57 protein-coding genes and 1 tRNA gene (1 of these 58 only partly in view) are annotated in these 57,296 nt (G+C 49.6%); 47 read left to right on the forward strand and 11 right to left on the reverse strand.

Annotation, left to right across the window (positions count from 1 at the left end; all coding sequences use genetic code 11):
• Positions 1-359, forward strand: a 359-nt coding sequence (locus BFJ94_RS25715; RefSeq protein ID WP_240431887.1) for a hypothetical protein, incomplete at its 5' end; no start/stop codon positions are given.
• Positions 360-1,057: 698 nt separating this feature from the next.
• Here BFJ94_RS25715 and BFJ94_RS01890 read toward each other — a convergent pair.
• The gene (locus tag BFJ94_RS01890; RefSeq protein ID WP_120460678.1) at positions 1,058-1,729 is read right to left on the reverse strand and encodes a DUF559 domain-containing protein; all 672 of its coding nucleotides are present in this window, start codon (positions 1,727-1,729) and stop codon (positions 1,058-1,060) included.
• Positions 1,730-2,145: 416 nt separating this feature from the next.
• Here BFJ94_RS01890 and BFJ94_RS01895 point away from each other — a divergent pair, with 416 nt between their 5' ends.
• The 8 genes from BFJ94_RS01895 to argS all read left to right on the forward strand — a co-directional run bounded on the left by BFJ94_RS01895 (position 2,146) and on the right by argS (position 9,775).
• Positions 2,146-2,655, forward strand: a complete 510-nt coding sequence (locus BFJ94_RS01895) for a phosphatidylglycerophosphatase A family protein (protein WP_120460680.1) — start codon at positions 2,146-2,148, stop codon at positions 2,653-2,655.
• A gap of 193 nt (positions 2,656-2,848) precedes the next feature.
• Complete coding sequence (locus BFJ94_RS01900; RefSeq protein WP_120460682.1) at positions 2,849-3,037, forward strand: glutamate decarboxylase; 189 nt, start codon at positions 2,849-2,851, stop codon at positions 3,035-3,037.
• Positions 3,038-3,125: 88 nt separating this feature from the next.
• Positions 3,126-4,019 carry an acetyl-CoA carboxylase, carboxyltransferase subunit beta gene (accD, locus tag BFJ94_RS01905; protein WP_120460684.1) on the forward strand — a complete coding sequence of 298 codons (894 nt, stop codon included), beginning with the start codon at positions 3,126-3,128 and terminating at the stop codon, positions 4,017-4,019.
• Positions 4,020-5,117, forward strand: coding sequence for an acetyl-CoA carboxylase carboxyltransferase subunit alpha (locus BFJ94_RS01910; protein WP_120460686.1), 1,098 nt, complete (start codon positions 4,020-4,022; stop codon positions 5,115-5,117). It abuts the gene before it with no gap.
• A gap of 120 nt (positions 5,118-5,237) precedes the next feature.
• Positions 5,238-6,659, forward strand: a complete 1,422-nt coding sequence (gene pyk, locus BFJ94_RS01915) for a pyruvate kinase (protein ID WP_120460688.1) — start codon at positions 5,238-5,240, stop codon at positions 6,657-6,659.
• 113 nt (positions 6,660-6,772) lie between these two features.
• Positions 6,773-7,192: an acyl-CoA thioesterase gene (locus tag BFJ94_RS01920; protein WP_120460690.1), complete on the forward strand. Its 420-nt coding sequence runs from the start codon at positions 6,773-6,775 to the stop codon at positions 7,190-7,192.
• Positions 7,193-7,281: 89 nt separating this feature from the next.
• Positions 7,282-7,674 (forward strand): FxsA family protein, encoded by a 393-nt coding sequence (locus tag BFJ94_RS01925; RefSeq protein ID WP_120460692.1) that lies wholly within the window; start codon positions 7,282-7,284, stop codon positions 7,672-7,674.
• Between the two features lie 349 nt (positions 7,675-8,023).
• A complete protein-coding gene (gene argS, locus BFJ94_RS01930) occupies positions 8,024-9,775 on the forward strand; it encodes an arginine--tRNA ligase (protein WP_162944123.1) in 1,752 nt (583 codons plus the stop codon).
• A 15-nt stretch (positions 9,776-9,790) separates the two neighbouring features.
• Here argS and ytvI read toward each other — a convergent pair whose 3' ends face one another.
• A complete protein-coding gene (ytvI, locus tag BFJ94_RS01935) occupies positions 9,791-10,909 on the reverse strand; it encodes a sporulation integral membrane protein YtvI (RefSeq protein WP_120460694.1) in 1,119 nt (372 codons plus the stop codon).
• 359 nt (positions 10,910-11,268) lie between these two features.
• On the opposite strand from ytvI, the gene BFJ94_RS01940 reads away from it, so the two are divergent.
• The 4 genes from BFJ94_RS01940 (at position 11,269) to BFJ94_RS01955 (ending at position 15,321) form a co-directional block, all read left to right on the forward strand.
• On the forward strand, positions 11,269-12,381 hold the full coding sequence (locus tag BFJ94_RS01940; protein WP_120460696.1) for a citrate/2-methylcitrate synthase: 1,113 nt from the start codon (positions 11,269-11,271) through the stop codon (positions 12,379-12,381).
• A gap of 94 nt (positions 12,382-12,475) precedes the next feature.
• Positions 12,476-13,771 carry an NADP-dependent isocitrate dehydrogenase gene (gene icd / locus BFJ94_RS01945; RefSeq protein ID WP_120460698.1) on the forward strand — a complete coding sequence of 432 codons (1,296 nt, stop codon included), beginning with the start codon at positions 12,476-12,478 and terminating at the stop codon, positions 13,769-13,771.
• Positions 13,772-13,907: 136 nt separating this feature from the next.
• On the forward strand, positions 13,908-14,333 hold the full coding sequence (locus tag BFJ94_RS01950; RefSeq protein WP_120460700.1) for a hypothetical protein: 426 nt from the start codon (positions 13,908-13,910) through the stop codon (positions 14,331-14,333).
• A 118-nt stretch (positions 14,334-14,451) separates the two neighbouring features.
• Positions 14,452-15,321, forward strand: coding sequence for an SDR family oxidoreductase (locus BFJ94_RS01955; protein ID WP_120460702.1), 870 nt, complete (start codon positions 14,452-14,454; stop codon positions 15,319-15,321).
• Between the two features lie 753 nt (positions 15,322-16,074).
• On the opposite strand, the gene yfbR is transcribed toward BFJ94_RS01955, so the two are convergent.
• The gene (yfbR, locus tag BFJ94_RS01960) at positions 16,075-16,689 is read right to left on the reverse strand and encodes a 5'-deoxynucleotidase (protein ID WP_120460705.1); all 615 of its coding nucleotides are present in this window, start codon (positions 16,687-16,689) and stop codon (positions 16,075-16,077) included.
• 193 nt (positions 16,690-16,882) lie between these two features.
• Here yfbR and BFJ94_RS01965 point away from each other — a divergent pair, with 193 nt between their 5' ends.
• From BFJ94_RS01965 to BFJ94_RS02010, 10 genes are all read left to right on the forward strand, one after another.
• Positions 16,883-18,484 (forward strand): fumarate hydratase, encoded by a 1,602-nt coding sequence (locus BFJ94_RS01965; protein ID WP_120460707.1) that lies wholly within the window; start codon positions 16,883-16,885, stop codon positions 18,482-18,484.
• Between the two features lie 5 nt (positions 18,485-18,489).
• Positions 18,490-20,289, forward strand: coding sequence for a two-component system histidine kinase PnpS (gene pnpS, locus BFJ94_RS01970; RefSeq protein ID WP_120460709.1), 1,800 nt, complete (start codon positions 18,490-18,492; stop codon positions 20,287-20,289).
• A 176-nt stretch (positions 20,290-20,465) separates the two neighbouring features.
• Positions 20,466-21,194 carry a response regulator transcription factor gene (locus BFJ94_RS01975; protein ID WP_120460711.1) on the forward strand — a complete coding sequence of 243 codons (729 nt, stop codon included), beginning with the start codon at positions 20,466-20,468 and terminating at the stop codon, positions 21,192-21,194.
• A gap of 153 nt (positions 21,195-21,347) precedes the next feature.
• On the forward strand, positions 21,348-22,523 hold the full coding sequence (locus tag BFJ94_RS01980; protein ID WP_120460713.1) for a methyl-accepting chemotaxis protein: 1,176 nt from the start codon (positions 21,348-21,350) through the stop codon (positions 22,521-22,523).
• Positions 22,524-22,645: 122 nt separating this feature from the next.
• Entirely contained in the window at positions 22,646-23,401 is a 756-nt protein-coding gene (pstB, locus tag BFJ94_RS01985) for a phosphate ABC transporter ATP-binding protein PstB (RefSeq protein WP_229716860.1), read from the forward strand.
• A gap of 17 nt (positions 23,402-23,418) precedes the next feature.
• The gene (phoU, locus tag BFJ94_RS01990; protein ID WP_120460718.1) at positions 23,419-24,078 is read left to right on the forward strand and encodes a phosphate signaling complex protein PhoU; all 660 of its coding nucleotides are present in this window, start codon (positions 23,419-23,421) and stop codon (positions 24,076-24,078) included.
• Between the two features lie 111 nt (positions 24,079-24,189).
• Entirely contained in the window at positions 24,190-26,847 is a 2,658-nt protein-coding gene (polA, locus tag BFJ94_RS01995; RefSeq protein WP_120460720.1) for a DNA polymerase I, read from the forward strand.
• A 53-nt stretch (positions 26,848-26,900) separates the two neighbouring features.
• Complete coding sequence (gene mutM / locus BFJ94_RS02000) at positions 26,901-27,809, forward strand: DNA-formamidopyrimidine glycosylase (RefSeq protein WP_120460723.1); 909 nt, start codon at positions 26,901-26,903, stop codon at positions 27,807-27,809.
• Positions 27,806-28,402, forward strand: coding sequence for a dephospho-CoA kinase (coaE, locus tag BFJ94_RS02005; RefSeq protein WP_120460725.1), 597 nt, complete (start codon positions 27,806-27,808; stop codon positions 28,400-28,402). The genes mutM and coaE overlap by 4 nt, the downstream gene beginning before the upstream one ends.
• Positions 28,399-28,962, forward strand: a complete 564-nt coding sequence (locus BFJ94_RS02010) for a lytic transglycosylase domain-containing protein (RefSeq protein WP_120460727.1) — start codon at positions 28,399-28,401, stop codon at positions 28,960-28,962. The genes coaE and BFJ94_RS02010 overlap by 4 nt, the downstream gene beginning before the upstream one ends.
• A gap of 79 nt (positions 28,963-29,041) precedes the next feature.
• On the opposite strand, the gene BFJ94_RS02015 is transcribed toward BFJ94_RS02010, so the two are convergent.
• A complete protein-coding gene (locus tag BFJ94_RS02015) occupies positions 29,042-29,272 on the reverse strand; it encodes an alpha/beta-type small acid-soluble spore protein (protein WP_120460729.1) in 231 nt (76 codons plus the stop codon).
• A gap of 138 nt (positions 29,273-29,410) precedes the next feature.
• Between BFJ94_RS02015 and nrdR the strand changes: the two genes are divergently transcribed.
• The 5 genes from nrdR (at position 29,411) to pstB (BFJ94_RS02045) (ending at position 34,186) form a co-directional block, all read left to right on the forward strand.
• Positions 29,411-29,878 (forward strand): transcriptional regulator NrdR, encoded by a 468-nt coding sequence (gene nrdR / locus BFJ94_RS02020; RefSeq protein ID WP_120460731.1) that lies wholly within the window; start codon positions 29,411-29,413, stop codon positions 29,876-29,878.
• 736 nt (positions 29,879-30,614) lie between these two features.
• Positions 30,615-31,556, forward strand: coding sequence for a phosphate ABC transporter substrate-binding protein (locus BFJ94_RS02030; RefSeq protein WP_120460735.1), 942 nt, complete (start codon positions 30,615-30,617; stop codon positions 31,554-31,556).
• Positions 31,557-31,633: 77 nt separating this feature from the next.
• Positions 31,634-32,533 (forward strand): phosphate ABC transporter permease subunit PstC, encoded by a 900-nt coding sequence (pstC, locus tag BFJ94_RS02035; protein WP_120460737.1) that lies wholly within the window; start codon positions 31,634-31,636, stop codon positions 32,531-32,533.
• Positions 32,530-33,417 carry a phosphate ABC transporter permease PstA gene (gene pstA / locus BFJ94_RS02040; protein WP_120460739.1) on the forward strand — a complete coding sequence of 296 codons (888 nt, stop codon included), beginning with the start codon at positions 32,530-32,532 and terminating at the stop codon, positions 33,415-33,417. The genes pstC and pstA overlap by 4 nt, the downstream gene beginning before the upstream one ends.
• 10 nt (positions 33,418-33,427) lie before the next feature.
• A complete protein-coding gene (gene pstB / locus BFJ94_RS02045; RefSeq protein WP_120460741.1) occupies positions 33,428-34,186 on the forward strand; it encodes a phosphate ABC transporter ATP-binding protein PstB in 759 nt (252 codons plus the stop codon).
• Between the two features lie 105 nt (positions 34,187-34,291).
• On the opposite strand, the gene BFJ94_RS25590 is transcribed toward pstB (BFJ94_RS02045), so the two are convergent.
• Positions 34,292-34,753, reverse strand: a complete 462-nt coding sequence (locus tag BFJ94_RS25590) for a hypothetical protein (protein WP_120460743.1) — start codon at positions 34,751-34,753, stop codon at positions 34,292-34,294.
• Positions 34,754-34,934: 181 nt separating this feature from the next.
• Between BFJ94_RS25590 and BFJ94_RS02055 the strand changes: the two genes are divergently transcribed.
• Positions 34,935-35,561, forward strand: a complete 627-nt coding sequence (locus tag BFJ94_RS02055) for a DedA family protein (protein WP_120460745.1) — start codon at positions 34,935-34,937, stop codon at positions 35,559-35,561.
• 49 nt (positions 35,562-35,610) lie between these two features.
• On the opposite strand, the gene BFJ94_RS25295 is transcribed toward BFJ94_RS02055, so the two are convergent.
• On the reverse strand, positions 35,611-35,826 hold the full coding sequence (locus tag BFJ94_RS25295; protein WP_162944069.1) for a hypothetical protein: 216 nt from the start codon (positions 35,824-35,826) through the stop codon (positions 35,611-35,613).
• A gap of 184 nt (positions 35,827-36,010) precedes the next feature.
• Here BFJ94_RS25295 and BFJ94_RS02060 point away from each other — a divergent pair, with 184 nt between their 5' ends.
• Entirely contained in the window at positions 36,011-36,118 is a 108-nt protein-coding gene (locus BFJ94_RS02060) for a dihydroorotate dehydrogenase (RefSeq protein ID WP_120460747.1), read from the forward strand.
• Between the two features lie 98 nt (positions 36,119-36,216).
• Here the strand turns inward: BFJ94_RS02060 and BFJ94_RS02065 are convergent, their stop codons facing one another.
• Positions 36,217-37,161 (reverse strand): radical SAM protein, encoded by a 945-nt coding sequence (locus BFJ94_RS02065; RefSeq protein WP_120460749.1) that lies wholly within the window; start codon positions 37,159-37,161, stop codon positions 36,217-36,219.
• Between the two features lie 649 nt (positions 37,162-37,810).
• Here BFJ94_RS02065 and BFJ94_RS02070 point away from each other — a divergent pair.
• The 4 genes from BFJ94_RS02070 to BFJ94_RS02085 all read left to right on the forward strand — a co-directional run bounded on the left by BFJ94_RS02070 (position 37,811) and on the right by BFJ94_RS02085 (position 42,441).
• The gene (locus BFJ94_RS02070; RefSeq protein WP_120460751.1) at positions 37,811-39,160 is read left to right on the forward strand and encodes a lytic polysaccharide monooxygenase; all 1,350 of its coding nucleotides are present in this window, start codon (positions 37,811-37,813) and stop codon (positions 39,158-39,160) included.
• 195 nt (positions 39,161-39,355) lie between these two features.
• Positions 39,356-39,431, forward strand: a tRNA-Ala gene (locus BFJ94_RS02075).
• Between the two features lie 1,330 nt (positions 39,432-40,761).
• On the forward strand, positions 40,762-41,031 hold the full coding sequence (locus tag BFJ94_RS02080; protein ID WP_120460752.1) for an ACT domain-containing protein: 270 nt from the start codon (positions 40,762-40,764) through the stop codon (positions 41,029-41,031).
• Between the two features lie 54 nt (positions 41,032-41,085).
• Positions 41,086-42,441: a PFL family protein gene (locus BFJ94_RS02085; RefSeq protein WP_229716872.1), complete on the forward strand. Its 1,356-nt coding sequence runs from the start codon at positions 41,086-41,088 to the stop codon at positions 42,439-42,441.
• Positions 42,442-42,532: 91 nt separating this feature from the next.
• On the opposite strand, the gene BFJ94_RS02090 is transcribed toward BFJ94_RS02085, so the two are convergent.
• Positions 42,533-42,862 (reverse strand): hypothetical protein, encoded by a 330-nt coding sequence (locus BFJ94_RS02090; RefSeq protein ID WP_120460756.1) that lies wholly within the window; start codon positions 42,860-42,862, stop codon positions 42,533-42,535.
• Positions 42,863-43,144: 282 nt separating this feature from the next.
• Between BFJ94_RS02090 and BFJ94_RS02095 the strand changes: the two genes are divergently transcribed.
• The 7 genes from BFJ94_RS02095 to racE all read left to right on the forward strand — a co-directional run bounded on the left by BFJ94_RS02095 (position 43,145) and on the right by racE (position 49,187).
• Entirely contained in the window at positions 43,145-44,029 is an 885-nt protein-coding gene (locus BFJ94_RS02095) for an AraC family transcriptional regulator (protein WP_120460758.1), read from the forward strand.
• Positions 44,030-44,155: 126 nt separating this feature from the next.
• Positions 44,156-45,145 (forward strand): N-acetylglucosamine kinase, encoded by a 990-nt coding sequence (locus BFJ94_RS02100; RefSeq protein WP_120460760.1) that lies wholly within the window; start codon positions 44,156-44,158, stop codon positions 45,143-45,145.
• Positions 45,145-46,449, forward strand: coding sequence for a 6-phospho-beta-glucosidase (locus BFJ94_RS02105; protein WP_120460762.1), 1,305 nt, complete (start codon positions 45,145-45,147; stop codon positions 46,447-46,449). The genes BFJ94_RS02100 and BFJ94_RS02105 overlap by 1 nt, the downstream gene beginning before the upstream one ends.
• Positions 46,450-46,665: 216 nt before the next feature.
• A complete protein-coding gene (locus BFJ94_RS02110) occupies positions 46,666-46,953 on the forward strand; it encodes a Dabb family protein (RefSeq protein ID WP_120460764.1) in 288 nt (95 codons plus the stop codon).
• A 34-nt stretch (positions 46,954-46,987) separates the two neighbouring features.
• Positions 46,988-47,416 carry a DUF86 domain-containing protein gene (locus BFJ94_RS02115; protein WP_120460766.1) on the forward strand — a complete coding sequence of 143 codons (429 nt, stop codon included), beginning with the start codon at positions 46,988-46,990 and terminating at the stop codon, positions 47,414-47,416.
• 175 nt (positions 47,417-47,591) lie between these two features.
• A complete protein-coding gene (locus BFJ94_RS02120; protein ID WP_120460768.1) occupies positions 47,592-48,086 on the forward strand; it encodes a YtxH domain-containing protein in 495 nt (164 codons plus the stop codon).
• Positions 48,087-48,353: 267 nt separating this feature from the next.
• Positions 48,354-49,187, forward strand: coding sequence for a glutamate racemase (racE, locus tag BFJ94_RS02125; protein WP_276145661.1), 834 nt, complete (start codon positions 48,354-48,356; stop codon positions 49,185-49,187).
• Positions 49,188-49,241: 54 nt separating this feature from the next.
• Here the strand turns inward: racE and BFJ94_RS02130 are convergent, their stop codons facing one another.
• A complete protein-coding gene (locus tag BFJ94_RS02130; RefSeq protein WP_120460770.1) occupies positions 49,242-50,147 on the reverse strand; it encodes a diacylglycerol/lipid kinase family protein in 906 nt (301 codons plus the stop codon).
• A 152-nt stretch (positions 50,148-50,299) separates the two neighbouring features.
• On the opposite strand from BFJ94_RS02130, the gene BFJ94_RS02135 reads away from it, so the two are divergent.
• The 5 genes from BFJ94_RS02135 (at position 50,300) to BFJ94_RS02155 (ending at position 53,012) form a co-directional block, all read left to right on the forward strand.
• Entirely contained in the window at positions 50,300-50,926 is a 627-nt protein-coding gene (locus BFJ94_RS02135) for a TraX family protein (protein WP_120460772.1), read from the forward strand.
• A 31-nt stretch (positions 50,927-50,957) separates the two neighbouring features.
• Positions 50,958-51,878 (forward strand): M14 family metallopeptidase, encoded by a 921-nt coding sequence (locus tag BFJ94_RS02140; protein ID WP_120460774.1) that lies wholly within the window; start codon positions 50,958-50,960, stop codon positions 51,876-51,878.
• 203 nt (positions 51,879-52,081) lie between these two features.
• Positions 52,082-52,324, forward strand: coding sequence for a YkvA family protein (locus BFJ94_RS02145; protein ID WP_120460776.1), 243 nt, complete (start codon positions 52,082-52,084; stop codon positions 52,322-52,324).
• Positions 52,325-52,449: 125 nt separating this feature from the next.
• Entirely contained in the window at positions 52,450-52,752 is a 303-nt protein-coding gene (locus tag BFJ94_RS02150) for an iron-sulfur cluster assembly accessory protein (RefSeq protein ID WP_120460778.1), read from the forward strand.
• Positions 52,753-52,772: 20 nt separating this feature from the next.
• A complete protein-coding gene (locus BFJ94_RS02155) occupies positions 52,773-53,012 on the forward strand; it encodes a YuzB family protein (RefSeq protein ID WP_120460780.1) in 240 nt (79 codons plus the stop codon).
• Positions 53,013-53,385: 373 nt separating this feature from the next.
• On the opposite strand, the gene BFJ94_RS02165 is transcribed toward BFJ94_RS02155, so the two are convergent.
• Together BFJ94_RS02165 and BFJ94_RS02170 are read right to left on the reverse strand one after the other, a co-directional pair.
• Positions 53,386-55,380, reverse strand: a complete 1,995-nt coding sequence (locus tag BFJ94_RS02165) for an LTA synthase family protein (protein WP_120460785.1) — start codon at positions 55,378-55,380, stop codon at positions 53,386-53,388.
• Between the two features lie 139 nt (positions 55,381-55,519).
• Positions 55,520-56,665, reverse strand: coding sequence for a THUMP domain-containing class I SAM-dependent RNA methyltransferase (locus tag BFJ94_RS02170; RefSeq protein WP_120460787.1), 1,146 nt, complete (start codon positions 56,663-56,665; stop codon positions 55,520-55,522).
• A gap of 186 nt (positions 56,666-56,851) precedes the next feature.
• Here BFJ94_RS02170 and BFJ94_RS02175 point away from each other — a divergent pair, with 186 nt between their 5' ends.
• Positions 56,852-57,296, forward strand: the 5' portion of a protein-coding gene (locus tag BFJ94_RS02175; protein WP_120460788.1) for an O-methyltransferase. It continues 185 nt past the right edge of the window; only the first 445 of its 630 coding nucleotides appear in the window; the start codon lies at positions 56,852-56,854; the stop codon falls past the right edge of the window.

Below are 57,296 nucleotides of genomic sequence, written 5' to 3' on the forward strand. Positions count from 1 at the left end.
TCCCCCGGGGCGGAGCCACCGGGGGGCAGCCCGCCACAGGCGGAAGGCCGCCGGCCGACTCGCGGCGGCGGCCGAGTGCCGCACACGGCGCGGAGCAGCCGCGCGTGGCGGGGCAAGAGCGGAAGACGGCTGAACAGCGCGTCTTCATCAAGATCACGGCGGCGGCGGAGAACGCCGCCCTGCTCGTGAAGCTGAAGCAGCTGCTTCAGCTTCACCCGGGCCCACTGGCCACGGTGCTCTTCTACGAGAGCACCGGCAAGCTGCTCGCGCTTTCAGATCGCTACAGCATCAAGCCCTCGCCCGATTTATTCCGCGAAATGGAACAAATGCTCGGGGACGATACCGTGAAGGTGAAATAACGGGCGGCTCTCCTCTAAATAAAACTATATTATTCATTAAATGAAATTTATCCATTAAATGTAATTTAGTAGCGCAAACACCGACCAACCTTCCTCTCTCAACATAAAAACCTGCAAAAATGCAGGCTTTTATGCCGAAACTACCCAATTACAAGCAAAAGCCTGCAAAAATGCAGGCTTTTCTCCTTAAATCACCCAAATTCCATGTTTTCCAGTGAAAAAGATGCATATTTGCAGGAATTTCTATAAACTCGCCCGATACGAGGAAAATACCTGCATTTTTGCAGTTTTGGCCTCCTCCATTTCAGAAACTCCATCCCGCCACCCCATAACATTACTTCCTTTACCTCCCCAAGTGCTATATCCGTAACATTACGCCTCGTATGGGACTATCGTGTATCCCAAAGTTACTTTTTAACATTACATTTCATCTAAGTATCACATAACCCTAATATGACTTCCCTTCCCTGGCCCAAGCGCAATATCCGCAACAGCATATTTCGCACAGTCGTATCGCATTCTCCCAAATTACCTCTATCACTTCATATGAATAGCCCACCTCGCACAATCTCTATCCCGCTAACATTACTTCCAATTACCCCGCCCAAGTAACCATGCTTCACCGCATTACCTCCATCTCACATCACTAGCCTTCATCACGAACCATCCCCATTTCGACAACATCATCCACATTGCTCCTACAGCATGCGCTGGACTTTTTGTGGGTCTAGCTCGTAGCGGACGATGTGTTTGCCGTTTTTGCCTGCGATGGGGGTGAAGTAGCCTTTGTGGCAGAGGGTCTGCAGGGTGCGGACGGCGGTGCGGTGGCTCAGGTTGAGCTGTCGTTCTATATCGATGGGGCGCAGGGGGCGGGCTAGGGTGAAGGCGAGGCGGATAATTTCTCGTTCGGCGGCAGCGCTCGGATGATCGGGGGAAGCGGTGGATTGATAACGGCTAAAGATCATCCGCAATAGCGTCATGCATAGCTCTGGTCTCTGAGCGACATCGTCATAGGCAAAGGAGATGACCTGGTATCCCATCGCAGTCAGGAAGGTCTCTCGGTTTAGCTCGTTGCAGTATTTTTGTCTATCCATATCTCGTACATGTGGACCGTAGCCTTTGACCTCAATAATTAGCTTTACATACCCCGGCAGCCAGGCGAAATCGCAAAAGTAAGATATTCCTCTCCAGTCCATAACCTCAAACTCGGGATGCAGGTCATCAAAGCTCCCGCGGAGCGGCCACCAAACATTGCGGCAAAATAACATTTCGGCCTCCGGATGCCCTCGTTCCAAGCGTCCTCTTCGTTCGCCCGTTCTATTTTCGATATGGCGCTGAATGTAGTCTGAATGTGCTGCTTTGAATTCCATTAGCAACAGACCTCCTTATATGAATAAAAAAACGCCCCGCTCCATAGCAATATGGATCGGGACGTTCTTCGTCACTGATCCCATTATATTAAAATTTGGGGAGATTATCCAATATTGAGGGAAACAGGTTCAGGCTAGTTGGGAGGGGGAATTGGCGGAACTCGATAGCGATTTTCCCAAGAACATTTTACAGGCCTCCTGCATACACATATGGAACACGAGGCGGGACAGGGTCAGGGGAACGGGTGTTGGTAGATAAATCGGCACGAGGGGACAGGCCGGACAGGGTCAGGACGGATGCTGGGCGGAGTAATAGTTGAGAGATCATTGAATTACGGATTCGTGTTCGCGTTTGCGGATAATTTTGACGGAGAGGTCGAGAGAGCAATTTGACAGAAACCTAGGAGGGGTAAGCGATGTCGTTTGAATTGGCGGAGGCGCAGTTGTTGAAGCGGGGAGTGCGGCTGGAGGAGATCGCCGAGATTGTGTATAAGCTTCAGTTGCCATATCATGATGATCTGACAGTGGAACAATGCTATGATAGTGTGAAGGCAGTATTGCAAAAACGTGAGGTACAGTATACGCTTTTTACCGGTATTGCTCTTGACGAGCTGGCGGAGCAGAAGCTGCTGCCGCAGCCGCTGCAATCGATTATGGAGGCGGATGAACCGCTGTATGGCGTGGATGAGACGATGGCGCTGGGCATTACGAGCGTCTTCGGTATGATCGGACTGACGAGCTTCGGATATCTGGACAAGGTCAAGCCGGATTTGATCGGCAGGCTGAACAATCGGGGCGATCGCATCCATGTTTATTTGGATGATCTTGTCGCAGGTTTGGCAGCTGCGGCTTCGGCGCGAATTGCCCACAGAAGCCAGAATGCGACAAGCTATGCGACGGACTTGACGGAATCTTCGACAGATTGATTCAGGAACTGAGCTAAACTTGAGTTTTTCTGGTCTTATTACATCTAATTTGTTAATCTATAAGTGCCGGGCTAATGCGCGGCATTCGCTTTGTTTTCACAGCCTTGCTCTGTTGCGGGACTTTTGAACATTATGTTATCATTACTCTATTATACGGGCTTAAGTTGAGAGGTTAGGGGGCTTGGAGTAGGGCATGTGGACCGTAATGTATATTGCTCCTACCGCTAAAATTGCGGAAATGATCAAATCAAAACTCACAGAGGAAGGCTTTCTAGTCCAAACACGTCCTGTTAATTTATCCAAACAGCAGTTTGAAATATTAGTTCCTTCAGGAGAACTGGAAGAGGTCCAAGAAGTATTAAATTCAATATTGCGTCCGTAGAACAAGGAGACAACTGTTTATACATGTTATGTCCTTGTTTTCGGGTGTACGGGAGTAGTAATAAATTAACGGCTGAAGAGGTGTAGTTGTGTTTAAAGACTTATTCCAAAAAAAAAGAAAATACGCGACCATTCCTTCAGAACGTTTGGGTACTGACGCGAATGGAGAGCCGATAGAACGGCCGAAGCGTGAAATCCCGGAAGGTCTGATGAATAAGTGCAGCCGCTGTGGCAGCATACAATACAGCAAAGAGTTGGAGAAGAATCTCAAGGTATGTTCCTCCTGCGGCCATCATATGCGGCTGAATGCGATGGAACGGGTCCGTATTACGATGGATGAAGACAGTTTTGTAGAATATGATCAAGATATCGTCTCCGAAGATCCGCTGGAGTTCCCGGGATATGCGCTCAAATTAGAGCAGCAGGCTCTGAAATCGGGGCTTCGTGAAGCTGTAATTACCGGTGAAGGGACGATTGGAGGCTTTCCTGTCGTTGTAGCGGTGATGAGCTTTGATTTCTTTACTGGAAGCATGGGCTCGGCTGTCGGCGAGAAAATTACCCGTGCGATTGAAGCGGCTACAGACAAGCGTGTTCCATTAATTATCTTCTCAACATCGGGCGGGGCCCGTATGCAAGAGAGCATCCTCAGCCTGATGCAGATGGCGAAGACAAGCGCTGCCTTGGCCCGCTTGAATGAACAGGGAGGACTATATATTTCGGTCATTACGGACCCGACTACGGGTGGCGTATCGGCCAGCTTTGCTATGCTTGGCGATATTATTATCGCTGAGCCAGGAGCTGTGTTCGGCTTCGCCGGCAGAATTGTCATTGAGCAGACGATCCGTCAGAAGCTGCCGGAGGATTTCCAGACTGCGGAATTCAATCTGCAGCATGGCCAATTGGACCTTGTTGTTCATCGTAAGGAACTCAAGGCGATGCTGACGAAATTGATCGACTTGCACAGCGTGAAGGGAGGGGCATAAATGGCTGGAGAATTGCCTTTTGAGACACCTCTTGTGAAACTGCGCGAGAAAATTAATGAGCTGGAGCAGTTCGGCCAGGAGAAGGGAATCGATTTCAGCGAAGAGGTTGCCCGGCTGGAGGAACGTTATAAGCAGTTGGAGGAAGAGATCTACAGCTACATTTCGCCATCACAGAAAATGCATCTGGCCAGACATCATCAGCGTCCGACCTCGCTCGATTTAATCAACCTGATCTTTGATGATTTCATCGAGCTGCACGGGGATCGTCTGTTCGGAGACGATCTGGCGATCGTCGGCGGTCTGGCCAAGCTGGACGGGACCGCTGTGACTGTGGTCGGCCAGCAGCGCGGTAAGGATACGAAGGATAATATCGCCCGCTTCTTCGGCAGCCCGCATCCTGAAGGCTTCCGTAAGGCGCTGCGTCTGATGCATCAAGCCGAGAAGTTCGGCAGACCTGTGATCACCTTTATCGATACGAAGGGTGCTTATCCGGGAAGTACTGCGGAGGAGAGAGGACAATCCGAGGCGATTGCCCGCAATCTGATGGAGATGGCTGCGCTTCGCGTACCTGTAATCTGTGTAGTGATTGGCGAAGGTGGCAGCGGCGGTGCCTTGGCGCTAGGTGTCGGTAACCGTGTGCTGATGCTGGAGAATGCGATATACTCCGCTATTTCACCTAATGGAGCAGCCTCTATTCTATGGAAGGATGCCTCCAAAGCGGATATGGCGGCTGAAGCGATGAAGATTACAGCCCAGGATCTGATGGAGATGGAAGTAATTGAAGGGATTATCCCTGAACCACGTGGCGGGGCGCATCGTGACTATGATGCGACAGCTGCGGCAGTCAAGCAGGAACTGCTGGTTCAGTTGCAGGAGCTGTCCATTATGAATTCGGACGAGCTGTTGGAGGATCGTTATCGCAAATTCCGCAAGATCGGCAAATATACGGAGCAGGCGAGCGAGGCTGCGGAGTGCTCCAAGACCGATGAAGCGGTCGCAGAACCGTCTGGCGAAGAGTCCGTTCAAGAACCGGAGGAAGCCCATGTGGAGACGGAAGAAAACGTTGTTATAGAATCTTCCGGTTCGGGAAATGAATAGGACAGTTGGACTGATATGACAAAATGCCTATACAAATCGGACAAAATGTAGTAGATTTAGTTGTTGGAAAAGATGTATCAAAAAAATATAGAGAGAACATAAAAACGGAGGAAACCCAAAATGCGCAAAACAAAAATCGTATGTACTATCGGTCCTTCAAGTGAGTCGTTAGAGAACACCAAGAAACTGATCACGGCCGGAATGAACGTTGCTCGCCTTAACTTCTCGCATGGTGATTTCGAGGAGCATGGTAATCGGATCAAGACGATTCGCCAAGCGAGCCAAGAGTTGGGGAAAACGATTGCCATACTGTTGGACACGAAAGGTCCTGAAATTCGCACCGGTAAATTAAAAGAAGAACCACTTGAACTTGTACAAGATGAGTTCATCACTTTGACCACCGAAGAAATCCTCGGTGACAAGAACCGCATCTCTGTAACTTACAAAGAGCTTCCTGGAGATGTGAAAGTGGGTTCGACGATCCTGATCGACGATGGTCTGATCGGATTGGCCGTTGAAGAAATTCAAGGTACGGAAATCAAATGCCGCATCGTAAATGGCGGTACAATCAAGAGCAAGAAGGGTGTTAACGTTCCAGGCGTCAACATCTCTTTGCCAGGGATTACTGAGAAAGACGCTAACGATATCAAGTTTGGGATTGAGCAAGGCATCGATTTCATTGCGGCTTCCTTCGTTCGTAAAGCAAGCGACGTGCTTGAAATTCGTAAATTGCTCGAGAGCAACAACGCAACTCATATTCAAATTATCTCGAAGATCGAGAACCAACAAGGTGTGGACAACCTGGATGAAATCCTTGAAGTGTCCGACGGCCTGATGGTAGCACGTGGTGACCTCGGCGTAGAAATTCCTGCTGAAGATGTGCCGCTCGTGCAAAAATTGATGATCGAGAAATGTAACCGTGCCGGTAAACCGGTTATTACGGCAACACAAATGCTCGATTCCATGCAACGCAATCCAAGACCTACTCGTGCTGAAGCAAGTGACGTAGCGAATGCGATCCTTGACGGAACAGATGCGATCATGCTGTCTGGCGAGACGGCTGCAGGTAAATACCCTGTTGAGTCTGTACAGACGATGTCCCGTATCGCTGAGAAGGCTGAATCTGCGCTGGACTACCATGGAATTCTTGTAAAACAAAGAATCGCTCAAGAGACGACAGTTACAGAAGCGATCAGCCAAGCTGTAACGACCTCTGCTCTTGAATTGAATGCCAAAGCGATCATTACTTCGACGGAAACAGGCTATACCGCTCGTATGGTATCCAAGTATCGTCCGCAAGCACCGATCATCGCTGTAACGACTCAAGATCAAACTCTGCGTCGTCTGGCTCTGAACTGGGGCGTTGTTCCAGTGAAAGGTCAAGTAGCTACTTCTACAGACGAAATGTTCGACAATGCGATGAAGGGCGGACTTGATTCCGGTATCGTGGCTGAAGGCGATCTTGTAGTGATTACTGCAGGAATTCCGCTGGGAAGCTCCGGTTCGACTAACTTGATCAAGGTTGGCCAAGTTCATAACTAATTAGAGTAACGCCATTATTTTGTAGGCGATGAAGAAGCAATGGGACAACCGCAAAGCCGGTTTTCCATTGCTTTTTTTAACATTTCAAACGCAGAAGGAGGAGCTGTTACAGGATGTACGTAAGCGAACTGAGCATCACACCTAAATATTTTGAATACGATATGATGGGGATTATTTATCACTCTCATTATTTAGAGTGGTTTGAAGCGGGACGGCTGAAATTGACTAAGGATCTGGGCCTTAGCTATTTCGAAATGGAGCAGTCCGGATATATTTCTCCCGTGCAGGAAATGAAGGTAGAATACAAGCGGGGAATCCGTTATGGGGAAGAAGTGCTGCTTCGCACCTGGATCAAGCAGAATGGGGGAGTCAAGACCGAATATGCTTATGAGGTGCTGAATGGCGAGGGTACGCTCTGCGTCACAGGCTCCTCGATCCACTATGTGGTCAGACGCGAGGATTTCAAGCCCGTGCAGTTCAAGAAGGTGTTCCCTGAATGGTATTCCGCGTTTGAAAAGGCGAGCCAATCCTGAACAATTTTGATTATGCGGTCCCAAAACGGTAAAATATGAGTCATAGGAATTTCTTGCCGAAGAAACTTGCTAGTGAAAAGGAGTTATTTATGCGCAAATGGATTGCCGTTTTGATTGTTTTATTTCCAATTGTCGAATTTTGGGGATATGTTGAGGTTGGAGAGAGACTAGGTCTGGGCAAGACGATTTTCCTGACCGTTGCGACATCGATTATCGGCGGGGTCATGATGCAGTTTGAAGGCAGCAAAGTGATGGCTGATGCGAAGTCGCAGATGAACGGGGGGCAAATTCCCGGACGTACTATGCTGGATGGAATGTGCGTATTCTTTGGTGGAATACTGCTGCTTCTACCAGGCTTCGTAACGGATATCATCGGTTTTACGATGGTGTTCCCGCTAACCCGTCTCATCTACCGGAAGCTGCTCTTGAAATGGATAGAGAAGAAAATGAAGGATGGGTCGATTACATTTTATCGGCGTTGACTTTTGCTGATCCTATGTATACAATGTCGGTATCAAAAAAGCGGATTTTTTGAACTGACCTCTAATAAATATCTACGATCGGGAGAGTAGCTCCTCCTCAACCTGCAATTAGCGAGCCGGGACGGTGCAAGCCGGTGCAGGGAGGCCGAGCGAAGCGCACCCGGGAGATGGTCTTCTGAAGCATGAGTGGTAGGAGGACCCGGCCGTCGGACGTTAACCGACCCTAAGCTGGCTGAACCCGGGTGGTTCGGCACGTAGAGTGGTACCGCGGGAACATAAGTCTCTCGTCTCTTCATTAAGAGATGGGGGGCTTTTTTATTTTACAATTAAATTAAAGGAGATGAAGTAAATGGAGATGATCAAATTTAAAATAGCTCAGCTGCTGGCAGCGGGGTTGGACGGAATTTCGGAACAGGAGATCGTGGTGATGCTGGAGTATCCAAAGGATGCGGCTCTTGGTGATCTGTCCTTGCCTTGCTTCAAATTAAGCAAGCAGTTGCGGAAATCCCCGCCGCAGATTGCTGCAGAGCTGAAGGATGCACTGGAGGCGCAGCCTGTGGGACAGGAGGTCATTGATCGGATCGAGACGGTGTCTGGATACTTGAATCTGTTCTTGAAGCAGAGCTATTTGGCCGGGCATGTGGTGCCTTCGATATTAAGTGCAGGGGAGCGTTACGGTGCTAAGGACATCGGTGCTGGCAAGACGGTTGTGATCGACTTCTCTTCGCCGAATATCGCCAAACCGTTCCATGTGGGGCATTTACGTTCGACGGTGATTGGGAATGCGCTGTATCAAATCCACTCCTTCCTCGGCTACCAATGTATCGGGGTTAACCATTTGGGCGATTGGGGTACTCAGTTCGGCAAACTGATCATTGCTTATCGTTGGTGGGGCGATGAACGGCGGCTGGAGGAAGGAGCGATCGATGAATTGCTTCGCCTGTACGTGAAGTTCCATGAGGAAGTAGAGGCCACGCCGGAGCTTGAGGACGAGGCAAGGGCTTGCTTCGTGAAGATGGAGCAGGGAGATGCGGATGTGCTGGCGCTATGGCAGCGCTTTGTCGATATTAGCCTGGCTGAGTTCCAGAAAATATATGATCTACTCGGGGTGGAGTTCGACTATTTCACCGGAGAGAGCTTCTATAACGATAAGATGGGGCCGGTGGTACAGGAGCTTAAGGATAAGCAGCTTCTGGAGGAGGATGAAGGGGCCTGGCTCGTGCGTCTCGATGCTTACCAGATATCGCCAGCCTTGATGCTGAAGCAGGATGGAAGCACGCTCTATCATACCCGTGATGTGACTGCGGCCCTATACCGCAAGCAGACTTATTCTTTTGATAAGGCGCTCTATGTCACGGATTACGCGCAGAGCCTGCATTTCGCGCAATGGTTCAAGGTCGTCGAATTGATGGGCTATGAATGGGCGAAGGAGGAACTGATCCATGTTCCTTTTGGCCGCGTAAGTCTGGAAGGGATGAGCTTGTCCACGCGGAAGGGCAATGTCGTGAAGCTGGAGGATCTACTTGAACAGACGATTAAGAAGGTCGAGGAGATCATCGAAGAGAAGAACCCGCGGCTTGAAAATAAAGATGAGGTAGCTCGGCAGGTTGGCGTCGGTGCGGTCATATTCAATGATCTCAGCGCGAACCGGATTAAGGACATCGTGTTCTCCTGGAATGAGGCGCTTAGCTTCGAGGGCGAGACCGGGCCGTATGCTCAGTATTGTTACGCCAGAACCTGCAGCGTGCTGCGTAAGGCGGGCGCTGATCCGGCTGCTGATCCAGCGTCGGTTGATTCCCCCATATTGGCAGGGCAATTCGCCCCCTCTATGCTGCAGCATCCAGCTGAAATCAAGGTGCTGAAGCAGCTCGCATTGTTTCCGGAACGGGTCGGGCAGGCTGCGATCAAGCTTGAGCCTTCGGTGGTCACCCGCTATTTGATCGATTTGGCCCATGCGTTCAACCGTTTCTATCATGATTGTCCTATTCTTGTAGAGGACAGCGCATTAAGAACGGCTCGTCTTAGCCTTGTTAAATGTGTTCAGATTACACTTGGCAATGGCTTTAGATTGATCGGCCTGCAAGCGCCGGAAGAGATGTAGCTCTGCTCCGTGGCGCTATCGAAGTCTCCCGTTCATGACGTAGTCTCTTAACTCATTGATCACGCCGGCTTTAATAATGGCGTTGATCACGACGAGCGAGACCGGGCCGATAATGAGTCCGAGGACGCCGAACAATCTTAAGCCGACGAACAAGGATATGAGAGTAGGCAACGGATCGAGCCCGACGCTGGTAGCCAGCACCTTGGGTTCGATCAGCTGCCTGGAGATGAGGACGACACCATAGAGAATCGACAGCCCAATGCCTAGCGCGAGATTCCCGGTCATGAAGGCGTAAGTAAGCCACGGAATCAGAATCGTACCTACGCCTAAATAGGGCAGCAGATCCACCAGCCCGATCAGGATCGCATAAGTGACCGGTGAGTCGACTCGAAGAATGAGCAGCCCGATGCAGACGACGAAGGCCGTGATCGTGATCATAATGAACTGGGCGCGCAAGTATCCGAATAAGGCCATCTGCAGATTATTTCGTATCACATTCCCCGTTTTGAACCAGGCCTGCGGTACCAGGCTGAGCACCATTCGTTTATTTTTATCCCATCCATTGCTGATGAAGAAGGCTGAGAGCAGGATGATCAACAGGATCAGAGCCAGACTGGGCAGTGAAGTGATTACATGGATGACACCGTTCAGGAAGCTGGTAATCATCCTCGAAATCGCCGAGCTGATCGTCAAGGCCGCGTTATCGACATTTTTGGTGAATGTATCATTATAACCCGGATTTCTCACGATAAAAGAATTGATATCACTAATCAGCCTCTGCAACTCTTCATTCCGTCCCCAGGATACGAACAGGTCCCGCCATTCTCCAATATGCACATTGATCGTGTCGGCTAGATGGATCATCTCCTTGACCAACCGCGTGACAGCTGCGGTAATGACGATCGCTCCGGCAGCAAAATAGACGAGCAGAGCCAGGGTCACCGAGGCCCAGCGGGGCAGCTTCATAGTAACTTGCAGCCAGCGGACGAATGGATTCATGGCATAGGCGATGATCCAGGCGATCAGAAAGGGATAAATCAGCGGTAAGACCCAATAGAATGAGAGGCATAATGCTAGCACAACGAGACATACCCAGGCTCCGCGCAGTATTCGTTTGGTTACTACATGATCCATGGTTTCAGCCTCCTCGGACGGGACAGGTCTTATTCTATTTCTATTGCGTCGTTAAAATTAGTATTACAGAAACAATTTTCTTGTGATTTCGTAGAATAATGTGACTTTTGTTATTGCATATCGTCAATGTCATAAAAATTTCTTTATATATCTGATTAAATAATTTGATGTGTATACAACGTCTCAAGTTGTTCCCATGCTCGGGGAAATCCAGTATGATTATTTCAAGAGAGTTATCGTACCAAATCCTCCCTGCACTTCTATTTCCAATGCCATATTGCGAAAATTTTAAACTTTAAAATTGAAAATGTTTTCAATGGTTTGTTTTCCAAAATTCGTATTTGTAAGGAGAGATGTATATGACAGCTACCAAAGGACTTGAAGGAATCGTCGCTGCGACTTCTTCAATCAGCTCCATACATGACGGCGTGCTGGCTTATCGCGGGATCAATATCGATGAACTGGCCGAGCGGGCAAGCTTCGAAGAAGCCGCTTATCTGCTCTGGTATGGGAAGCTGCCAACCAAGGGACAGCTTGCAATTCTGCAACAGCAGTTGAGTGATTATGCGGCGATTCCAGAATCGCTTGTAGCTCAAATGAAATTATTCCCGTCTGACTCCAACACGATGGCCGTTCTGCGTACAGCTGTATCGGCACTAGCTCTATACGATGAGAATGCGAATGACAACTCTAGAGAAAGCAACCAGACGAAAGCTATCAAGCTGCAAGCGCAACTCCCTACGATTATTGCGGCGTTTGCCCGGATTCGCAAAGGCGAGGAGCCGATTGCTCCGTTGAAGAATGTGTCGCTAGCGCATAATTTCCTTTATATGCTGTCCGGAGAAGAACCGGACCCGATCGCGGTCAAGGCTCTGGATCAAGCACTTGTGCTGCATGCCGATCATGAACTGAACGCATCGACCTTCTCGGCTCGCGTTACGATTGCGACGCTGTCGGATATTTACTCCGGTATTACCGCGGCGATCGCTACCTTGAAGGGACCTCTTCATGGTGGAGCCAATGAGGCAGTTATGAAGATGCTGACAGAGATCGGCAGCCTCGACAATGTGGAACCTTATATTTTGAACAAAATGGCAAATAGAGAGAAGATCATGGGCTTCGGACATCGGGTATACAAGAACGGCGATCCGCGCGCTAAGCATCTGCAGAAGCTGTCCCGCGGGCTTGGCCTGCTGAAGGGCGATTCAACTCTCTATGAAATGTCTGTGAGGATTGAGGAACTGGTAACGAGTCAAAAGGGTCTTAAACCGAATGTCGATTTCTATTCTGCATCTGTATACACATTACTGGGTATTCCATCCGATTTATTCACTCCGATCTTCGCGATCAGCCGCTTGTCCGGCTGGACCGCGCATATTCTGGAGCAGCTTGATGATAACCGGATTATCCGCCCGCGTGCTGAGTACACGGGTCTCACGAATCAGAAATATATACCAATCGATCTTAGATAATGGATCTGGCGGGAAATCTTCCCGCCACTTGTGTTAGAATGAGAACCAGGTGATAGCCTGTTCATTAAATATATACGAGGAGGAACATATAAACATGCTGCAACTTTCTAAGTTTGACCTTCCAACAGAGGGAGAAAAAATCGTCATCGATAACGGTAAATTGCAGGTCCCTAGCAACCCGATTATTCCTTTCATCGAGGGTGATGGCACCGGCCGCGACATTTGGAGAGCGTCGAAGCGTGTGCTGGATGCGGCGGTTGAGAAGGCATATAATGGCGAGAAGAAGATCGCCTGGTATGAAGTGTTTGCGGGTGAGAAGGCCTTTAATACATACGGGGAATGGCTGCCTGCTGATACGCTTGCTGCGATCCGTGAGTATATTGTAGCGATCAAGGGTCCGCTTACGACGCCAATCGGCGGGGGCATTCGTTCCCTGAACGTTGCGCTGCGTCAAGAGCTCGATCTGTACGTATGTCTGCGTCCGGTCCGTTATTTTGACGGCGTTCCTTCTCCGGTGAAGCGGCCTGAACTGGTGGATATGGTTATTTTCCGTGAGAACACAGAGGATATCTATGCAGGTATTGAATATAAAGAAGGCTCTGAGGAAGTGAAGAAGGTGCTTAGCTTCCTGCAAAATGAGATGGGTGTCACCAAAATTCGTTTCCCTGAAACTTCTGGGATCGGCATCAAGCCGGTATCTGAGGAAGGCTCGAAGCGTCTGATTCGTGCAGCTGTCGAATATGCGATCAAGCATGATCGCAAGAGCGTGACCCTTGTTCATAAGGGTAATATTATGAAATTTACCGAAGGCGCCTTTAAAAATTGGGGCTATGAGGTGGCGGAAGCCGAATTTGGCGATAAGGTGTTCACTTGGGCTGAATATGATCGTATCAAGGAGCAATCCGGTGCGGATGCTGCCAATAAGGCTCAGCAGGATGCGCTGGCGGCTGGCAAGATCCTGGTCAAGGATGCGATCGCCGATATCGCTCTGCAGCAAGTATTGACTCGTCCGACTGATTTTGATGTTATCGCTACACTGAACTTGAACGGCGACTACTTGTCCGATGCGCTGGCAGCTCAGGTTGGCGGCATTGGTATCGCTCCTGGAGCGAATATCAACTATGTCACAGGGCATGCCATCTTTGAAGCTACGCATGGTACAGCTCCGAAGTATGCGGATCTCGATGTCGTGAATCCGGGCTCGGTCATTCTCTCCGGCGTCATGCTGCTGGAGCATTTGGGTTGGCAGGAAGCGGCTGCTCTGATCTATAAAGGCTTGGAGACTTCGATCAATAACAAGACAGTAACCTATGATTTCGCCCGTCTGATGGAAGGCGCGACAGAAGTGAAATGCTCGGAATTTGCGGACCATGTCATTCGTAATATGTAATCTCTAGTATTTTCAAGTCTTCGGAATTATGGGATTATGGGGGCCTCCTGTAATAGGGGGTTCCTTTTATTTCCTAGCAATGATAGGTATAATAGATTGTAATAAATCTAATTTACTTTGGAAGGATGATCAGGATATGTATAAAATCATGCTGTTTCTGCATATTGTAGGCACTCTAGCATTGGGCTTCTATCTGGTGCTGCCCTTTGTCATGGCGAAAGTCAGCAAATTATCTCCGGCTGCACAGGAGGGCACGATGGCTGCCGTCAAATCTCTGAATACTTTTGCACAGATCGGCCTTGTTATTCAATTAATCAGTGGCGGGTATATGATGAGTAAGGGAGAATATTCGGTGCCGTGGATGATCGTTATCGTTCTGTTGTTCCTTGGCATTGGCGCCGTGGGCGGCATTATGGGCAAACCGCTGCGTCTGGCGATCGAAGGAATCCGTTCGAACCGCAGCATAACCGCCGAGAGCAGTAAACTGGCCACATTGAGCTCTATCGTAGCCGTTCTCGTTCTGCTCATCAGCTTTTTCATGGTATATAGCTCTATTATTTAAATTCGTAAACGGCAAGTTCGCAAGTAGTGAGTCCAATTACCGCATAACCTCACCTGTCTAAGCTCATTCTAATGAAGGAGCTCGATGAATTTGGACAGGAAGGAAGCGAGATATAGCAATGGCTAGTAGTGGACAGAGTAAACCGACGATGCCGCCGCAGCATCAGAATCAGCAGCCTGGACTGGAGCAGAAGATGACTCCACTCCCGAATTATGAGGGGCCTTACAAAGCGGCCGGTAAGCTGCTGAATAGAGTGGCTCTGATTTCCGGAGCGGACAGCGGTATAGGAAGGGCAGTGGCTGTCGCTTATGCCAAGGAGGGCGCGGATATCGCGGTCGTCTATTTGAGCGAGCATGAGGATGCCGAGAAGACCAAGCGTGAGGTAGAGCAGGAAGGCAGAAGATGTCTATTGATTCCCGGCGATATCGGGAATGAGGCGTTTGCGAAGCAGGCTGTGCAGCAGACCGTATCTCAGCTCGGAGGGCTGGATATCCTTGTGAACAATGCCGGAGAGCAGCACCCACAGCAGGACATTACGGCGATTACCTCGGAGCAGCTGGAGCGAACCTTCCGGACTAATGTGTTCGGTATGTTCTATATAACCCAGGCTGCGCTGCCACATATGAAGCAGGGGAGTGCGATTATTAATACCACCTCTGTAACGGCTTATCGCGGTAACCCGCAACTGATCGATTACTCGGCCTCGAAAGGGGCGATCGTAAGCTTCACCCGGGCTTTGTCCATGAACATCGTGGGCAAGCTGGGGATTCGCGTCAACGCAGTAGCGCCCGGCCCGATCTGGACACCGCTGATCCCATCGACCTTCGATGCGCAGAAGGTGTCTACGTTCGGCGGTGATACTCCGATGCAGCGCCCTGGCCAGCCGGAGGAACTAGCCCCGGCCTACGTCTACTTGGCTTGTGATGACTCATCCTATATGAGCGGACAAGTGCTCCACATTAATGGCGGAGAGATCATCAACGGTTAGTGGATTTATGGAACTGGACGAGCTATAGCAGCTTAGAAGAGCCTTCCCGATTTACGCTTCTTCAGTCGAAGCCTAACTTGGGAAGGCTTGTTTGTTCTCTGGTCGAGTTTGCGCCGCAATTTCCTGCACCGCACTCTATAAGGCTGCGCCAATCCGAACGAACATAACTTCAACATCGCTAATATATTGGCCGGAGTAGGGTCAGCGTGGGAGTAACTTAGGATGCACCAGATTGGCGTAATCAGATTAGAGTAACCAGTGGCACAGAGGGCGTTGGTGTGAACGGAGTAATTTAGTTTTTTTTGAGGAGGAGTAATTAGCTAGGCTGGAGCTTTATCGGAATAGTATGTAGTAGACTTGCTTGAGGTTGCTTTGGGGACGTGTGAAGAGTTTCTTCTTGCTTGGCCCAGCTCGACCCAGTCATTCCTGCATAAATGCAGGCTTTTGAGGAGAAATCTGGATTAGGATAGAAATTCCTGCGATTATGCATCTTTTTTCGAGGTTTCGGCCTCAATTCAAGGAAAACGTAGATAAAGCCTGCATATTTGCAGGAATTCTCACCAAAACAGGTGATAAGTAGGTAAAAGCCTGCAAATTTGCAGGCTTTTACACACAGCGTCACACACAGCGTCACACACAGCGTCACACACAGCGTCACACACAGCGTCATACACAGCGTTTCACGCACAGCGCAAGCGCAGCGGCGCACCTAGAGCTATAGCGTCCGTCGCTCTCCTTCATTATGAGCAGCGCTTAATTCTGCTCCGGCAGCTCGGACAGCTCATCCAGCGTCATCTCGAAGCTGGGGGCGAAGTGCTCGAGGAAGTAGCTGATCTCTGGCAGGTTCAGCTTCTCCAGCTTGTCCAGCAGCTGCTCCTTGGCAACGGCGAATTCCCGGTTGCCGCAGGTAAGCTCCCAGCTGCATTTCAAGTACGCATCCAGGCTGTCGGCGGCCTTCACGTACTTCATCAGCTCGACCTCGCTCGGATCGCCGCTGGTCTGAGCTGGGAACAGCAGAGTCTGGTAGCTCGCCTTGAGCTCCGGTGGAATCATAGCTAGCAGCCGCTCGCCGGCAATGCTCTCCATCTCTCTGAAGCTGGCCAGCAGCTTCGGATTATGATGCTTCACCGGGGTCGGAATATCGCCGGTAAATACCTCGGTCGCATCATGGAACAGCGCCAGTGTCGCAGCTCGTTCAGCATTTAATTGGCGCTGGAACAGCTTGTTGCCGATCTCGCATAGCAGATGCGCCAGCAGAGCGACATGGAAGGAATGCTCCGCTACATTTTCCTCGGCGGTGCTGCGCATCAGGCTCCAGCGTTTGATGGAACGCAGGCGGTAAACATAAGCAGAAAAATGATAATTCATCTGTGATAAACCTCTCTTTTTTAGCGAAAAGTCTGTATAATTTTGTAACCGGAAACATCTTACTATGTTATTATAAAGCTAATGAAGCGCATAAATCTATCGGCAGCAATCCTTTTTGAGCAATTCATTTGAAGACGCATTTTATATGTTACTTCGTATGTCATTTCGAGCAATAGAGAGGAGAGCAAGGTTAATGCAGCAAATTCAAGAGAGTATTTATGAATTGATTGTGGAAGCTTCGACGAATTTACCTGGCGATGTACGGCGGGCGATCCAACGGGGGAAAGCGCGTGAGAACCATGCTACTCGGGCCGGTCTGGCCCTGTCAACGATCTCGAAGAATATCAAAATGGCCGAAGAGCAGGTATCTCCAATTTGCCAGGATACGGGGATGCCGACCTTTATTGTTCATACACCGATAGGAGTAAATCAGCTTGAAATCAAGAAGAACATCAAAGTGGCGCTGCAAAGGGCGACCAAGGAGGGAAAACTGCGTCCCAACTCTGTGGATTCACTGACCGGGGAGAACAGCGGCGATAACTTAGGCCCGGGCACTCCGGTAATCCACTTCGAGCAATGGGAGAATGATTATATAGAGATGCGGCTGATCCTCAAGGGCGGCGGCTGCGAGAATAAGAATATCCAATACTCCTTGCCGGCAGAGCTGGAGGGACTTGGGCGTGCTGGGCGGGATCTGGACGGTATCCGCAAATGCATTCTGCACGCAGTATACCAGGCGCAGGGGCAGGGCTGCAGCGCAGGCTTCATCGGCGTTGGTATCGGGGGGGACAGAACGACTGGCTATGAACTGGCCAAGCAGCAATTATTCCGTCCAGCCGATGATGTGAACCCGAATGCGGATTTGAAGCGGCTGGAAGACTATATTGTAGATAAGGCGAATCAGTTGGGAATTGGCACGATGGGATTTGGCGGTGAGGTTACGCTGCTCGGCTGCAAGATCGGCGCGGCGAATCGCTTGCCAGCCAGCTTTTTCGTCTCCGTGGCTTATAACTGTTGGGCTTTCCGGCGTCAAGGGGTAGAGATCGATCCGGCGACAGGCACCATTCATAAATGGATCTATGAGCGGGGCAATGAGGTAGCTGAGGATATAGCGACTCAGGATGAAGCCGTTCCACAGACGGCGACTCCAACGGCGGAGCCTTCGTCCGAGCAGCAAGCAACGACAACGGCTGAACAGACGGCCGCTGCTTCGCAGGCTCGCGAAGTCGTGCTGCAGACGCCGATTACCGAAGAGCAGATCCGCAGCCTGCGTGTAGGCGATGTCGTGATCATTAAGGGCGAAATGCATACCGGTCGGGACGCGCTGCACAAGTATCTGCTCGATAATGATTCACCAGTCGATCTTAACGGAGCCGTCATTTATCACTGCGGACCGGTAATGCTGAAGGATGAAGCGGGCTGGCATGTGAAGGCGGCAGGTCCGACGACGAGCATTCGTGAGGAACCCTATCAAGCAGATATTATCAAAAAGTTTGGCATCCGTGCGGTGATCGGCAAGGGCGGAATGGGCGCGAAGACGCTTGCCGCGCTTAAGGAGCATGGCGGTGTGTATTTGAATGCGATCGGCGGGGCCGCGCAATACTATGCTGAATGCATCAAGCAGGTGAATGGAGTCGATTTCCTTGAATTCGGCATTCCAGAAGCGATGTGGCATTTAGAGGTAGACGGCTTTGCAGCCATCGTTACCATGGATTCGCATGGAGACAGCCTGCATGCAGGCGTAGAACAAGCATCGAAGGAGAAGCTAGCCTCTTTTAGGGAAGCTGTATTTTAAAATAAATGAAAACCTTTCGGACACGACTAACAATTATATTAATGGGCCTGATCGGCATTTCCATGCTGGCGTCAGGTTTGACGATGGCCCAGCTATTTAGAAATTCGCATATCCGGGCGTTGGAGGAGAATATGTCCCGGGAAATTGACTTGCTGCAGAGCACGTTCCAGTTCCGAGCTATCGATGGGAGCCAAGGCGATTATTACTCGGCGCAGGCCAGGAAGCTGGAGCAATTGATGGATTCGCGGGTTACCTTTATTTCCTTGGATGGAAGGGTCATCGGAGATTCGGAAATGGCCTCCTCCGCTATGGATAACCACTTGAAGCGCGAGGAGATTATCTCTGCGACTAAGGGGGATATCGGCAGTTCCATCCGTTATAGTGAGTCCATCCGCGAGAATATGCTCTATGTTGCCAAACATGTTATCTCAGAGGATGGGTCCTTCGATGGCTATATCCGCCTGTCGATGAGTCTCAAGGCAGTGGAGAGGGATCTGAGCAAGGGCTGGCTGATGATGGCAGGGGGCCTGCTGTTGCTATTCCTGGCGGCGGCGTTGGTGAGCTATCGGATATCCAGAGGGCTGACCAAGCCGCTGGAGCATATCACTCTAGTAGCGAATCGCATCTCGCGGCTCGATTATGATGCAAGGGTGCAATTAACCAGGCGGGATGAGATCGGACAGCTCGGGCTGGCCATCAATCGGATGGCTGGCAGTCTGCAGGAGCAGATGAAGGTGATCCGCGATAATGAAGATTTGCTGCAGAGCGTCCTGACGAATATGGTCGGCGGTATTCTGATGGTTGAAGCGGACGGACGGGTCGCTCTGATGAACAGGGAGGCCGAGCAGTTCCTGCATGTCGAGCAGGATAAATTCCTCGGCAAATCCTATCTTGACCTGAAGCGCAACCATGATTTCCAGCAGTTTATGGTCGAAGGCATGGATACGAAGGAATATCTCAAGGAAGAGCGGAATGTGTATGATCCTGAACAGCGCACCTTGCAGTTCGAGCGGGTACCGATGTTCGAGGATGATGGCAAATATCGGGGAATGCTGTTCCTGCTGCAGGACGTAACCGAGATCCGTCGTCTTGAGACGATGCGTAGTCAATTCGTCGCGAATGTTTCGCATGAATTGAAGACGCCGATCGCTGCGGTGAAGGGTTTTGCAGAGACGCTGCTAAGTGGTGGCGTAGAGGATAAGGAGACAGAGCGTTCCTTCCTGCAGATTATTTACGATGAAGGAGATCGCTTGAATCGTCTGATCGGAGATATCCTGGAGTTATCGAAGATTGAATCGAAGCTTGTTCCCCTCGAATATTCTCCAGTGCAGCTGAAAGAATTAATCGATAGTCTCTATGAAGTTCTGCTTCCAGTCGCTTCGCGGAAATCGATTATGATAAGCAATAATGTTCCGGAGCATCTTTTCATCGAGGCGGATGAAGATCGGCTGCGGCAGGTGTTCATGAATTTGCTGTCCAATGCAATCAGCTACACGCTGGAAGGCGGCAGGGTCAAGGTCGAAGCGGAGATCGTAGATTCCGGCGAGGAGCAAGAGGATGAGCGAGTGCGAATTTCGATCAGCGATACCGGGATCGGGATACCGAAGAAGGATTTGCCGAGGATCTTCGAGCGATTCTACCGCGTTGACAAAGCGAGGTCGCGCAGCTCGGGCGGCACGGGGCTTGGACTGTCCATCGTGAAGCATCTGGTTGATCTCCATCATGGAATGATTGCGGTGGAGAGTCGGGTTGGCGAAGGGACTACGTTCTTCATTGAACTGCCAATTACACAAAATTTAGCATAAAACAGGTATCCCGTTAATTTTTCTTGTTTTTTTACACTGCGTTAACATTGTGGTGCTATGCTGGGCTTGTCAGGGGGAATGGGCTTGCCGGTGAGACGTTCCTTCTGACTTTCCCAGGAAATAAACAAGATATATTATTCAATATTGAGACATGCATTATGAATTTGGGGGTTAATATGACTCAAAAACTGTTGGTAATTGAAGACGAACCGACGTTATCGCGGCTTCTATCCTACAATCTCACCAATGAAGGGTATCAAGTTACGGTTGCGGATAATGGTCTGTTAGGATACGATACTGCGGCCCAGGGCGAATTTGATTTAATCCTGCTTGATCTGATGCTGCCGGGCATGAACGGCTTTGAAGTGCTAGGCAAGCTGCGGCAGATCGGCGTGAAGACACCGATTATTATTCTGACCGCCAAGAATGCCGAGGAAGAGGTTGTGCAGGGCTTGAAATCCGGGGCCGATGATTATATTACGAAGCCATTCGGTGTGGCGGAGCTGCTGGCCCGAGTAGCTGCGGTGCTGAGAAGAGCGACGGGGATCGAGGAGAGAGAGCCCCTTCAGGAGCAGGATACTACGAAGATCTCGCTCGGTCCATTGGCGATTTTCCCGGATAAGTATGAGGTTGTGTTAAATGGCGAAGCGATCACGCTAAGGCCGAAGGAATTTGAAGTTCTGCTCTATCTGGCTCGGAAACCGGGGGTCGTGCTTACTAGGGATGATCTGATGAATGCGGTATGGGGCTTTGATTATATCGGCGGACAGCGGACGGTAGACGTCCATGTCAGCTCACTACGGAAGAAGCTGGAGCTTGATCCGGAGTCCGTGCATATCGATTCGATCCGCGGAGTAGGCTATAAGCTGGTAGTGAACAAGAAGAAAGGTGCTCTACATGGGTAACTATTCCATGAGGGCATCTTTTTTTGAGCCTATTCTCCTGATTTTGTTTTTTTACATAGTTCTTAAGTATCACTAACATTCCTCGAATGAAGCGGGATTACAATGTTAACATACGAGAAAAATATAAATACATACCTCGAGGAGTGATGGAGTATGGGGAACCGGGCAGGGGTAATGGATCTGCAAGAACTGGACAGCAGGCTGGCGTTGATAGGGAGTGTAAAGAACGGCCAGGGTCAGGGCCCGATCGGATCGGTGGAAAATAAGGAGAGTCAGGTTGAGATCGCTACGTACTGCAGGAATGTGCCGGCGATATCGGAGAGTGAATCATGTCAGCAAGTTCTGCATATTTTTCAAAATCATCCGGGTCTACCTTGTGTCGTTCCTTGTGATGATAATCACGTACCGATCGGGCTAATTATGCGTGATAAATTCTATAAGCATCTGGCGGGCAGATTTGCGGCTGACTTGTTCTATGGCCGTCCAGCAACCATGTTCGCGACTCCAGAGCCGCTGATTTGCGAGAAGTCCACTCCTGCGCTTACACTCTTGGATGCTGCTCTGGAGCGGCAGGATGCCGAATTCTACGACTGCTTGATTGTAACTGAACAGGGCCGGTTGTACGGTGCATTAACGACGGAGGATCTGATGCTCATCTCGCGGGAATTAGAGCGCAGAACCGAGCTGCTGCGTAGCAGGGTGATCCAGGTAAGCCGGGGTCATGTGCTGGAGATCGCCAGCTCGGTAGAGCAGCTATCGTCCATTTCGCGATTGAGTCTGACTGAGTCGCAGAGGATGAGCAGGCTGGCGGAAACGGGACGGGCAGAGCTGGAGGAGATGAAAGCTTCCTTCTCCCATGTGCTGGAGCTGATGCAGCTGCAGCAGGGCCTTGTTATGAAGCTCCTGGAGCAGAAGGACGAGGTCTCGTCTATCACTGCTTCGATCAGAGAGGTCGCCGAACGCAGCAAGATCCTCGCCATCAACGCTTCGATCGAAGCGTCTCGTGCTGGGGCGCACGGGCAAGGCTTCGCCGTCGTTGCGGATGAAATGCGCCAGCTGGCTCAATCGACCAAGCAGTTCTCGGAGGATATCGGGCAGGATCTGGAGATCATTCATTCCCTGATCGAGCAGACCGTTTCCGCGGTGAAGTCTACTTCGTATGAAATGAGCGTAAGCTATGAGAGGGTGGGCAAAGCGGATGAAACCTTCCGCGAGCTTGCTGGATCGGCGGATGTGGTGAAGAGTCGGGGCGAGGAAATGTCCGTATCTGCGACGGAAGCGGCCAGAATAACGGGAGATGTGCTCCAGAATTTAACAGCAATTAATTAGTGGAGTGTGAAGAATGAAGCATATATCGGCAGTTTTTACACTGCGTTAACAATACTGTCCATCTTCCTTTACATAAGTCCGCTAAAATAAGATGAAGCTTTAACTCAAAGAAGGTGGATGACATGACAACAGCTATTCAAATAGAACAACTAAATTTATTCTATAATCAGTTCCAGGCTCTTAAGAATATATCGCTCGAAATACCGCAGAAGGCGATCACCGCTTTCATTGGTCCGTCTGGCTGCGGAAAGTCTACGCTGCTGCGGACACTGAACCGGATGAATGACATGATTCCCGGTACCCGGGTGGAAGGTGCTGTCCGGATTGGCGGCCAGGATATTTATGGCGAGGCTGTAGAAGTTGAGACACTCAGGAAGCGGGTTGGGATGGTATTTCAGCAGCCGAATCCTTTTCCTAAGTCGATATATGATAATGTAGCTTATGGGCCGCGTCTGCACGGTATTACAAGCAAGGCCCAACTGGATGAAATCGTGGAGCAGAGCCTGCGGCAGTCCGTTCTATGGGAAGAAGTGAAGGATTTCCTCAAGAAGTCGGCACTGAGTTTGTCGGGGGGACAGCAGCAGCGTTTATGCATCGCCAGGGCGATCGCCGTCCATCCTGACATTCTGCTGATGGATGAAGCGACCGCGGCGTTAGATCCAATCTCTACACTCAAGATCGAGGAGCTGGTTCAGAAGCTCAAAGATAAATACACGATTGTGATGGTGACTCACAACATGCATCAGGCGGCGCGAGTGTCTGATAAGACGGTATTTTTTCTGAATGGTGAAATTATAGAGGCGGATGAGACGAGTAAATTATTCTCGACACCACAGGATTCTCGTACTGAAGATTATATTTCCGGCCGCTTCGGTTGACATAAGGAGGATTATAGATGATACAAAGACGGGAGTTTGACCAGAATTTAAATGAGCTCCGCGAATTGCTGCAGACGATGGGAGAGCATGTGGAGCATGCGCTCGTTGAAGCTGTCGCTGCCTTGAAGAACCTGGATTCCAAACGGGCAAAAGAAATTATTGAGCGTGACCATGACCTGAATCAGTTAGAGGAGCAGATTATGGATTTAGGCTCGCGCCTCATCGTGACGCAGCAGCCGGTTGCGAAGGATTTGCGCCGGATTCTCGTCGCCTTCAGAATTTCCAGTGATTTGGAACGGATGGGGGATTTGGCGATCGATATCGCTAAAGTTACGATGCGTCTTGAAGGTCAGACCTTGATCAAGCCGTTGGTAGATATCCCGAAGCTGGCGGAGTTGGTCGTACTGATGATCCAGGAATCACTGCAATCCTATCTGGATGAGAACACGGATCTGGCATATAAGATGGCGAAGGATGATGATGAGGTAGATCACCTGTATAGTCAGACGATTACGGATCTCTATAAAATCGTGATCGATCATCCAGAATCGCTACATCAAGCTATGTCTTTGACACTGGTCGGGCGTTATATCGAACGGATTGCTGATCATGCTACGAATATCGGAGAGAGCGCGGTATACTTAGTAACAGGCCATCGTCCTGATCTCAATCATTAGACTTGTTGATCTGTATAAGACACTGGGGAATTCCCCGGTGTTTTCTTTTTTATATAAAGGTTCCATGTGTTAAAATAAAAGGAAGCTGTATTTAGAAGGACGAGGTGTCAAATGAATAAATTGATTCTTATAGACGGGAATAGTATTATATATCGTGCTTTCTTTGCGATGCCGCCGCTGACCAGTTCAAGCGGGGTGCATACGAATGCGGTCTATGGCTTCACGAATATGCTGCTGCGCTTGCTACAGGAGGAGCAGCCGAGCCATATTCTGGTAGCTTTTGACGCGGGCAAAGAGACCTTCCGCCATGAAGGATATCAAGACTATAAAGGCGGTCGGGAGAAGACTCCTCCCGAGCTGTCCGAGCAATTCCCGCTGATGCGCGAGCTATTGGAGAGCTTCGGCATCGCCTGGTTTGAGCTGCCTGGCTTTGAAGCCGACGATATTATCGGCACGATCAGCAAGCAGGGAGAAGAGGCCGGAGTTGATGTGCTTGTCGTGACGGGGGATAAGGATATGCTCCAGCTCGTCTCGGACCGGGTGAAGGTCGCGTTGACGCGCAAAGGAATCAGTGAGGTTGAACCCTATGGTATCAAGGAGATTGAAGATAAATATGGACTGCGGCCTGAGCAGATTATCGATCTGAAGGGTCTGATGGGCGATGCGTCTGACAATATTCCGGGAGTACCGGGAATCGGTGAGAAGACGGCGCTGAAGCTGCTGCATCAATTTGGATCGGTGGAGGAAGTGCTGGCTCGTACCGATGAATTGAAGGGCAAGATGAAGGAGAATCTGGTGAATCATGCGGAGGACGCACGCATGAGCAAACAGCTCGCTACGATATTCCGCGAGGTTCCTGTTGAGCGCTCCTGGGAGGAGATGGCCTTCAGCGGAGTGCTGGAGGAGCAGGCGGCGCAGATGTTGCGCAAGCTGGAATTCAAATCGCTGCTGGAGCGCCTGTCTTTTGCCCCTCACCAAGATGTCGAGCAAGCTGGCGGCTCTGCTCTGGAAGAAGTGCAGGTGACGGTCATCGATGATCAGACGATTCATCAGCTCGTCGAGGTGTTGCCAGAGGTTCAGAATGTAGTGGTAGAGTCCCATGGAGAGAATCCGCATCATGCTGTGTTGATGGGCGTTGTCCTGTCTACGGAGGAAGAGCATTTCTATCTTGCTCCCGAAGTGCTGCATTCCGATGTTGCCAAGCCTGTCATTGACTGGCTGGGGGATAAGAATAAGCCGAAGCGTGGCTATGATCTGCATCGGGCCGATCTAACCCTGTATTGGCAGGGGATTGAGTTCGGCGGAGCGGAGCATGATATTCAGCTTGCTGCTTATTTGCTGGACCCGACGAATAATGACCAGACGGTAAGCGGGCTGGCGGCGAAATACGGAATCGGAGCCGTCGCTGCGGATGAAGAGGTGTATGGAAAAGGAGCCAAGTTCAAGGTCCCTGATCAGGCTCTGCTCAGTCAGCATTTAGCCCGCAAAAGTGCGGCCCTGCTGCAAATTTTGCCGCTGCAGAAGCAAGAGCTGGAGCAGGTCGAGATGAACCGCCTGTTCTATGAGCTGGAAATGCCTCTATCCATCATCCTGGCGGAGATGGAGAAACAAGGCGTTGCTGTGAACCGCGGCACATTAATGGAGCTCGGAGCGGAGTTTGAGGCGCAGATTAGCTCACTCATCGCTAGAATTTATGACATTGCTGGACTCGAATTTAATCTTAATTCACCGAAGCAGCTGGGAGAGGTGCTATTCGATAAGCTCCAGCTTCCGGTTATTAAGAAGACCAAGACCGGATATTCTACCGATGCCGAAGTGCTGGAGAAGCTGGCTCCCTACCATGATATCGTGCAATATATTTTGGAATACCGCCAGCTTGCCAAGCTGCAATCGACTTATGTGGAAGGGCTGCTCAAGGAAATTCGCCCGGAGACGGGCAAGGTGCATACCTATTTCAGACAGACTATTACGGCTACCGGTCGGTTAAGCAGTCAGTTCCCGAATTTGCAGAATATCCCGATCCGGCTTGAGGAAGGTCGTAAGATTCGTCAGGCCTTCGTTCCTTCCGAAGAGGGCTGGTTCATGTTGTCGGCGGACTATTCGCAGATCGAACTGCGCGTGCTTGCCCATATTTCTGGAGATAACGGGCTACAGGAAGCATTCCTGCATGATATGGATATCCATACGAAGACGGCCATGAAGGTATTTGGCGTGGCTGCTGATCAGGTGGATGGCAATATGCGCCGTTCGGCCAAGGCGGTCAATTTCGGAATCGTGTACGGGATTAGCGATTACGGTCTGTCACAGAACTTGAATATTACTCGCCGGGAGGCGGCCCGATTCATAGATCAGTATTTCGATGCCTTCCAGGGTGTGCGTACTTATATGGATGAGATTGTCAAGGAGGCGAAGCGTGACGGCTACGTTAAGACTCTGCTGGAGCGGCGCCGTTATTTGCCAGAGATCAACGCCTCCAACTTCAATCTTCGTTCGTTCGCGGAGCGTACCGCGATGAACACGCCGATCCAAGGCACCGCCGCGGATATTATTAAGCTCGCTATGATTATGATGGATGAGGTGCTTCGCGAACGTAAATTGAAGAGCCGCATGCTGCTTCAGGTGCATGATGAACTGGTATTTGAGGTTCCGCCGGAGGAACTGGAGCTGATGACGACGCTCGTTCCTGAGACGATGGAGCGGGCGCTGCAACTATCCGTACCTCTCAAGGCAGAGGTTAGCAGTGGCGCGAATTGGTATGATGCCAAGTAAATGATGTGAAGTCTAGGGATTTTTTGTCGAAATAAATGAGGTGAAATATAGAGATGCCAGAACTACCGGAGGTAGAAACAGTCAGAAGAACCTTAACAGATCTTGTGGTGGGCAAGACGATTCAATCGGTCACCGTGTCATTGCCGCGTATTATTCAGAAGCCCGATGATATTCATCAGTTTGAGCTGGATTTGGCAGGGCATCGGATTCTGGAAATGGGTCGCAGAGGAAAATTCCTGCGTTTTATTATGGACGGTGTCGTACTCGTCTCGCATTTAAGGATGGAGGGGCGTTACGGCTTATATCAGAGCGGTGATCCGGTTGAAAAGCATACACATGTTATTTTTTATTTTACCGATGGAACGGAACTAAGATATAGGGATGTTCGCCAGTTCGGCACGATGCATCTATTCGCAGCCGGGGATGAGTTTAACCATAAGCCCTTGTCGAAGCTGGGACTGGAGCCGTTAGATGATGCATTTACGTATGAGGCTTTTCGGGACGTTATAGCCAGACGTACCACCAAGATCAAGGTTGCACTTTTAAATCAGGAATATATAGTGGGGCTTGGCAATATTTATGTGGATGAGGCGTTATTCCGTGCCGGTATTCATCCAGAGACGCCAGCTTGCGAGCTACACGAAGAGCAGCTTCGCAAATTGCATGCGATGATCCTTGAAACACTGAATGAAGCGGTGGAGGCCGGTGGCTCCTCGATCAAGTCTTATGTGAATGGACAGGGTGAGATGGGGATGTTCCAGCAGTTGCTGCGCATTTATGGTCGAAAGGATGAGCCTTGTGTCGTCTGTGGGCATGTGGTTGAGAAGACGGTAGTCGGAGGCCGCGGGACTCATTTCTGTCCGGTCTGTCAGCCTTTAAAGCGGACAAGCGCTGGCAAGAGTAAGGTAAGACGGAAGGTTGGCTCTGCGGATAATCAAGGAAGCGGTGGGGTGAAAGGATGAACATCGGATTAACCGGCGGGATCGCTACCGGCAAAAGCACGGTCTCCCGTATGCTCGCTTCTCTAGGAGCAGCCATCATTGATGCGGATGTGGTCGCCAGAGAGATTATGGAGCCAGGGCATCCGGTTCTGGCCAGAGTTGTTGAGCATTTCGGTCAAGCTGTGCTGAACCCGGATGGAACGTTGAACCGCAAAGAGCTAGGGGCGATCGTGTTCGCGGATGTCAAGCAGCGTCAAGTGCTGAATGACTTAACCCATCCAGTGATCCGCAGTGAGATAACAGCTAGGATGAGAGCGCTGGAAGCGGAGGACCCGCATCGTCTGGTGGTTTGCGATATTCCATTATTATATGAGTCGGGTCAAGAAGGGCTCTATGAGCAGATCATGGTCGTATATGTGCCGAGAGAGGTGCAGCGGAAGCGGCTGATGGAGCGGGATCATCTCACGCTAGAGCAGGCCGATTCGAGGCTTGCCGCGCAGATGGATATTGAATTGAAGAAGAGTAAAGCCGATATATTGATTGACAACCGATATGGCTCGGAAGAAACGAAGCGCCAAATCGAAGAATTCTGGCGGGAAAAGGTTCTTATATGAGGCTGCTGCGAAAAAAGCGGGTGCTGCTCGTCCTGTTTCTTGGTTTTCTGGTCATTCTGTTTTTTAATTCGGCCTGGCTTGCGATGTTCTATCCGATCTATTATAAAGAAGAGATCAAGCAGCATGCTCAGGAGAACGGGCTGGACCCATTGATCGTAGCGGCGATTATCCGGGTAGAGACTAATTTCAAGTCCGGTGCCGAATCGAAGAAAGGCGCGCTCGGAATTATGCAGATCATGCCGGACACGGCGGAATGGGTTATTATGAAAGCAAAATATGACAAGGTGCCCCTCGATAAAGTCAAGAATGAGATCGATGCGAATATACAGATCGGCACCTGGTATTTGAAATCCTTATCCGAGCAATTTGACGGTAATCAGATCGCGATGATTGCGGCTTATAATGCAGGGCCGAACAATGTGAAGAATTGGCTTAAGAGCGGCCGTTGGGACGGCCATCTGGATACGGTCAAGGATATCCCGTTCGGGGAGACCCGGCATTATGTGCAACGGGTAACTCATTACTATAAACAATATTCCGAGATATATGATGATTTTTGAGGATAACGTCGGTTACAATAGATAAGGAAAGCACTAAAAGGCCTAACAGCCTTTCAATGCTTTCCTAAATATTCACTTATTAGAATTGTCCTTGACTTTGACCTTGACCTGCCAGTTGTTGTTCGGCGATCGTTACCAAACGTTTGGTGATGTAACCACCGATCGAACCGTTCTCGTAGGAAGTCAGGTTACCAGCGTATCCATCTTGTGGGAAATTAATGCCAAGCTCTTGAGCAACTTCGTATTTCATTTGCTCGAGTGCACCAGTAGCTTGTTTTACTACCAGGTTGTTAGAAGAATTTTGCGCCATGTTTGTTCACCTCCTTGCGGTTGGTAACAGTATTATGCTCAGGTATTTGAAACTTCATTACTGATTTTTTTAGTTATTTATTGGTATTCTTGTTTAGAGGAATAGCAGTTAACAGAACCAGAAGGGAGACAATTTTGCGTGAAATGTCCGTATTGTGACTATATGGGGACGAAGGTGCTTGATTCGAGGCCGGCTAACGAGAATCGCTCGATCCGCCGCCGTCGCGAATGTGAGAGATGCAGCCGACGTTTTACTACATTTGAAATGGTGGAGGAAATGCCGCTCATCGTCATTAAGAAAGACGGCAGCCGCGAGGAATTCAATCGCGAGAAATTACTGCGAGGACTGATGCGGGCTTGTGAGAAAAGACCAGTATCCGTCGAGCAATTAGAGTCTATCGTATCCGAGGTAGAGCGCCAGATGCGCCATTCTGCGAATGCAGAGGTAGAGAGCCGTGAAATCGGCGAGCTCGTGATGGAACAATTGTATCCGGTGGATGAGGTTGCTTATGTCAGATTCGCCTCGGTATATCGTCAATTCAAGGACATTAACATGTTCATGAAGGAGCTGAGCAGCCTGCTCTCCAAGCCTGCAGTCGAGGAGTAATCGGGTGGCGATTTTAATTAATATTTACCAAAAGGGTGTTGCCTTCGGGCAGCACTTTTTTGAGGAGGCTTGGTTGTTGTGATTGTTGTGACCACCTTGTCTCTCTCTAAACTACAGATCGCTATTTCCCCAAAAACAGCGTTAAAATAAATTTAACGAAACATCATCTCGCTATTTCAACGAAATCCCGCCTTTTGGCCCCTTAATCGCTCCAATAGCGTTCCCCAGTCTATCTATACACGATGTCCCATCCGAGTACGTTTCCTGGCCTATTTCGCAAGAGTTTCCATATATTAGCACGCTTCCTACACTAATTATCAGCGCATCCTACGTAATTACACATACTCACCGTAATCCCACGTTCATACCACATTCCAGCCGCCTACCCAAAGTTGAAAACTGCAAAAATGCAGGTTTTTGGTCCAAAACCACCTGTTCTGGGTGAATTCCTGCAAAAATGCAGGATTTTCCATCTTTTTCTGCAGAATCAGGCGGATCTAGATAAAATACCTGCATTTACGCAGGAATTCACTCTCCCGGGGCTGAGTATTTGGAAAATTCCTGCATATTTGCAGGCTTTTCTACCGCTGCGCACACAGGCTCCCCAAAAGCTCTCGGGCACAACTCGGCCATAAGGGAGTCAATATATTTTACACTCCGTTTACAAAACGAAAACATGGCTTTGATATTCGCCCTCTATAATCAAAATGTACAAACAAATGAGGGGGAAACCTGAATCATGAAAAAAAGTATGCTGTTGGTATTAACAATTATTCTGACATTAACGCTGGCCGCCTGTGGAAGCAGCTCAGATAATAAACCAGACAATTCATCCTCAGCAGGCAACACATCCGCGAATAGTGGAAAAGAAACAAATGACAAGAAGGAACTCTCCGGCTCGATTCTGGCAGTTGGTTCTTCGGCGCTACAGCCGCTGGTCGAACAAGTTAGCCATAGCTTCATGGATGAGAATCCGAAGGTCTCGATTCAAGTGCAAGGCGGAGGTAGTGGAACTGGCTTGACGCAAGTATCCGGGGGACAAGCGGATATCGGTAACTCCGACGTATTCGCGTCCGAGAAGCTGGATGCAGGTCCAGCGGAAGAGCTGGTTGACCATCAAGTTGCTGTAGTTGGTATGGCGGCGGTCATTAATCCGGAGATTACAGTTGACAATTTGACCAAGGATCAATTGGTGAAGATATTTACAGGTGAGATCACGAACTGGAAGGATGTTGGCGGAGCAGATCAGAAGATTCAGATCATTAACCGTCCATCCAGCTCAGGAACACGGGCAACCTTCGAGAAATATGCCTTAGGCACAAAGACGGAAGATTTGCAGGGGGCGATCCAAGAGGATTCCTCTGGTACCGTTAAGAAGCTGGTGAAGGAAACTCCAGGCGCGATTGGCTACCTTGCTCTGTCCTATCTCGATGAATCCATCAAAGCCGTGAAATACGAGGGCGTTGAGCCGACGGAAGATAACGTAGCGAACGGAACTTATCCGGTATGGGCTTACGAGCATATGTATACGAAGGGTGAGCCGAGTGAAATTGTCAAGACATTCCTCGACTACATGCTCTCCGATGAAGTACAGAATAAAGATGTTGTTGAGCTTGGCTACATCCCGGCTAGCAAGATGCAAATCAAGCGCGATGTAGACGGCAATATTACCAAATAACAATTGACAACATTACTATAGGTACTTAAGGAGGCGGATAATCTGCCTCTTTAAGTGCTATGTAAAGGGAGAGGTTTATGACTCAATCCGGTAGAAAACAAAAAGTGAAACAGCATGTTATCGAAGAATGGACCGGAAAAATAGTAACTTCCTTTTGTATCGTTCTGCTCGTTGTAATTATTTTCTCAATGGTGTACTTTGTAGCGACAAAAGGATTGAGCGCATTCTTTAAAGACGGGCTTAAGCTCAGCGAAATATTCGGTACGACCTGGAAACCGGACGGAGAGCCACCTCTATTCGGTGCTTTGCCGTTTATTATCGGTTCCTTCAGTACCTCCTTGTTGGCTGCGGTCATCGCCGCTCCGCTGGGGATCAGCGCCGCATTATTCATGGTGGAGATCATGCCGAATATCGGCCGAAAATATTTACAGCCCGTCATCGAGCTTCTGGCCGGGATTCCTTCGGTCGTATATGGCTTCGTTGGCCTTAGCGTAATCGTGCCGTTGTACCGTGATATATTCCCGGGACAAGGGCTAGGTATCGCTGCAGGTGCGACGGTACTGTCGATTATGATTCTGCCAACAATTACCTCGATCGCCACCGATGCGCTCGCTTCCCTTCCAGCCGGGCTGAAGGAGGGCTCCTATGCGCTAGGTGCGACGAGATGGCAGACGCTGTCCCGCACCGTTATTCCGACTACACTGCCCGCGCTCATGACCGGGATCGTGCTCGGGATGGCTCGCGCTTTCGGGGAGGCTCTTGCCGTACAGATGGTTATAGGCAACGCGCCACATATCCCTCATTCCCTGTTCGAATCGACCTCGACCTTAACGAGTGTCATTACACTCAGCATGGGAAATACAGTCATGGGTTCGATGCAGAACAACGTACTGTGGACGCTGGCATTCATTCTGATGATGATGACCTTCGTCTTCGTCTTTGTTGTCCGTTGGCTTGAAAGGAGAGCGCAGCGATGAGTGCAAAAACAAAAGATAAACTTGCAACTGCCGTGATCGTCACTCTGGCTGGGATTATCGTCCTTGTCATGGCCGGTCTGCTCGGCTTCATTCTGGTCCGTGGTCTCGGACATGTCAGCTTCCACTTCCTGACCTCTGCACCGCAGACGATTAAGGAGGGCGGGGGCATTGGGCCGCAATTATTCAATTCCTTGTTCCTGCTCGTATTGACGATGATCATAACGGTACCACTGGGTCTTGGTGCGGGAATCTACATGAGCGAATATGCCAAGCCCGGCAAAATTACGGATACAATCCGTCTGATTGTTGAAGTTTTGTCTTCATTTCCGTCGATCGTCGTCGGTTTGTTCGGCTTGCTCGTCATCGTCAATACCTTCGGACTCGGCTTCTCCCTGTTCTCAGGGGCGCTGGCCTTAACCGTGTTCAATCTGCCGTTGATGGTGCGGATTACGGAGCAGGGCTTGTCCGGTGTTCCTGCAGCGCAGAAGGAAGCGAGTCTGGCGCTTGGTATCTCCAAATGGAAGACGATCAAATCGATCATGCTGCCGATCTCTATGCCGGTGATCCTTACCGGTACAATTCTGGCGGCTGGCCGGGTATTCGGTGAAGCCGCAGCCCTGCTGTTCACAGCCGGGATGAGTAGTCCCAGACTGGATTTCACCAATTGGAATCCACTTAGCCCGACCTCACCGTTGAATCCGTTCCGACCGGCAGAGACGCTGGCCGTGCATATTTGGAAGATCAACTCGGAGGGACTGGCTCCGGATGCTCCGCAAATTGCTGCCGGTGCTTCCGCTGTGCTGATCTTGATGGTGCTCATCTTCAACCTGCTGGCACGCTGGGTAGGCCGTCTTATGATGAAGAAATTTACGGCTGCGAAATAGGAGGGCTCTCATGCAAAATATAGAACTATCTACCAAAGATTTGAGTGTATTCTATGGGGAGAAGCAAGCGGTCAAGCATATCTCGCTCGATTTTGCCGCCAAGCAGGTTACGGCGCTGATCGGCCCGTCCGGCTGCGGGAAATCAACCTTTCTGCGCAGCTTGAACAGAATGAATGATCTGATTGAGGGATCACGTATCACCGGGGAAATTTGGATTGGCGATGAGAATATTAACGATCCGAAGACAGATGTCGTGCTTCTGCGTCAGAGAATAGGGATGGTCTGGCAGCGCCCGAACCCGTTCCATAAATCGATCTATGAGAATATCGCCTTCGGCCCGCGCTATCATGGCATTCGCGACCGCAAGAAGCTGGATCAGATTGTCGAGGAATCATTGATTAAGGCAGCGCTGTGGGAGGAGACGAAGGATCGTCTGAATCAATCTGCGCTATCTCTATCCGGCGGCCAGCAGCAGAGTCTGTGCATCGCCAGATCGATTGCCGTAAGTCCGAGCATCATCCTGATGGATGAGCCTTCGTCCGCGCTTGATCCGGTTTCATCGGCGAAGATCGAAGAGCTGATCGCTGAGCTGAAGCAGGAATTCTGCATTATTATTGTTACCCACAATATGCAACAGGCTGCTCGCGTATCGGATCGAACGGCCTTCTTCCTCATGGGAGAGCTGGTAGAGTATGATGATACGAATATGATATTTACGAATCCATCGGATCAACGGACAGATGACTATATTTCTGGAAGATTCGGTTAAGCGACACAGCAAGGCTCTTCATCTCTAATCAGTTGAGATGAAGGGCCTCTTTTTTGTTTTGGAACGTTAGAGTACAATAAAGGGTAGGCTCTTGGCTAGGTAAAGTTAGAGTAAGGATATAACCAACAATTCGTATAGAACTAACGGAAGGATGACATTGTTATAGTAGGAAGGTCCGAAGAACGAACGGGGCTGCTGCCCGTAGTGAGGGCCGTGTTCGTTCCAATTCCATGGATGCTGCCCGTCATGATGCCCATGGTCATGCCCATGGTCGTGTCCATGCCCATGGTCGTGTCCATGCCCGTTGTGGTCATGCCCATGATCATGTCCGTGCTCATGTCCAGACCAAGGACCTTGCCCGGGAGGACCGGGAATACTGAGGAACAGCAGCCCGCCATCAAGGTGGGACAACCTGCCTTCATAAGTTAAGCCGTCAATGGTCTGAATTCGGACATTGCGGTTGACATACTGCTTACCGACGCGATGCATCTGATCTCTGAAATCTTTAACGGATTGAATGGTGTTAGGATGAGCCTGATAAATCACTTGATTTTGCCCTAATGCCATATTATTAACCTCCACTTGATCTTATTTCCTTATGGCTTATCATATGTAAGGAGCACTGGGGAGGTGCCTATGCATTGGACTTTGGTCCAGTATATATTTACGACCCGGGACTGTTTAGAATTGTCAACTTTAAGTTCATACTAAGGGTTAAGTTTATGAACGAGCAGGAGATTGGAATTCAATGAATGTATTGGAATGGATTGAACGGATGTTTGATCAGTATGGTTATTTTGTGCTATTGCTTGGATTGCCCGTTGATTTTATCGCCCTGCCGCTACCTCCGGGTCAGACTACGCTCACTTATACAGGATATTTGACTTATAAAGGAGTGCTCGATCTGCTGCCTGCCATTTTGATGGCCTATGCGGGTTCTGTGATCGGAATTACGGTGACTTATGTGCTGGGACATCGAATTGGAGCTCCGATTCTGGAGCGGTTCGGCAAATGGGTGTTGGTCAAGCCAGCTCATATAGAAAGAACGAGAAAAATCTATGAAAAATATGGGAATAAAATGCTATTCATCAGTTTCTTTGTGCCCGGGGTCCGGCAATTTTTCGGTTACTTTGTAGGAATTATTCGTATTCCTTTTCGAACCTTCGCCTTATTTGCTTATCCTGGAGCGTTGATCTGGATCCTCACGTTTATTGGGCTTGGCAATATATTCGGGGAACAGTGGCAGCGGATATTCGCGTTGGTGGAGCGTTATCTGGGTTATTTTTTCGCCGGTATAGGTGTGCTGGTGTTAACGATTCTAATCGTTCGTTGGCGCAAATGGTGGCTGAAGAAGCCGGATAATGAACCGATGTAAGCTGTTCTGTTTCTGATCAGTAACGTACATAGCTGAAAAGCGTCAGACCTTAGTCCGGCGCTTTTTTGCGTGGGCTTAATTTTCCCTTGAGCGAATTCGTTCCTTCTTCCTTGGCCTTCAGCAGTGCCAGAAATGTGAACAGACTTGCCAAGGTTTCAAATCCGGCCCCGATAATTTCCAAATCATCAGATGAGAGCTCTTCCTCATTCATTATATTCTGCAATCCGATTTGATTAAGAAGTTGTGTCTGCCTCCTCCTTGGCAAGCCTATCACCTGCTTCAAATTGATTTTACTGTATGGTATGCAGCAGAGGCGAAGTTTGAATAGGCAAGTTAGCAGGGCGCGCGAAGGCCCAAAGATAAGTCATGTATATTTAAAATTAAATTAGCCCTTTCGTTTGGCGTTGTCCCTTCATAAGATGTTTTATACTCGAAAAGGAGGTATAGATATGTCAGGTTGTGGAGAAGTTGGCGGCGTAGGACTGTGGACATCTACAGGTGCAATTCTGGTATTGTTCATTCTGCTCGTAATTGTTACTAGAACATTTCCATACTAATACTTCCTTCAAATACTTCGGATAACGCGAATCAAGCAGGACCTGTCTATGCAGGGCCTGCTTGCTGCGTCAAGCGGTAAATAGGTGTACTGTACTGACTATTGTTGCGGGAAAATAGCCTCTAAAGCCGGGCAGGGCAGTCTGTCCAGGAAATCGGCCAGCTTATCGGGCATATTCTTATATACATCCTTCAGTGAGGTCCCTTTGTAAATGTTGCCGATGATTACCGGATAGCATAGCTCAGAGATGAGTATGTCGCCGTTGCCATGCAGATGCAGTTGTTTCTTGCCTTCGATACAATTGGAGAAGTATACTCCTGGCTGCTCCTCGAAGCCGAGCTCCTTAGCGAAGCGATCCATACAGGTGAAATAAATATTGCTATCCTCCCGGCGGTACTCAATAAGCTGTTGCACTGACTTCTTCAGATCCTCACGAGCTGCGATGGCTGACCAGCCGCTATGATTCATCGTAATACTGTTCTGAATCTCATGCGTGCGCACGCCAAGCGCGTATACATGGTCGGCAATTTCCCGCAAATGGGGAACCGTTTCTTCAAATAGCAGGGTCTCAAGTACGGTGTCGAAGGAAGCTTGAGCGCAGAGCGCGATATTTTCTCTAATTTTGGAATAGACGCTTGGATGCAGCCTGTAATAACGGGAGAATTCTTCGGCGGATGTGAAGTTGAACGAGATATGTATGGTCGTTACTCCAGCCTCCTCCAGTTGCTTCACTCGGGCAGCATTCAACAAACTGGCATTCGTATTGAGCTGGGTCTCGATGCCATGCGCTGAGCAATAGCTGATGATATCCACGCAGTCCTGATATTTCAATGTAACCTCGCCACCCGATAATCTGACTCTGCGGATCGTGGGGACGTCCTGCAGGATCGAGATCACTTCCTTAGCGCTGATACTTTCATTATCGTCCCTGCTATACGCACAGCAGTAGCTGCATTTGAAATTACAATTGGATGTAACGCCGACCTCAAGGGCCTCCAGATCGTAATGGTTTGGATTTTCAAGCTCAAGAAATTTATATTTCACGTTTACCGGCTCCTAATTTCATAGATTTTGGTGGTATTCATTTAACTAGCCAACCTTAGTGATTATATAGCTTATCGGCCGGATAGATGTATGAGGTTTTTAATAGGATAGGATTTGTCGAATGAGCCCATTAACACGTTAAAGCAAAGTTCGCGGTATTTCGCCTCAAACCGGGGTGATTCTATCTTTGAACCTATAGCGAAGGAGCTAATAGGGTGGAGGTATATGGATAAATCTAGTTCAAATATATTATTTTCCAAAAAAATAACACATTTTTCTTGAAATCATATATAATAAACTTGTCTGCGAAATTAAAAACATTATAAGAATGAAATAAGTCTAGTTACTCGTCCCTGTTCTTCTATTATTCCTCTTTTTTATTCAGAATTATCTTTTCTTCGAGCTTTTTCGCGCTAGTTTTAATTCCATTTATTTATTGCAGTTGCTTTATTGTTTAGGAGATTCACTTCAGTAGTATATAGACCTATCTATGGGTTTATATAGATTTTGTTGTCTGTTGGAAGAGGCTGAGTATGAAACAACAGGAATGGACAGACACCTATTCATCATGCTTGAAAGGAGGGGTGAGGTTTTAGCAAGTTGGGCAATGAGGTTATTATTTTATTCAAAATTAGAAGGAGGTTTTAGAATGAGTTCAATTTCATTATCTCGTTCACTGACCATGAAGGCGCTTACAACCGTTGGGGTTATGCTGCTTACGATGTTCGTCGTATTCCTGATTGCTGACAAGGCTTCGGCTCATGGTTATATCGATGGACCAGCCAGCCGCGCATATCTGTGTAAGACAGGGGTTAACAAGGATTGCGGAGCTGTCCAGTATGAACCGCAAAGCCTGGAAGCTCTTAAGGGATTTCCGGCAGCCGGTCCAGCCGACGGGAAGATCGCCAGTGCGAATGGTGCCTTCCCTGAGATGGACCAGCAATCTGCTACACGTTGGTCTAAAGTGAACATTACTGCCGGAACGAATACTTTCCATTGGACCCTGACTGCTGCTCATGCGACTAGCACTTGGAAATATTATATCACAAAGGAGAACTGGAATCCGAATGCTCCGTTGACCCGGGACTCATTCGATCTGACTCCTTTCTGTTCTGTAGATTATAAAGGCAAACAACCACCAAACAGCTACTCCGATACTTGTAATGTACCTCAACGTACTGGATACCATGTAATTCTCGCTGTTTGGGAAGTTGCCGACACTGCAAATGCGTTCTATAACGTGCTTGACGTTGACTTCGGCGGCTCGAACTCCAGTGACACACAGGCGCCTACAGCTCCAGTGTCCCTTACAGCTAGCAATGTTACAGCTAATACGGTGACTCTCTCCTGGGGAGCATCTACGGATAATGTTGGTGTAACAGGCTACAAGGTTTACAACGGTAATTCATTGGTAGGCTCGGTCCCTGGATCGACCTTAAGCTATACGGTAACTGGCTTGACTCCTAGCACGGCATATTCATTCAACGTTAAGGCAGTGGATGCTGCGGGCAATCAATCGCCCGCTAGCAATTCCGCTACGGTGACGACTGGCCCGGCTGCTAACGATACAGTAGCGCCAACGGCTCCAGGTAATCTCCATGTGATGGGCACACCTACGGCATCGAGCGTATCCTTGATGTGGTCGGCCTCTACTGATAATGTAGGCGTAACTGCATACCGTGTATACAAAGGCTCCGAATTGGTAGCTACTGTTTCCGGTACGACAACAGATTATGTTGTCACAGGGCTGAGCGCTGAGACGACTTATAGCTTCACTGTCTACGCAGTCGATGCAGCTGGTAACGTATCTGCTGCAAGCAACGTAGTTCAAGCCACAACGGCAGTAGCACCTGCTGCTCAGCCTTGGGCTGCTGGTGTTGCTTACGCGGCTGGTGACCAAGTAAGCTATAACGGCTCGGTCTATGAGTGCCTGCAGCCGCATACTTCGATCGCAGGCTGGGAGCCAGCCAATGTACCTGCAATCTGGGCATTGAAGTAATTTAGAATACAAGCCACCCTCCCTTGAGTCTGTTGGGGAGGATGGCTTTTTAGCTCAGCTACCTATTGACATAGCCTGTCCGATCCGTTACTATATAGTAGTCTCTTGTGAGAGATGGAGTGCGCTGTGTGTCATTCGCGTATCCAGAGTTAGGAATAAGACGGTTGATATTTATTTGCTTTAATGTAAATTCCTGGGGAATTAGCTCAGCTGGGAGAGCGCTTCGCTGGCAGCGAAGAGGTCAGGGGTTCGAGCCCCCTATTCTCCACCAATACTTAACACAAACGGCAGAGATGCCGTTTTTTTGTTGACTATATTTAATGATTTTGAGATGAGATGTCACAACAATAGCTAATAACTGCTAAAATACACTTGTTTTTCTGAAATGAGGCTGAACTCGGGCAAATAGGTGCGTAAATACAACTATTTGCTGGTAAAAGCACCTAATCGAAGTGGAAATCATCGGAATAATTGTATATTTGCATTTATATTGCCTGTTACCCGAATAATGGAGGCGTATAGTTGTATAATTGCAGTTATATCTCGAGCGGAGGGCAAAAAACATTAATGTAGTTTAATATTTGGCTTTTATAAGCTGCTATCGCCATGGAAATGGGGCCGCTGATGGAACTGATCACGCACTAATGGAGCACCGACAACTTCAGATTGTTTTTCAGAACGCTAGAACCTCTCCTATGAGATTTTTTGAGCCAAGTACCTTCCATCGTATTTACTTAGTTGCAGAAGATACACTTATTTCTGTAGAAAATCGTTTAACGTTACCTGCAGTTGTATTTTGTACACTTAAATAACTTATTTTTGTGATAATAACCGAAAATCGAGATTCTAAGTGCACTTTTTGCAATTAAAGTGAAGCTAGAATCGATTGGCGATGATTTAGTTGTACTTATGAGCCTTATAATGTCCGCATGTAATCCGCCTACGAGATTGATATCCATTCGAACCCCTCTTTGTTTAGCCTCTTCTAACAAAAGGAGCATAAATCAACTGTTCTGAGGAAATTTCCGCAAATTTGTAGACTGTTGTAAAAGTACTGGCGAGACTTTCGGAGCTCTAACGAAACACCATATCGTTATTTGGGTAGAAAACCACCATTTAGCCTCTGATTTGCTCAGATAGCGCTCTCCAGTTTCGTTAGATTTTGAAATGACCCCTTTTGATGCAAATAACGATATACAGTTTCGTTAGAAGACACATGACCTTGCGGTCACCGTTTGAGCCGTCGCTGTTCCCCGTTCTCAAAGTCATACAGTGATCAACAGCCTGCCTACCGCAGAAAACCGCCATCGCGAGCCGGAATCTCCGGGAAATCCCCAGAGAATCTCCAGGGGGAATCCCCCAAAGAGCCCCGAGGAATCCCCAAAGAATCTCTAAAGAATCCCCGGGAGAGCCCCGAGAATTTCAAATAGAAATCCCCACAGAATCCCACAATCGCAGGCTTTTCTGTGAATTGCCCCCCTCTGTTCATCACATGTTCAGAAGAATGTAATAAACTTAATATCGCAACAATCCCCTGTTGTAAGAGATTAGTGATTAAATATACAATAGAAGATAATTTATACTCGAAAGGATAGAGGACGATGAGAGCAGTCATTACGGTTACTGGAAAAGATACGGTCGGCATTCTGGCGCGGGTGAGCACCATGTGTGCGAAATACCAGGCGAATGTGATCGAAGTGAGTCAGACGGTGCTACAGGATATGTTCGCGATGATTATGATGGTCGATATTGATCAGATCAACTGCGAGCTGCATGAGCTGGTGGATATTATGCGGACGGAAGGCGAGAAGAATGGGCTCGTCATCCAGGTGATGCATGAGGATCTGTTCAACTCGATGCATCGTATTTAAAAATAAGGCATATGGCGTGAAGTTCTAACTTGCTAGAAAGGGATGTACCTGATGATAAATTCAAAAGAAGTGCTCGAGACGATTCATATGATCCAGGATCAACACCTGGACATCCGCACGATTACGATGGGGATTTCCTTGCTGGATTGCGCGGATCCGGACATTGAGAAGAGCTGTGACAAAGTATATGCCAAAATTACTCGGCTGGCCCGGGACCTGGTGAAGACCGGCGTCGATATTGAGAAGGAATACGGGATTCCGATCATCAATAAACGTATCTCGGTAACGCCTATTTCCGTCCTGGTAGCGGCAAGCGGGGGAGATCCGGTGCTCTATGCCAAGACGCTGGACCGCGCGGCGAAGACCGTCGGCGTCAACTTTATCGGCGGGTACTCCGCCTTGGTACAGAAGGGCTTTACGGCGGGGGATCGGGCGCTGATCGAGTCGATTCCACGGGCCCTGAAAGAGACGGAGCATGTCTGCTCATCCGTTAATATCGGTTCCACGAAAGCAGGCATCAACATGGATGCTGTGGCCTGGATGGGAGATATTATTCGGCAGTGTGCCGAAGAGACTGCGGATCAGAACTGCTTCGGTGCGGCCAAGCTGGTCGTGTTCTGTAATGCGGTGGATGATAACCCATTCATGGCCGGGGCTTTTCACGGCGTAGGCGAAGGCGACGTCGTGCTCAATGTCGGAGTGTCTGGCCCAGGCGTAGTACGGGCAGCCGTTGCCGGAGCTCCGGAAGATGCTGATCTGACGCAGATTGCGGAGATTATTAAGAAGACGGCCTTCAAAATAACACGGATGGGCCAACTCGTCGGCACGGTAGCGAGTGAACGCTTGGGCGTTCCGTTCGGCATCGTTGACCTGTCCCTGGCTCCGACCCCTGCGATTGGCGATTCCGTCGCCCATATTCTGGAGGAGATCGGTCTTGAATCCTGCGGCGGCTACGGGACGACAGCGGCATTGGCCATGCTGAATGATGCCGTGAAGAAAGGCGGCGTTATGGCCTCTTCGCGGGTCGGAGGACTGTCAGGCGCGTTCATCCCCGTGTCCGAGGATGCCGGGATGATCTCAGCCGTACGCGAGGGCTCGCTCGGCCTGGAGAAGCTGGAGGCGATGACAGCCGTCTGTTCGGTAGGCCTGGATATGATCGTCATCCCTGGCGATACGCCGAGTGAGGTGATCGCGGGAATCATCGCTGACGAGGCGGCGATCGGCATGGTGAACTCGAAGACGACGGCCGTGCGCGTGATCCCGGCGATCGGGAAGCGCGAGGGCGAGGAACTGGAGTTCGGCGGTTTATTCGGCACAGGCCCGGTAATGAGCGTGAATACATTCTCCCCGTCTAAATTTATCAAGCGCGGCGGACAAATTCCGGCTCCATTGCAGAGTCTGAAGAATTAGTCACCCGTTATGGAACAAGCAGGACAAGGGCGCAGCAACGACGTCTGTCCTGCTTGTTGTTTTATCCCCCTACCGACGCATCGAATCGTCCTCACCCACTATCATACGTAATACTTATGATCTTAGCAGTTGGAATCAGTATGCGCTGCTGGCGATCATCCTCGATTTCCAGCGAATCATCGGCGACCGCGAGCAGCATACCCTGCATCACAAAATCATGCAAATGGATCGTCAGATATTGCCCGATCACATGATTTAATCTACTTCGGGTGTCCTGATTTGGAAACGTAGCAAATGCCAAGGCTTGTTCCAGATGATCGATTCTAACGCTCAGAAGTGATAGAGAAGCTTCCAATATCTGAATGCGTTTGCGATCCGGTAATCGTTCCGGTATATTGAACAAAAAACGTAGAATCCCCATTGCTCTACACCTCCTTTATACGAAAATTCGAAATCCCCCTCTTATAGCAGGAGACAAAATATCATATGTTCATAATCTGGTAGAGTTCGAACAAGCGTATACGAAAAACAAATAATTGCTGAATATACTCAGATATGATTCAATCAAATTAGGAGAATTATAGATCGGTAGACTGGTATGAGTAGGCTATAGATGCTTAACGGAGCTTAACAGAGACTTATCGCCGTGTCTGGAGTATAGTACAGCAGTTCAAGAGCTTGTCTGAAGGGAGGCTTGTCAAAAATGAAACCGGCATCATCATTATCCATTCAGCCGGATGAAATTGTGCTGCCCACCCGCCTGCCGCTATCCGTGTCCACCTCGTTCGGCGTTTCCCCGTCATTTCAGCGGCTTCACTGGCATCGTGCACTGGAGATCAACTGGATTACAAAGGGTAGCGGCACCTATGTTATTAATGGGCAGGATTATCCTTTTGTCGAGGGTGACTTATTCCTGATCGATTCCCATGATTTGCATCGGGCTTACGAAGGAAATGATCTGGAGATGGTCATTGTCATGTTCGAGCCTGCCTTTCTCGGTTCGGAGTATAAATATGACCATGATATATTACTGCCGTTCCGGCAGATGGGGAATCCATTCTCCAATCATATCTCTCACGAGCATCCGGCCGCGAAGGGTTTGGGGGAATACGTGAACAGAATGTATCAGGAATACCAGGGGAAGAGACGCTCTTACGCCTCAGCGATCCGCGGCTGGCTGCTGTTGTTCCTGACCGAAATGAACCGTTCGATCCATTCTGGACACGGGCAGAGGAGTCAAGCGATGGTGAAGCATCTGGAGCAGATCCGCCATGTCGTACAGGTGATGGAGAGGAAGCTGGCCTATCCTTGGACGCTGAAGGAGCTGTCAGATGAAGCGCATCTAAGTCCATCGCGGTTCAGCGCGTTGTTCAGCCAGATCGTAGGAACTCCACCGATGAAATATCTGGTGCAGTTGCGAATTGATTATGCCGTGGAGCTACTGGAGCAGGATGATCTGAATATTCTGGAGATCGCCGAAGCTAGTGGATTCCGCAATTTATCCAACTTTAACCGTCTTTTCCTGGGACAGACCGGAACTACCCCCTCCGGGTTGAAGCGGCGTCTGCATGGTGAAGATGCGAAATAACATGATTCACTTCATGATCATATATTTAAAATCATAGAATAGTAAGATTGTATTAGAAATGAGGACTATTGCAGAAGAAATGCAGTAGTCCTTTTTAGTATGCTTAAGAGGAAGGAGAGATGCCAGATGAACTACTACTTGGGCGTTGACGCCGGTGGCAGCAAGACGCATTGCCTGCTCGTCAATGAGATGGGTGAGACCCTTGGCAGAGGGGCAAGCGGAAATGGAAACCATCAGACGAACCCACGGCATGCAGGTCATAACATTGCCTCTGCATGTAATCAGGCGTTGCGTGAAGCAGGATTAAGCGTTCATGACATTACTCATGCTTATTTTGGATTGGCGGGAGCGGACAGGGAGGCGGATTATAGAATTCTTCGTCCGATGATCGCCGAATTGAATTATCCTAATTATTCGATCGCATGCGATACGATGATTGCGATGCGCGCCGGGACGGACCGTCCGTACGGAGCGGTCATCATTAGCGGTACGGGATTCAATGCAGCGGCCAGGAACCGTGCCGGAGAGGAATTGCAATATGGCGGGTTCGGGTTTTTATTTGGTGATGGTCAGGGTTCCGGCAGGGATTTGGCGAACTTCGCCTTCCGATCGGCTGTCCGCGCCTGGGACCGTCGGGGCAAGCCGACCCTGCTGACGAATCTGGTATTGAAGGAGACTGGATTTGTCAGTGTACCTCAAATGCTGGATGCGGTTCTCGACGAAGGGTATACTCCTCCACTAGAGCTTGCCAGACTGATGTTCGAGGCGGCGGAGCAGGGCGATGAGGTAGCGACCAGCATCCTTGTTGAGCAGGGCGTCGAGCTAGGCAATGCGGCGGCAGCTCTAATCATCAGGCTGGGGATGGAGCAGGAGGAATTCAATGTCGTGCTGGGCGGGAGCATTCTCTCCAAGGTGCGCACGGATGTGATGCGTGATGCGATTAAGCGACGGCTACGGCTTACCGCGCCGAAGGCGACGATTACGCGGATTACAATGGATCCGGTAGCCGGGGCGGTGCTAAGCGCGATGGACCAGGTGGGACAGGAGATTAGCCCACAGGTGATGCAGAACTTGAGTCATGTTTATTTTTCCGATTTGAAAGGAGAGGTACAATAATGAATCAACAAAAAGGTGTCAAGATAGCGGTAATCGGTGGAGGATCGTCTTATACTCCTGAATTGGTAGAAGGACTGCTGCAAGGTTATGAGGAAATGCCGGTTTCCGAGTTGTGGCTGGTAGATATCGAGGAAGGCAAGCATAAGCTGGACATTGTGGGTAATTTGGCCAAGCGGATGGTGAAGAAGTCAGGACTGCCCATCGATGTGCATCTGACACTGGATCGGCGGGCGGCGATTAAGGATGCTGATTTCGTCTCTACACAAATTCGCGTCGGGCTGCTCGAAGCAAGGAAGCTGGATGAGCATATTCCGATTTCCTACGGCGTGATCGGTCAGGAGACCACCGGCCCAGGGGGGATGTTCAAGGCGCTGCGTACGGTTCCGGTCATTCTGGACATCTGCCGTGATATCGAGGAATTGGCGCCGAATGCCTGGATGTTGAATTTTACGAACCCGGCGGGGATGATCACTGAGGCAGTTACGAAGTATTCACGTGTGCGTTCTGTAGGGCTATGCAATTCGCCGATCAACTTCAAGAAATTCCTGGCTGAGGCCTATCAAGTGGATGAGAGCAATGTGCTGCCGGAATTCGTGGGCATCAATCACCTGCACTGGGTAACCTCCGCAATCGTCAATGGACAGGAGCGGCTGCCGGAATTGCTGGCGGGCAAGGGAGAATATTCAGCTAAGAACGTGCCGACGCTAGGCTGGGATCAGGAGTTCCTGCAATCCCTGGGTTCGGTGCCAACCTATTATCTGAAATACTACTACATGATGAATGAAATGTTCGATGAAATGAAGGAGTCGCTGGAGAAGAATGGCACCCGGGCGGATGTAGTCAGCCGTGTTGAGAAAGAGCTATTCGAACTGTATGCGGATGAGCATCTGGAGGATAAGCCGAAGCAACTGGAGCAAAGAGGCGGGGCCTTCTACTCGGAAGCCGCTGTTCACCTTATGAGATCCCTGTATACGGGACGGAATGACATCCAGACATTGAACGTTGCTAATAACGGAATATACGACTTCTTGCCGGATAATGCCAGTATCGAAATTAACTGTGTCGTCACCTCAGAGGGCCCGATTCCGCTCGTACCTCAGCATGTTCCAGAGCATGTCAAAGGACTGCTGCATGCGGTCAAGACCTATGAGAGCACAGCTATCGACGCAGCGGTGAGCGGTGACCGCGGATTAGCTCTGCAGGCGCTTGCGCATCATCCGCTAGTGCCTTCCGTCTCTGTTGCCAAGGCGCTGCTTGATGAGATGCTGGAGGCGCATCGCCGCTATCTTCCGAATTTTTTCTAAACTCTTAAATCCTTCTTAAGCTGATATACCCAAGAAGACCTTCAGGTAGATTTATACAAATACTGAAGGTCTTTTTTCGTCCCTATGTGACATGTAAGGCTTTCATGTGGCTAGGGGTTATGTTATATTTTGTGAAGATACATATTTCTATTTCAAGTAGTCTGCATCCGCACAATCATTAGTTCAACTTATACAGCTTGCGGAAGGGGGAAATGTATGATCAAGCATATTGTGTTGTTCAAACTGAAAGACTCTTCACCTAAGAGCATTCGGGTAACGGAAGAGATACTGCGTGGATTGGCAGGCAAGGTAGAGCAGCTGCGGTCGCTGGAGGTCGGAGTCGATGTTGTGAAGTCACCTCGCTCCTATGATCTCGCATTGATCGCTACCTTTGATTCATTGGAAGACTTGCAAGGCTATCAGGTACACCCGGAGCATAAGAAGGTCATCGCGCATATGAACGAAGTACGGGAGAGCCAGGTAGCCGTGGATTTTGAATTCTAAATAAAATAAATCGATAAGGCATGGAGGTTAGCGCATGTATTATGTGAACCGGGAGCAAATTGAGCGGAGATTGGACGTGATCCCTGAACTGTTGCAGGTGTTCACTCTAGCTAATACCAACCCAGGAGAGCATTTGCTGGCACGTTACGCGGAGGAGCGGGCGCTTCATCTGGCCATTGAGATTGTTACGGATGTCGGCAGCTATTTGATCGACGGATTCATCATGAGAGATGCCAGCAGCTATGAGGATATCGTTGATATTATGGTGGACGAGCAGGTCGTTGACAAGGAGCTTGGAAATTTACTGACACAATTAGTGCGTCTGCGCCGCCCACTTGTTCAGGAATACTTCGATTGGGACAGATCTGGCGGGCATGAGCTGGTTCAACAGCTGGATGAGGGGCTGACCTCATTTGCGAACAAGGTCCGCAGCTATATCGACAAAGAAGTAATTCCTTCGTGACAAGTACGCGAAAAAATAGACACTAAATTGTGACGGGCCAAGCTGCATCTGCTTATAATAACATTAATTATATAGGCATTCGCCCTGATGGCCGGAAGGCAACCGCCTTCTGTGGAAGATTTGATTTCTCCCGCATGGGCTATTAGCGGTAATGTACGATAAGGAGAGATGAGTCATGAGTCAAGAGAAAAAAGGCAACAAGGGCAATAAAGGTTGGATCTGGGGCGCTGCAATCGGTACGATCGTAGGTTCAGTAACTGCATTATTGTTTGCACCTAAGTCAGGACGCGAGCTGCGTAAGGATATTTCCGACGGTGCGCGTCAGGTGGGCGAGAAGACCCAAGAAGTGGCCGGCAAAGTATCCGAGCAAGGCGCGGTGTTGATCGACAAGGTGAAGCAGACGACAGGAGAGATGGTTGAAGATTTCCAAACATGGAGAGCATGCAAGTCTTCAGAAGAGAGCGTAGAGGCCCATGTCTCCTCCGTAGCTGAGGATGAAGATCCATTGCTGCTGGAGACGGCGGTAATCGGTGTGGCTGAGGATGCGGAGCAAGCGGCAGCGACTGAAGAGGTTGTCGAAGCTGCCAGCGAAGAAGCCCAGCCTGTTGAAGAAGAAGAGCCTGTCGGCGAGACCGTTCAAGAAGCCAAAGAGACGATTGAAGAAGTTTAATAGCCTTATTTAAGATAGGCACTAGGCTTTAAGCAGGTTTGAACGAACCTGTAAATCAGCTTAGGCAGGTCTGATAGGGAGAATCCGGCTTATAGCAGGACCATAATAGTTGATAAGAGCGAGAGGACCCGATTCAGGGTCTTTTTTCTCGTATATGGGGCTGCTGCGGCATTATCTGCATCCTTGTACCGTCCTTGAAATTACGCTAATATTTAGGTACGCTTTATGTATGACAGTCATAAAGTAACGAGTAGAGAAATAAAACTAATGAACAAAGGAAGCGGTATTTTCGTGCAGCAAGCCATCGCAATATTAGACTCAGGCGTCGGAGGGCTTACCGTCGTCAAGGAAGTCATGAGACAGCTTCCTAGAGAAAAGATCATTTATTTTGGAGACACCGCGCGTGCTCCTTATGGTCCACGTACTCCTCAAGAGGTTTGCTACTTCACAGAGCAGATTGTAGATTTTCTGATCCAATTTGATCCTAAAATGATTGTTATCGCCTGCAATACCGCCACAGCGGCGGCTCTGGAATATATCAAGAAGAAGGTGAATATTCCCGTAATTGGCGTGATTCATCCGGGAGCGCGCGCAGCGATCAGCGCTACCAAGACAGGGCAGATTGGAGTTATCGGTACGATTGGGACGATTCGCAGCGGCGCTTATATAACAGCTTTGAAGGAATTGAATCCAGGTGTGGAGATCGTCAGCAAGGCATGTCCTGCATTAGCTCCGCTGGTCGAGCAAGGTCGGTATGATACGCCGGAGGCTCTGGAAGTGGTTCGGAAATCGCTTATAGAGATCCGATATTATTCGCTCGATTGTCTCATCCTCGGATGCACCCATTATCCTTTCCTCAAGAACGAGATTCAGCGGGTGATGGGCCCGGATGTTCAATTGATCAGCTCCGCTGACGAGACGGCTCGGGAGATCAGCACGATTCTGTATCAGAAAGGCGGACTGGCGCGCGAGAGCGGGCTTCCGATACACCAGTTCTTCTGCAGTGGAGATCCGGAGATGTTCCGTAAGATCGCACTGCAATGGCTCGGTGAACAGATTGAATTGACGCCGATCGTATGGCAGGTATCCAATCCTTCATAACCACGTAAAAACCTTTGGACGGTGATGATCCGGCCAAAGGTTTTTTGCTGACTACTATTTTGGAAGCGGACACATAACCGTCAAGGCGCCCGGATCGGCAGAGACGGATAGAGGGGTTGAAGCGATCTGCTCCCCATCCCCGAGCGCAAGCCGTGCTAACGAGCTATGGACGGATATATGTCTGCCGCGCAGCATCGTCACGAAGGGAAGGCGGGTATGCTTGCCGAGCAGCAGAGTCGGAAATAGCAGCAGGAGCTGCAGCTTGGAGCAGTCGTGCACAATGCAAATATCCAGCATGCCGTCATCCGGCTTGGCTTCCGGGCAGATCGTCAGTCCTCCGCCATAGCTGATCACATTATTCACCGCAGTCAGCCAGGCTGAGGAATATTTATGAATCACGCCGTCACACTCCACCGTAAGCTCGGCCGGGCGGAAGGTAAGCAGGGTATGGAATACGCCGATGACATAGGCCAATCTTCCAAATCCGAGGGCATTGCATATCTTCTTATAACGGCTCTTATTCACGTTGTCTGCGACTTCGGCATCGAAGCCGACCGCCAGAGCGGTCAGCGTGCTGCGGTCCGTGGTAGAGATAAGGTCGGCAATTCTTGGCAGCCCTTGCAGCATCGTCTCTACAGCGGCCGGGATCTTCCGTGGAATACCGAACCCGCGGGCGGTATCATTGCCGGAACCTGCCGGGAAGACAGCCAGCGGAACTCCGGTGGCACGCAGCGCAGGCAAGAGGCTATGAATCGTTCCGTCCCCGCCTACTACACCGACCGCTTTCCAATCTACGGGTGCGGCGAGCCGTTCCTCGAGATAGGCATGGGCTCCTTGAGCACTCTCGGTAAATTGATATTCATAGGCTACCCCTTTATGATCAAGGATCTGCCGGATTTCTTGCCAGACCCGTCTGCCTCCCCCATTGCCTGATCGTTGATTAATGATAAATAAGTACATGATTGTTCCCCCATATGCAGCTTGATTCTATTAGAGGTCGTTCAGATTCAAAAAAAAATCATGAGAACACCATTTTAGTTGATTAGATTAAGTAATTTAAGTGTAACAAATTAATCTTAAAAAGGAACCATTAAATTTTAAGGAGAAGGCCTATGCAATGGATCGCGGTCATTACGATGCTGCTGGATCACATAGGAGTGGCGTTCTTTAGCGGAGAGGTGATGTGGCGAATTATCGGCCGTATCGCCTTTCCGATCTACGCCTACGCTTTGGTGCAAGGCTATCGGCATACATCGAGCTATAGCAGATATGTCTTCCGCTTAACCCTCATAGCTGTCGTGTCCCAGCTTCCCTATCAGGCTGCTCTAGGCCGCAGCGGTTTGAATGTGGTGGTGACGCTACTGGCAGCGGTACTTGCCATGAGGTTGCTTGATGGTATGCGGCCAGGAATACTCTCCGCCCTGCTGATCGGCGGATTCAGCTTGCTGGTGGATTTTTTCCCGCTCGATTATGGGGCATATGGACTACTTCTCGTGCTTATATTCAGATATGCGCAACATTATCAGCTCCTGTTCATGCATTTGCTGCTGAACCTTATTTATTTGCTGGCTTACGGCTGGGTTGTGCAAATGGCGAGTATGATACCGACACTATTCATCGTGTTTGGCCCGGCTTTGTGGCGGAGGCTTGAGCTGATCCGGATGCCGCGCTGGCTATGGAGATCCTATTATCCGCTTCATCTGCTGGTGCTGGCCGTATTTGGCTATTTACAGGGTTAGAATAAGATCATCATCGAATGGAGGCAGAGGAATGCTGACGTCGAGAATAGCTGGCCGGGATTGGAGACCGGTCGTCGGGATGTGCGACGGTTACCGTTATGCCGACTTCATCGCGCAGAGCGCTGAACTGATGCGGCGTTACCCGACACTATGCCGGAAGTGCATCGGTCACAGTGTGCTTGGTAAATCGCTGGATTGCTTTGTGATTGGAAATGGGCCTGAACAGCTGCATATGAATGGGGCTGTCCATGCGAATGAGTGGATCACCACGCCGCTCCTGCTGCGTTTTATGGAAGAGCTGCTGGAATGCTCAATTGCGCAATTATCAGAGGAGATCACTTGTCTGCTGCAGCGGGTGACCCTGTGGATAGTGCCGATGGTGAACCCCGATGGAGTAGATCTGGCCCAGGACGGGATTGGGATCGCAGAAAGGGACTGGAGAAGCTGTCTGCTGGAATGGAATGGTGGTCGGGATGACTTCACGGGCTGGAAGGCGAATATCCGCGGGGTGGATCTGAATGATCAGTTCCCGGCACACTGGGAGACCGAGCGGGAGCGTCGTCAGGTTACAGGACCGGCTTCTCAGGATTACAGCGGCGCAGAGCCGCTTAGTGAACCCGAGGCGCGGGCGCTGGCAGAGCTCACGGAGAGAGTCGACTTCAGCCGTGCGCTATCCCTTCATACTCAGGGGCGGGAGATCTATTGGAACTACCGGGATCATGAGCCGCCTCAGGCGGAGGAACTGGCTGACAGAATGGCTGCGGTGAGCGGATATCGCGCTGTGAAATTAAGCGGCAGCGATGCAGGCTACAAGGACTGGTTTATTCTGAAGTTCCGTCGCCCCGGCTTTACTGTCGAGGCAGGCGAGGGGAAGAATCCGCTTCCGCCGGAGCAATTCGCATCCATCTATGAGGATCTGGCACCCTTGCTGCTGGAGTTCATTCGGGGGTAGCTCTACCCCTGGATAGCTCGCGAGATGGATTTGCCTGTTCCCTCGATGAAGCCATAAACTGGGGATAGATGTTCAGTGAGGGTAGCGGTCGGAAGAACATGTCACCTGGCTGCTTGCATCCACCTGTATCGGCACAAACATGAGTTCAACTTGGAAAAACAGGGCATTCTACATGAAAACACATGTATAGGGGAGGATCGCTTATGAAGAGATGGTCGAAACTGTGGTCACTTCGTCATTGGTCGCATATTTTCAAGCGGGTGCCCAGGCTGCTCCAATCCCCGCAAATTCCTCTGCTGGACAAGCTGCTGCTTACCGTTCCGGCATTGCTCTATTGGGTGCTGCCCGACTTCCTGCCGTTCATACCTGTAGATGATATCGCGGTCACGATGCTGCTGATGAACTGGTTCGTAGCGCGAACCGAGCGCAAATACCCATCCGCTTAAATCTTATGCCGGGAGGGCTCTTGCATCTGTGGCAGTGTTTCTTTACAATAGGAATATTGGTCGACAATTTAATTAGTCCCATTTAAATAGAAAGTCATATACTTGCTGAACAGGAGATGTCATTCATGAAGGTCAAAATTACCCGCAACGCGGCAAAAGTGATAAAGAAAGAAATGGACAAGGAAGAGAACCAAGGGCTGGTATTGAAAGTATTCATCACCCACGCCCATGGCGATCATGCCCATTATGGCCTTGATTTGGTCAAGCCTGACGATAAGCTGACACTCGTATCGACGGATAAAGAAATCGATGTGCTTGTGGATGCAAACGAACCGCTGCTCGATGGCGTGAAGATCGATTATTTGTATTTGCCTGAAGAAGGCTTCGTGATTACGAACCCGGCCAAGGGCAATCATGGAGATCATTAAGAAAAGAAGGGATCAACACGATGGCTAATGATATTCGCATTTGCGATAAATGCAATCATATCCGTGTGAAGACATTTGTGCCGAAGCTGAAGAAGATGGCACCTGATGCCGATATCAAGATCGGCTGCAAATCCTACTGTGGTCCATGTGGCAAAAGAGCGTTCGTATACATCAACGGTCGTTATGTCAGCGGTCCTACAGAGGATGAAGTGCTGCAGAAGGCAGCTCCTTTTGTGAAAAAGCCGAAGAATGAAGAGTAACTGCAGTTATTATTGATCTAAATCGAATAGGAATAGTGAAGGGCGTTCATAGTTTGTAGTTGACATGAGCGTCCTTTTTTGTATTTTCATATAACTGCTAAAATACACTTATTCCGAGGGGGACAGTTCGAAATCGAGGAAATAGCTGCGTATGTACAACTATTTACTCCAATAGTCCTCAAAAGACAGGTCATTCATCCAAATAGTTGTAAAAAAGCAATTATATTAGCCGCGGAGAGGACGAAGGATCAATATAGTTGCATATTTGCACTTATGGGCTGGGCTGCTGCTGGTTATGTGCGTAATCCGAGTAGAGTCATAATAAAGCAGCGGTTTTGAGTATCATCAAAGCCGCTGCTTTTTGACGAAAAGCCTATTTCGCAGCTCTTAATTGCCTGATCAGATCACCTGTAATGATTTGATCAGATATCGACAGGCGCTTATTAGCCTCCTCATAAGGGATTCTACACTTCTCTACATCCGTGAGCGTCCGCGAACCGAGATCATAGCAGGAGCCGTTATCGAAGCGGCTATCCGGTGAAGGAATGTAATAGAGCTTGCCATCTGTAAAAGCGACTGACCGGAGCACGACAAAACGCTCCTGGCCGGAGAATAGATTATTGCCCATCATATAATCGCTTTCCGTCGAAATGCCGAGTAAATGCAGCAGTGACGGTGCCATATCAAGCTGACCCGCAGGCTCCTCATCTATTCCAGCATGCTGTCCATCAGGCAGATGGATCAGCAGAGGGACCTGGTTCATGATCTGGCTCATATCGAGAGCGGATAAGGATTTGCCGAGAAATTTCTCGTAGGGCTCCTTATCCTGGAGGGAGTTGTCATGATCGCCGTAGAAGACAAGGATCGTGTTATCCCAGATTCCCTGCTGCTTCATCCCTTCCACTAACTCGCCAAGAGCCGCATCTACATAGTGGACCGATTGCAGATAATCGCCGAATAAGGTGCCTTGGAATCCTTCTGTATCCAGCTCCTGTACATCGGCTGGCAGCGTATATGGATGATGGCTCGATAAGGTGATCAGGAACGAATAGAAGGGCTGCTGTTCCTTGGACATCAACTCTAGCGACTGGCGGAAGAAGGACTTGTCACCGAGTGACCAGCCGATGGCCTCATCCATTTTATAGTCCTGTTTGTTGTAGAAATGATCGTATTTCATCGCTTTATACATATTCAGACGGTTCCAGAAGCTGCTCTCATAGGCATGGAAGGCTCCGGTCTCATAGCCGTTATCCTTCAGAATACTTGGCAGGACATCATATTCATGGCCTGGGAAGCGGACGAATACCGAGCCGGTAGGCAGTGGATGCAGCGAGCTATGGGATGAGAAATCCGCATCAGAGGTTCTGCCCTGTCCGGTCTGATGATAGAAATTCGAATAATACAAGCTCTCTTTCATCAGTCGGTTGAAATTTGGTGTAATCTCCTGACCTCCGATTTCCTTGCCGATCATGAAGTTCATGAAGGCTTCCGCCTGCACCACAATAATATTGCTGTCTTTATACGCGCCGAAGGTCTCATTTTGGACTACCCGTCTGGATTTAGCCGCAGCGAACCATTGCTCAATTTCCTGACGCGCTTCAGCGCTAAGCTCAGGCTTGCCGCCCAGATGCTCCTTCGTATAACGGTAGGCATCATAGTAATGAAATCCGAGCAGGCCGGTGACATTGTACAGGGAAATATTCCACCAGCCTCCCTCGAATAGCCCGGCTGCCCAGGTCTTGGTATACTGTCTGATCGGTCCCATCGTCATCACGAAGCCAAGTATGAAGATCACCACCCCGGCAGTGAAGCGGCGAATCACCACCCGCAGCCTGCGATCCTTCCCCCGGTAGGATGAGTCAGACGAATAAGGAGAATAATGATTATGATCTCTGCGTCTACGCCGCAACCAGCGTATGCCGAGGAACAGCGCCAGGATCAGTCCGAGCAGCAGATCAGCGAATAGCCGCAGATCTGGTGCATGAATAAGGGAACGGATGCTGTCGCCGAGCTCACCGACTTGACCCGCCTGCAGCAGCACAGGAACCGTAATGAAATCGCCGAAGTAACGGTAATAGACCAGATCTGCGAAGATGATGAAGGTAAGGATGATATCGAGTATCCAGAGGGCGGGTAAGCGTCCGCGTCGCGGCAGCCAGAAGATCCAGAACGAGCTAAGCATGACCGAACCGATAGCAATAATATTATCCAGCCAATTCATATCGATATATCTGGCATGCAGATTGTCATGCAGGATGACCAGCTTATAGAAGATCAGCAATAGAAACACAATATAGGCAAAAAAGTGCGCACGATACAGCCGCAGCATCCATCCGTGCTTACTGCGTTCTTGTGTATAGTTAAGCATGTTGAGCAGCCTCCTTTCCTGTATATGAACAATGGCTGAATTCAAGATTCGATTGTCGAATAAGCTTTCAGTGTTGCTTGCTTCGGGATCAAAAGTGGACTTTTGGACTTCCTCTAAAGGGAAAACCCTTCCCCCAGAATTAATGTCTGGGAGGAAGGGGTCCAAGGTATTGCAAGTATTGGCATTCGATCCGGCCGTTGTACAGCTTGCGGCGCTTGTCCGCCTTACGGCCAAAATCATGCTCGAATTGCTTGGTCGGCGTGATCGCGAAGAAGGACCATGTCTGCAGTTCTGCGGTAACCCGTCCGAGTTGGGTGATCAGGCGGCGAATTTCCTTCTCTTCGCCGATCCGTTCCCCGTAAGGGGGATTGGTGATCATACAGCCATAGCCGCCCTGAGGCTGGATTTTTGCAGCAGGCAGCGTCTGGAAGGTAATTTCCTTCGAGAGCCCGGCGCTCTTGGCCGCAGCTTCCGCCACTTCGATCGCCTTCGGATCGATATCACTGCCGGCGATATTCAGCGGAATATCATCCTTCACCGAGTCGATCGCTTCATCCCGGGCATCCTGCCATAATTCCTTAGGAATGACCGGCCATGCCTCTGAATTGAAGGAGCGGCGCAGTCCCGGGGCGATATTCCAGCCGATCAAGGCCGCTTCAATCGGCAGAGTGCCTGATCCGCAGCAAGGATCGTAGAAGGGACGGGCCGGATTCTGATTCCAGCGGCTGAGCAGAATTAGCGCAGCTGCCATCGTCTCTTTGAGCGGAGCCTCTGTGATCAGCTTGCGGTAGCCCCGTTTATGCAGTGCTGGTCCAGTCGTATCCAGAGTAAGCAGCGCCATATCATTGAGGAGATTCACTTCGATTACATAGCGCGGTCCATTCTCCTGGAACCACTCGGTGCGATAGGATTGCTTCAGCTTTTCAACGATCGCTTTCTTCACGATGCCTTGGCAGGCAGGGACGCTGCTGAGCTGTGATTTATGGGATCTGCCTTCGACCGGAAATTCTCCATGTGCAGGAATCCAATCCTGCCAGGGCAACGCCTTCGTGCCTTCGAATAATTCATCAAAGGTGCGGACGCTGAATTCTCCCATTTTGACCAACACACGGTCTGAAGTGCGCAGCCAGAGATTACAGCGGCAGATATCGATCAAGTCTCCTTTAAAGGTAACTCGTCCGTTCTCTACCTTCGTATCGGTATAGCCCAGATCTTTTAGCTCGCGTGCCACGACGGCTTCCAGTCCCATCGGCGCAGTCGCGATCAATTCCAATTGTCTCGACATTCTTGTTTATCAACTCCGTATATACTTGTCATTCTGGTTCAACAGCGGACTGATTGAACTATTTCTTGTAGGAAATGCGCAAAAACCATACAATTTAGTATAGGGCAATGTCTATCAAGTTACAAACTATTGTTATCCTGGGATGGCGATTTATTTTAGAGGTTATTGAAAGGGGATCACCGAAGTATGATAACGCCGGAACAATATGGCGATGAATTATTTGCAAAGGATGAAATATTGGCTCGGGTAACCGAATCGATTAAGGAGCACGGGATTCAAGATGTATCGATTGCGCCCGGTTATGGAAGATTGCTGACCCTGCTGGCGAAGCTGGCAGGTGCCAAGCAGGCGCTGGAGATCGGCGCTCTAGGTGGTTATAGCGGAATATGTCTGGCCAGAGGACTCGGGGAAGAGGGGCGTCTGGTATCGCTAGAGATTAGTGAGGACAATGCCAAGCTGGCCGGAAGCAATATGGAAATGGCCGGATATGGTCAGGTCGCGGAATACATGGTTGGCCCAGCCCTGGAGAGTCTGGAAATTTTGAAGCAGCGGGGGGAGAGGTTTGATTTCTTCCTGATCGATGCGGATAAGGGAAATTATCCGGCTTATCTGGAATATGCCATTTCGCTGG

This window comes from Paenibacillus aceti (assembly GCF_003614185.1).
GTDB classification, from domain to species: domain Bacteria; phylum Bacillota; class Bacilli; order Paenibacillales; family Paenibacillaceae; genus Fontibacillus; species Fontibacillus aceti.

Bases quoted from the DNA above. Each gene is read 5' to 3' on its own strand.
- coaE (WP_120460725.1), top strand. From the start codon at position 27,806: ATGAACATCGGATTAACCGGCGGGATCGCTACCGGCAAAAGCACGGTC.
- BFJ94_RS02145 (WP_120460776.1), top strand. From the start codon at position 52,082: ATGAAGAGATGGTCGAAACTGTGGTCACTTCGTCATTGGTCGCATATT.
- BFJ94_RS02150 (WP_120460778.1), top strand. From the start codon at position 52,450: ATGAAGGTCAAAATTACCCGCAACGCGGCAAAAGTGATAAAGAAAGAA.
- BFJ94_RS02105 (WP_120460762.1), top strand. From the start codon at position 45,145: ATGAATCAACAAAAAGGTGTCAAGATAGCGGTAATCGGTGGAGGATCG.
- BFJ94_RS02070 (WP_120460751.1), top strand. From the start codon at position 37,811: ATGAGTTCAATTTCATTATCTCGTTCACTGACCATGAAGGCGCTTACA.
- BFJ94_RS02120 (WP_120460768.1), top strand. From the start codon at position 47,592: ATGAGTCAAGAGAAAAAAGGCAACAAGGGCAATAAAGGTTGGATCTGG.
- pstB (WP_229716860.1), top strand. From the start codon at position 22,646: ATGACAACAGCTATTCAAATAGAACAACTAAATTTATTCTATAATCAG.
- pstA (WP_120460739.1), top strand. From the start codon at position 32,530: ATGAGTGCAAAAACAAAAGATAAACTTGCAACTGCCGTGATCGTCACT.
- BFJ94_RS01955 (WP_120460702.1), top strand. From the start codon at position 14,452: ATGGCTAGTAGTGGACAGAGTAAACCGACGATGCCGCCGCAGCATCAG.
- BFJ94_RS02010 (WP_120460727.1), top strand. From the start codon at position 28,399: ATGAGGCTGCTGCGAAAAAAGCGGGTGCTGCTCGTCCTGTTTCTTGGT.
- BFJ94_RS02135 (WP_120460772.1), top strand. From the start codon at position 50,300: ATGCAATGGATCGCGGTCATTACGATGCTGCTGGATCACATAGGAGTG.
- argS (WP_162944123.1), top strand. From the start codon at position 8,024: ATGGAGATGATCAAATTTAAAATAGCTCAGCTGCTGGCAGCGGGGTTG.
- phoU (WP_120460718.1), top strand. From the start codon at position 23,419: ATGATACAAAGACGGGAGTTTGACCAGAATTTAAATGAGCTCCGCGAA.
- BFJ94_RS25590 (WP_120460743.1), bottom strand. From the start codon at position 34,753: ATGGCATTAGGGCAAAATCAAGTGATTTATCAGGCTCATCCTAACACC.
- BFJ94_RS01980 (WP_120460713.1), top strand. From the start codon at position 21,348: ATGGGGAACCGGGCAGGGGTAATGGATCTGCAAGAACTGGACAGCAGG.
- yfbR (WP_120460705.1), bottom strand. From the start codon at position 16,689: ATGAATTATCATTTTTCTGCTTATGTTTACCGCCTGCGTTCCATCAAA.
- BFJ94_RS02110 (WP_120460764.1), top strand. From the start codon at position 46,666: ATGATCAAGCATATTGTGTTGTTCAAACTGAAAGACTCTTCACCTAAG.
- racE (WP_276145661.1), top strand. From the start codon at position 48,354: ATGAACAAAGGAAGCGGTATTTTCGTGCAGCAAGCCATCGCAATATTA.
- BFJ94_RS02080 (WP_120460752.1), top strand. From the start codon at position 40,762: ATGAGAGCAGTCATTACGGTTACTGGAAAAGATACGGTCGGCATTCTG.
- pyk (WP_120460688.1), top strand. From the start codon at position 5,238: ATGCGCAAAACAAAAATCGTATGTACTATCGGTCCTTCAAGTGAGTCG.
- BFJ94_RS02130 (WP_120460770.1), bottom strand. From the start codon at position 50,147: ATGTACTTATTTATCATTAATCAACGATCAGGCAATGGGGGAGGCAGA.
- BFJ94_RS01950 (WP_120460700.1), top strand. From the start codon at position 13,908: ATGTATAAAATCATGCTGTTTCTGCATATTGTAGGCACTCTAGCATTG.
- BFJ94_RS02060 (WP_120460747.1), top strand. From the start codon at position 36,011: ATGTCAGGTTGTGGAGAAGTTGGCGGCGTAGGACTGTGGACATCTACA.
- BFJ94_RS01925 (WP_120460692.1), top strand. From the start codon at position 7,282: ATGCGCAAATGGATTGCCGTTTTGATTGTTTTATTTCCAATTGTCGAA.
- icd (WP_120460698.1), top strand. From the start codon at position 12,476: ATGCTGCAACTTTCTAAGTTTGACCTTCCAACAGAGGGAGAAAAAATC.
- BFJ94_RS02090 (WP_120460756.1), bottom strand. From the start codon at position 42,862: ATGGGGATTCTACGTTTTTTGTTCAATATACCGGAACGATTACCGGAT.
- ytvI (WP_120460694.1), bottom strand. From the start codon at position 10,909: ATGGATCATGTAGTAACCAAACGAATACTGCGCGGAGCCTGGGTATGT.
- BFJ94_RS01965 (WP_120460707.1), top strand. From the start codon at position 16,883: ATGCAGCAAATTCAAGAGAGTATTTATGAATTGATTGTGGAAGCTTCG.
- pnpS (WP_120460709.1), top strand. From the start codon at position 18,490: ATGAAAACCTTTCGGACACGACTAACAATTATATTAATGGGCCTGATC.
- BFJ94_RS02140 (WP_120460774.1), top strand. From the start codon at position 50,958: ATGCTGACGTCGAGAATAGCTGGCCGGGATTGGAGACCGGTCGTCGGG.
- BFJ94_RS02170 (WP_120460787.1), bottom strand. From the start codon at position 56,665: ATGTCGAGACAATTGGAATTGATCGCGACTGCGCCGATGGGACTGGAA.
- BFJ94_RS01910 (WP_120460686.1), top strand. From the start codon at position 4,020: ATGGCTGGAGAATTGCCTTTTGAGACACCTCTTGTGAAACTGCGCGAG.
- BFJ94_RS01940 (WP_120460696.1), top strand. From the start codon at position 11,269: ATGACAGCTACCAAAGGACTTGAAGGAATCGTCGCTGCGACTTCTTCA.
- pstB (WP_120460741.1), top strand. From the start codon at position 33,428: ATGCAAAATATAGAACTATCTACCAAAGATTTGAGTGTATTCTATGGG.
- BFJ94_RS01975 (WP_120460711.1), top strand. From the start codon at position 20,466: ATGACTCAAAAACTGTTGGTAATTGAAGACGAACCGACGTTATCGCGG.
- BFJ94_RS01920 (WP_120460690.1), top strand. From the start codon at position 6,773: ATGTACGTAAGCGAACTGAGCATCACACCTAAATATTTTGAATACGAT.
- pstC (WP_120460737.1), top strand. From the start codon at position 31,634: ATGACTCAATCCGGTAGAAAACAAAAAGTGAAACAGCATGTTATCGAA.
- BFJ94_RS01895 (WP_120460680.1), top strand. From the start codon at position 2,146: ATGTCGTTTGAATTGGCGGAGGCGCAGTTGTTGAAGCGGGGAGTGCGG.
- mutM (WP_120460723.1), top strand. From the start codon at position 26,901: ATGCCAGAACTACCGGAGGTAGAAACAGTCAGAAGAACCTTAACAGAT.
- BFJ94_RS02165 (WP_120460785.1), bottom strand. From the start codon at position 55,380: ATGCTTAACTATACACAAGAACGCAGTAAGCACGGATGGATGCTGCGG.
- BFJ94_RS02100 (WP_120460760.1), top strand. From the start codon at position 44,156: ATGAACTACTACTTGGGCGTTGACGCCGGTGGCAGCAAGACGCATTGC.
- BFJ94_RS02015 (WP_120460729.1), bottom strand. From the start codon at position 29,272: ATGGCGCAAAATTCTTCTAACAACCTGGTAGTAAAACAAGCTACTGGT.
- BFJ94_RS01890 (WP_120460678.1), bottom strand. From the start codon at position 1,729: ATGGAATTCAAAGCAGCACATTCAGACTACATTCAGCGCCATATCGAA.
- BFJ94_RS01900 (WP_120460682.1), top strand. From the start codon at position 2,849: ATGTGGACCGTAATGTATATTGCTCCTACCGCTAAAATTGCGGAAATG.
- BFJ94_RS02095 (WP_120460758.1), top strand. From the start codon at position 43,145: ATGAAACCGGCATCATCATTATCCATTCAGCCGGATGAAATTGTGCTG.
- BFJ94_RS02155 (WP_120460780.1), top strand. From the start codon at position 52,773: ATGGCTAATGATATTCGCATTTGCGATAAATGCAATCATATCCGTGTG.
- polA (WP_120460720.1), top strand. From the start codon at position 24,190: ATGAATAAATTGATTCTTATAGACGGGAATAGTATTATATATCGTGCT.
- BFJ94_RS02115 (WP_120460766.1), top strand. From the start codon at position 46,988: ATGTATTATGTGAACCGGGAGCAAATTGAGCGGAGATTGGACGTGATC.
- BFJ94_RS02055 (WP_120460745.1), top strand. From the start codon at position 34,935: ATGAATGTATTGGAATGGATTGAACGGATGTTTGATCAGTATGGTTAT.